The sequence below is a fragment of the Patulibacter minatonensis DSM 18081 genome (assembly GCF_000519325.1).
Taxonomy (GTDB): Bacteria; Actinomycetota; Thermoleophilia; order Solirubrobacterales; family Solirubrobacteraceae; genus Patulibacter; species Patulibacter minatonensis.
The window spans coordinates 3446854-3502382 of the sequence record NZ_KI912613.1; the positions used below are offsets into that span (position 1 = coordinate 3446854).

General features: G+C 74.5%; 52 protein-coding genes. 23 read left to right on the forward strand and 29 right to left on the reverse strand.

Annotated features, from left to right (window positions below):
• Positions 1-1069, reverse strand: a 1069-nt coding sequence (locus PATMI_RS37530; protein WP_036725984.1) for a hypothetical protein, incomplete at its 3' end; no start/stop codon positions are given.
• A gap of 110 nt (positions 1070-1179) precedes the next feature.
• Positions 1180-2880 (reverse strand): DUF6909 family protein, encoded by a 1701-nt coding sequence (locus PATMI_RS30705; protein WP_157260802.1) that lies wholly within the window; start codon positions 2878-2880, stop codon positions 1180-1182.
• Between the two features lie 287 nt (positions 2881-3167).
• Between PATMI_RS30705 and PATMI_RS0115925 the strand changes: the two genes are divergently transcribed.
• A complete protein-coding gene (locus tag PATMI_RS0115925) occupies positions 3168-4940 on the forward strand; it encodes an amidase (protein ID WP_026911602.1) in 1773 nt (590 codons plus the stop codon).
• 1 nt (position 4941) lies between these two features.
• A complete protein-coding gene (locus PATMI_RS0115930) occupies positions 4942-5490 on the forward strand; it encodes a hypothetical protein (protein WP_026911603.1) in 549 nt (182 codons plus the stop codon).
• 40 nt (positions 5491-5530) lie between these two features.
• Here the strand turns inward: PATMI_RS0115930 and PATMI_RS37535 are convergent, their stop codons facing one another.
• Positions 5531-6457: an Fpg/Nei family DNA glycosylase gene (locus tag PATMI_RS37535; protein WP_026911604.1), complete on the reverse strand. Its 927-nt coding sequence runs from the start codon at positions 6455-6457 to the stop codon at positions 5531-5533.
• 150 nt (positions 6458-6607) lie between these two features.
• Between PATMI_RS37535 and PATMI_RS37540 the strand changes: the two genes are divergently transcribed.
• Together PATMI_RS37540 and PATMI_RS0115945 are read left to right on the forward strand one after the other, a co-directional pair.
• Positions 6608-7024, forward strand: a complete 417-nt coding sequence (locus tag PATMI_RS37540; protein WP_026911605.1) for a hypothetical protein — start codon at positions 6608-6610, stop codon at positions 7022-7024.
• Between the two features lie 195 nt (positions 7025-7219).
• Entirely contained in the window at positions 7220-8206 is a 987-nt protein-coding gene (locus tag PATMI_RS0115945) for a PRC-barrel domain-containing protein (protein ID WP_157260804.1), read from the forward strand.
• Positions 8207-8208: 2 nt separating this feature from the next.
• On the opposite strand, the gene PATMI_RS30710 is transcribed toward PATMI_RS0115945, so the two are convergent.
• Both PATMI_RS30710 and PATMI_RS0115955 read right to left on the reverse strand, forming a co-directional pair.
• Positions 8209-9102 (reverse strand): ATP-grasp domain-containing protein, encoded by an 894-nt coding sequence (locus PATMI_RS30710; RefSeq protein WP_211241744.1) that lies wholly within the window; start codon positions 9100-9102, stop codon positions 8209-8211.
• Between the two features lie 14 nt (positions 9103-9116).
• Positions 9117-10055, reverse strand: coding sequence for an HpcH/HpaI aldolase/citrate lyase family protein (locus tag PATMI_RS0115955; RefSeq protein ID WP_026911607.1), 939 nt, complete (start codon positions 10053-10055; stop codon positions 9117-9119).
• A gap of 140 nt (positions 10056-10195) precedes the next feature.
• Here PATMI_RS0115955 and PATMI_RS30715 point away from each other — a divergent pair, with 140 nt between their 5' ends.
• The 4 genes from PATMI_RS30715 (at position 10196) to PATMI_RS30725 (ending at position 15254) form a co-directional block, all read left to right on the forward strand.
• Complete coding sequence (locus tag PATMI_RS30715) at positions 10196-10609, forward strand: cupin domain-containing protein (protein WP_036725987.1); 414 nt, start codon at positions 10196-10198, stop codon at positions 10607-10609.
• Between the two features lie 201 nt (positions 10610-10810).
• On the forward strand, positions 10811-13057 hold the full coding sequence (locus PATMI_RS0115965; protein WP_026911608.1) for a hypothetical protein: 2247 nt from the start codon (positions 10811-10813) through the stop codon (positions 13055-13057).
• Positions 13058-13182: 125 nt separating this feature from the next.
• Entirely contained in the window at positions 13183-14124 is a 942-nt protein-coding gene (locus PATMI_RS30720) for an ArsA family ATPase (RefSeq protein ID WP_051471794.1), read from the forward strand.
• Complete coding sequence (locus PATMI_RS30725) at positions 14121-15254, forward strand: ArsA family ATPase (RefSeq protein ID WP_051471796.1); 1134 nt, start codon at positions 14121-14123, stop codon at positions 15252-15254. The genes PATMI_RS30720 and PATMI_RS30725 overlap by 4 nt, the downstream gene beginning before the upstream one ends.
• A 24-nt stretch (positions 15255-15278) precedes the next feature.
• Here PATMI_RS30725 and PATMI_RS0115980 read toward each other — a convergent pair whose 3' ends face one another.
• Both PATMI_RS0115980 and PATMI_RS0115985 read right to left on the reverse strand, forming a co-directional pair.
• A complete protein-coding gene (locus PATMI_RS0115980) occupies positions 15279-16331 on the reverse strand; it encodes an HpcH/HpaI aldolase/citrate lyase family protein (RefSeq protein ID WP_026911609.1) in 1053 nt (350 codons plus the stop codon).
• Between the two features lie 112 nt (positions 16332-16443).
• Entirely contained in the window at positions 16444-16926 is a 483-nt protein-coding gene (locus PATMI_RS0115985; RefSeq protein ID WP_026911610.1) for an SRPBCC family protein, read from the reverse strand.
• 211 nt (positions 16927-17137) lie between these two features.
• Between PATMI_RS0115985 and PATMI_RS0115990 the strand changes: the two genes are divergently transcribed.
• Both PATMI_RS0115990 and PATMI_RS0115995 read left to right on the forward strand, forming a co-directional pair.
• Positions 17138-17614, forward strand: coding sequence for an OsmC family protein (locus PATMI_RS0115990; protein WP_026911611.1), 477 nt, complete (start codon positions 17138-17140; stop codon positions 17612-17614).
• A gap of 111 nt (positions 17615-17725) precedes the next feature.
• Complete coding sequence (locus tag PATMI_RS0115995) at positions 17726-18361, forward strand: class I SAM-dependent methyltransferase (protein ID WP_026911612.1); 636 nt, start codon at positions 17726-17728, stop codon at positions 18359-18361.
• Here the strand turns inward: PATMI_RS0115995 and PATMI_RS30730 are convergent, their stop codons facing one another.
• Positions 18362-19711: an Nramp family divalent metal transporter gene (locus PATMI_RS30730; RefSeq protein WP_084270000.1), complete on the reverse strand. Its 1350-nt coding sequence runs from the start codon at positions 19709-19711 to the stop codon at positions 18362-18364.
• Between the two features lie 49 nt (positions 19712-19760).
• Between PATMI_RS30730 and PATMI_RS0116005 the strand changes: the two genes are divergently transcribed.
• Positions 19761-20291: a MaoC family dehydratase gene (locus tag PATMI_RS0116005; protein ID WP_026911613.1), complete on the forward strand. Its 531-nt coding sequence runs from the start codon at positions 19761-19763 to the stop codon at positions 20289-20291.
• Positions 20292-20392: 101 nt separating this feature from the next.
• Here PATMI_RS0116005 and lepB read toward each other — a convergent pair whose 3' ends face one another.
• A complete protein-coding gene (gene lepB, locus PATMI_RS0116010; RefSeq protein WP_211241745.1) occupies positions 20393-21013 on the reverse strand; it encodes a signal peptidase I in 621 nt (206 codons plus the stop codon).
• Between the two features lie 50 nt (positions 21014-21063).
• On the opposite strand from lepB, the gene PATMI_RS0116015 reads away from it, so the two are divergent.
• Positions 21064-21360: an MGMT family protein gene (locus PATMI_RS0116015; RefSeq protein ID WP_026911615.1), complete on the forward strand. Its 297-nt coding sequence runs from the start codon at positions 21064-21066 to the stop codon at positions 21358-21360.
• Between the two features lie 105 nt (positions 21361-21465).
• Here the strand turns inward: PATMI_RS0116015 and PATMI_RS0116020 are convergent, their stop codons facing one another.
• Positions 21466-22572 (reverse strand): citrate synthase 2, encoded by a 1107-nt coding sequence (locus tag PATMI_RS0116020; RefSeq protein WP_051471798.1) that lies wholly within the window; start codon positions 22570-22572, stop codon positions 21466-21468.
• A gap of 81 nt (positions 22573-22653) precedes the next feature.
• Between PATMI_RS0116020 and PATMI_RS30735 the strand changes: the two genes are divergently transcribed.
• The gene (locus PATMI_RS30735) at positions 22654-23928 is read left to right on the forward strand and encodes a citrate synthase (RefSeq protein WP_051471800.1); all 1275 of its coding nucleotides are present in this window, start codon (positions 22654-22656) and stop codon (positions 23926-23928) included.
• 2 nt (positions 23929-23930) lie between these two features.
• On the opposite strand, the gene PATMI_RS38725 is transcribed toward PATMI_RS30735, so the two are convergent.
• Positions 23931-24851, reverse strand: coding sequence for an aminotransferase class IV (locus PATMI_RS38725; RefSeq protein WP_084270362.1), 921 nt, complete (start codon positions 24849-24851; stop codon positions 23931-23933).
• Here PATMI_RS38725 and PATMI_RS0116035 point away from each other — a divergent pair.
• The 3 genes from PATMI_RS0116035 (at position 24839) to PATMI_RS0116045 (ending at position 28569) form a co-directional block, all read left to right on the forward strand.
• Positions 24839-26644, forward strand: coding sequence for a phosphoenolpyruvate carboxykinase (GTP) (locus PATMI_RS0116035; protein WP_026911618.1), 1806 nt, complete (start codon positions 24839-24841; stop codon positions 26642-26644). The genes PATMI_RS38725 and PATMI_RS0116035 overlap by 13 nt on opposite strands.
• 383 nt (positions 26645-27027) lie before the next feature.
• Positions 27028-27855, forward strand: a complete 828-nt coding sequence (locus PATMI_RS0116040; RefSeq protein ID WP_026911619.1) for a ferritin-like domain-containing protein — start codon at positions 27028-27030, stop codon at positions 27853-27855.
• 243 nt (positions 27856-28098) lie between these two features.
• Positions 28099-28569 (forward strand): hypothetical protein, encoded by a 471-nt coding sequence (locus PATMI_RS0116045; protein ID WP_026911620.1) that lies wholly within the window; start codon positions 28099-28101, stop codon positions 28567-28569.
• A 19-nt stretch (positions 28570-28588) separates the two neighbouring features.
• Here PATMI_RS0116045 and PATMI_RS0116050 read toward each other — a convergent pair whose 3' ends face one another.
• Together PATMI_RS0116050 and PATMI_RS0116055 are read right to left on the reverse strand one after the other, a co-directional pair.
• Positions 28589-29296: a uracil-DNA glycosylase gene (locus tag PATMI_RS0116050; RefSeq protein ID WP_036728363.1), complete on the reverse strand. Its 708-nt coding sequence runs from the start codon at positions 29294-29296 to the stop codon at positions 28589-28591.
• Positions 29297-29496: 200 nt separating this feature from the next.
• Complete coding sequence (locus PATMI_RS0116055; protein WP_026911622.1) at positions 29497-30618, reverse strand: alcohol dehydrogenase catalytic domain-containing protein; 1122 nt, start codon at positions 30616-30618, stop codon at positions 29497-29499.
• Between the two features lie 101 nt (positions 30619-30719).
• Between PATMI_RS0116055 and PATMI_RS0116060 the strand changes: the two genes are divergently transcribed.
• A complete protein-coding gene (locus PATMI_RS0116060; RefSeq protein ID WP_026911623.1) occupies positions 30720-31646 on the forward strand; it encodes a DUF559 domain-containing protein in 927 nt (308 codons plus the stop codon).
• 438 nt (positions 31647-32084) lie between these two features.
• Here the strand turns inward: PATMI_RS0116060 and PATMI_RS38550 are convergent, their stop codons facing one another.
• Complete coding sequence (locus PATMI_RS38550) at positions 32085-33860, reverse strand: spermidine synthase (RefSeq protein WP_051471804.1); 1776 nt, start codon at positions 33858-33860, stop codon at positions 32085-32087.
• A 245-nt stretch (positions 33861-34105) separates the two neighbouring features.
• Between PATMI_RS38550 and PATMI_RS30755 the strand changes: the two genes are divergently transcribed.
• The gene (locus PATMI_RS30755; RefSeq protein ID WP_051471806.1) at positions 34106-37816 is read left to right on the forward strand and encodes an NAD-glutamate dehydrogenase domain-containing protein; all 3711 of its coding nucleotides are present in this window, start codon (positions 34106-34108) and stop codon (positions 37814-37816) included.
• Positions 37817-37826: 10 nt separating this feature from the next.
• On the opposite strand, the gene PATMI_RS0116075 is transcribed toward PATMI_RS30755, so the two are convergent.
• Both PATMI_RS0116075 and PATMI_RS0116080 read right to left on the reverse strand, forming a co-directional pair.
• The gene (locus PATMI_RS0116075) at positions 37827-38405 is read right to left on the reverse strand and encodes a GNAT family N-acetyltransferase (RefSeq protein ID WP_051471810.1); all 579 of its coding nucleotides are present in this window, start codon (positions 38403-38405) and stop codon (positions 37827-37829) included.
• Positions 38402-38965, reverse strand: coding sequence for a hypothetical protein (locus PATMI_RS0116080; protein ID WP_026911625.1), 564 nt, complete (start codon positions 38963-38965; stop codon positions 38402-38404). Before PATMI_RS0116080 ends, PATMI_RS0116075 begins: the two co-directional genes overlap by 4 nt.
• Positions 38966-39063: 98 nt before the next feature.
• On the opposite strand from PATMI_RS0116080, the gene PATMI_RS0116085 reads away from it, so the two are divergent.
• Both PATMI_RS0116085 and PATMI_RS0116090 read left to right on the forward strand, forming a co-directional pair.
• A complete protein-coding gene (locus tag PATMI_RS0116085; RefSeq protein ID WP_026911626.1) occupies positions 39064-39714 on the forward strand; it encodes an Rv0361 family membrane protein in 651 nt (216 codons plus the stop codon).
• A 61-nt stretch (positions 39715-39775) separates the two neighbouring features.
• Positions 39776-40462, forward strand: a complete 687-nt coding sequence (locus tag PATMI_RS0116090; protein WP_036725993.1) for a DedA family protein — start codon at positions 39776-39778, stop codon at positions 40460-40462.
• Positions 40463-40475: 13 nt separating this feature from the next.
• Here the strand turns inward: PATMI_RS0116090 and PATMI_RS0116095 are convergent, their stop codons facing one another.
• The 3 genes from PATMI_RS0116095 to PATMI_RS30760 form a co-directional block, all read right to left on the reverse strand.
• Entirely contained in the window at positions 40476-41186 is a 711-nt protein-coding gene (locus PATMI_RS0116095; protein WP_026911628.1) for a hypothetical protein, read from the reverse strand.
• 64 nt (positions 41187-41250) lie between these two features.
• Positions 41251-41964, reverse strand: coding sequence for an SRPBCC family protein (locus PATMI_RS0116100; RefSeq protein ID WP_036725996.1), 714 nt, complete (start codon positions 41962-41964; stop codon positions 41251-41253).
• Between the two features lie 55 nt (positions 41965-42019).
• Positions 42020-42745 (reverse strand): DedA family protein, encoded by a 726-nt coding sequence (locus PATMI_RS30760; protein WP_169738381.1) that lies wholly within the window; start codon positions 42743-42745, stop codon positions 42020-42022.
• A 106-nt stretch (positions 42746-42851) separates the two neighbouring features.
• Here PATMI_RS30760 and PATMI_RS0116110 point away from each other — a divergent pair, with 106 nt between their 5' ends.
• Positions 42852-44930: a hypothetical protein gene (locus PATMI_RS0116110; RefSeq protein ID WP_026911630.1), complete on the forward strand. Its 2079-nt coding sequence runs from the start codon at positions 42852-42854 to the stop codon at positions 44928-44930.
• Between the two features lie 145 nt (positions 44931-45075).
• The gene (locus tag PATMI_RS0116115) at positions 45076-47130 is read left to right on the forward strand and encodes a hypothetical protein (protein WP_026911631.1); all 2055 of its coding nucleotides are present in this window, start codon (positions 45076-45078) and stop codon (positions 47128-47130) included.
• Positions 47131-47249: 119 nt separating this feature from the next.
• On the opposite strand, the gene PATMI_RS0116120 is transcribed toward PATMI_RS0116115, so the two are convergent.
• Together PATMI_RS0116120 and PATMI_RS0116125 are read right to left on the reverse strand one after the other, a co-directional pair.
• Positions 47250-47600 (reverse strand): hypothetical protein, encoded by a 351-nt coding sequence (locus PATMI_RS0116120; protein WP_026911632.1) that lies wholly within the window; start codon positions 47598-47600, stop codon positions 47250-47252.
• On the reverse strand, positions 47597-48610 hold the full coding sequence (locus PATMI_RS0116125; RefSeq protein ID WP_026911633.1) for an ArgK/MeaB family GTPase: 1014 nt from the start codon (positions 48608-48610) through the stop codon (positions 47597-47599). The genes PATMI_RS0116120 and PATMI_RS0116125 overlap by 4 nt, the downstream gene beginning before the upstream one ends.
• Before the next feature lie 89 nt (positions 48611-48699).
• Between PATMI_RS0116125 and PATMI_RS0116130 the strand changes: the two genes are divergently transcribed.
• Positions 48700-49806 carry an alkene reductase gene (locus tag PATMI_RS0116130; RefSeq protein ID WP_026911634.1) on the forward strand — a complete coding sequence of 369 codons (1107 nt, stop codon included), beginning with the start codon at positions 48700-48702 and terminating at the stop codon, positions 49804-49806.
• A gap of 45 nt (positions 49807-49851) precedes the next feature.
• On the opposite strand, the gene csrA is transcribed toward PATMI_RS0116130, so the two are convergent.
• From csrA to PATMI_RS37560, 8 genes are all read right to left on the reverse strand, one after another.
• The gene (gene csrA, locus PATMI_RS0116135) at positions 49852-50070 is read right to left on the reverse strand and encodes a carbon storage regulator CsrA (RefSeq protein ID WP_026911635.1); all 219 of its coding nucleotides are present in this window, start codon (positions 50068-50070) and stop codon (positions 49852-49854) included.
• Complete coding sequence (fliW, locus tag PATMI_RS0116140) at positions 50070-50492, reverse strand: flagellar assembly protein FliW (RefSeq protein ID WP_026911636.1); 423 nt, start codon at positions 50490-50492, stop codon at positions 50070-50072. The genes csrA and fliW overlap by 1 nt, the downstream gene beginning before the upstream one ends.
• Before the next feature lie 29 nt (positions 50493-50521).
• A complete protein-coding gene (gene flgL, locus PATMI_RS0116145; RefSeq protein WP_026911637.1) occupies positions 50522-51430 on the reverse strand; it encodes a flagellar hook-associated protein FlgL in 909 nt (302 codons plus the stop codon).
• A gap of 37 nt (positions 51431-51467) precedes the next feature.
• The gene (gene flgK / locus PATMI_RS0116150) at positions 51468-52850 is read right to left on the reverse strand and encodes a flagellar hook-associated protein FlgK (protein ID WP_026911638.1); all 1383 of its coding nucleotides are present in this window, start codon (positions 52848-52850) and stop codon (positions 51468-51470) included.
• Positions 52850-53404 (reverse strand): hypothetical protein, encoded by a 555-nt coding sequence (locus PATMI_RS0116155; protein ID WP_026911639.1) that lies wholly within the window; start codon positions 53402-53404, stop codon positions 52850-52852. Before PATMI_RS0116155 ends, flgK begins: the two co-directional genes overlap by 1 nt.
• The gene (locus PATMI_RS34795) at positions 53401-53766 is read right to left on the reverse strand and encodes a rod-binding protein (protein WP_051471812.1); all 366 of its coding nucleotides are present in this window, start codon (positions 53764-53766) and stop codon (positions 53401-53403) included. The genes PATMI_RS0116155 and PATMI_RS34795 overlap by 4 nt, the downstream gene beginning before the upstream one ends.
• Positions 53763-54503: a flagellar hook-basal body protein gene (locus tag PATMI_RS0116165; RefSeq protein WP_026911640.1), complete on the reverse strand. Its 741-nt coding sequence runs from the start codon at positions 54501-54503 to the stop codon at positions 53763-53765. The genes PATMI_RS34795 and PATMI_RS0116165 overlap by 4 nt, the downstream gene beginning before the upstream one ends.
• 229 nt (positions 54504-54732) lie before the next feature.
• On the reverse strand, positions 54733-55428 hold the full coding sequence (locus tag PATMI_RS37560) for a flagellar hook-basal body protein (RefSeq protein ID WP_026911641.1): 696 nt from the start codon (positions 55426-55428) through the stop codon (positions 54733-54735).
• Between the last annotated feature and the right edge of the window lie 101 nt (positions 55429-55529).

The following is a 55529-nucleotide window of genomic DNA, read 5'->3' on the forward strand; positions in this document are numbered from 1 at the left end:
CCACGCGGCGGTCGCCCGCCACGAGCAGCCGGGTGACGGCGCCCCGCCCCGTGCCGCGGGTCAGCAGGACGGAGCCGAGCGCAGGGCCGTCGCGACCGCGCAGCGAGACCGCGGCGGCGCGCTGATCCTCGAGCCGGGCGACGACGGCCCGTCCGCCCTTCAGCGAGCTCGTCCCGCCGATCCCGGCCGACACGGTCCCGCGCCGGTCCGGGTACGTCGTCGTGATCACGGTTGCCGGCCCGACGTCCGGGAGACGCCCGTCCTGGACGAGCGCGATCTCCGGCACCCCGGCCTCCGCGGGCGGACGGTCGGCGGCGACGACCGACGCCGCGACCAGGCGCTGCAGGAACGGCAGGCCCGCCGGACGGTCGGCGGCCAGCACCCGGCGACGCAGCGCGGTGCTCACCACGGCCCGCGGCGACCGGTTCCCGGTCAGCGCGAACCCGGTGACGACGAGCTCCGTGCCGGTGGGGGAGTCCGTCGTCGTGGCCACGCCGTCGCCGAGGACGACCACGCCCTCGGGGAGCTGGGCCGGACCCGACGCCCCGTCGGTGGCCCACAGCCCGTCGCGGACCTCGACGGGTGCCGCCCCCGGCGTCGCCGCGCGGTACGCCGACGGGGCGCGCGCGGCGGTCAGGACCGCCTCGGAGAACGCCGCGAGACCGGGCCGCAGCTCGGTGCCGTAGATCGTCGAGGGGGAGACGTCCCAGTCGCCGTCGGGGGCGCGGTGGACGAGCGCCGCGTCGCCGCGGTGGGCGAGCACGACGGCCTCGTGGCCACCGATGCGACCGGCCCACAGCGCCGTCGCGTCGCGTCGTCCCCGGAAGATGCGGCCGTCGTCCCGGTCGCGGTCGCGTGCGAGCCACGCCGCGCCGGCGTCGCGCAGCAGGCCGGTGTCCGACGCGAGCTCGCCGCGGAGCGGGAAGCCGGCGTCCGGGGAGCCGCGGCGGATCTCGAACGGGTCGCCGCCGCCGCAGCCGGCCACGCCCGAGGCGACGAGGATCGCGAAGGCCGCGAGCACCGCGGTCGCACCGGGGTGGGACGCACGGGACGGACGGCGGAGGACCACGATGCGCCGGATCCTAGAGCCGCCGCGCGTGGGCATCCAAGGCCGTGTCGCTGGTGACGGGCCGCGCTCGTGCACCGGAGCGGGCGGGTGGCCGCGCACGGGCCACCGCGTCACGCCCGAGGCAGCGCGCCCTCCAGCCGCAGGATCCGGCGGAGGATCGCCAGCGACCCGGCGTACGTCGAGTCCATGCCGAAGAAGCTGAGGCCGCGGGCGCCGAGGGTGCGCGCCTGGGTGTAGGGCGTGTCGGAGGCGTAGTGGATGACGCCGAAGTCCAGCGGCGTCCGGGTCAGCGAGACCGCGTCGCCGACGGGGTGGCGGTCGGCGTCGGCGAGCTCGTGGACGGCGGCGCAGAACGGCCCGGCCTCCATCTCGACCACCGTGTAGGCCTCGCGGTAGTAGAAGTCGAGGTGGTCGCGGTTCTGGAGGAACGTCGACCGCACCGTGACGGCCTTCTGGTTGTCGAGGCCGGTGCCGTAGCGCAGGTCGGACTGGAGGTCCTCGACCGCGAAGGCGTTGTCGAGCCAGTACGTGGTGCGGGTGTGCTCGTCGTGGACGACGCCGGAGATCATGACGTCGCCGACGTCGGCGTTCAGGGTCGCGGCCTTGCCGAGGACGTAGACGCCGCGCAGCCGCGACACGTCGACGGCGACCTCGCGGAGGATGTTGTACGCCGAGCTGCCCAGCGGGTAGTCGATGTTCACGATCACCGCGTCGCTGGCCTTCAGCGCCTCGGGGTCGACGTCGCCGAGGCGCGGGTCGAGGTGCTCGACGTCCAGGCGGTCGAGCGCCATCACCTGGGCCGGGACGCGCAGCGCGCCCTGGGGCAGCAGGTCGATCACGCCGACGCGGCCCTCGGCGTCCACGCGCTCCTCGGGGTGGCGTTCGAAGACGCCGCGCGCGGCGAAGTACAGGAGGTTCTCCAGCGACCCCTCGCTGCGGCCCTCGCGGATCCGGTCGAGCTCGAGCCGCAGGTCCTCGGGCCCGTGGCGCTCGACCGCGCCGAGCAGGCGGTCGCTGTTCTGCCGGGCGATCCCGGAGACGAGGTTGACGAGCGCGTGCGTGTTCGACGAGACGAAGTAGACGGGCCGCTCGTGCAGCTCCTCCCGGACCATCGCCCGGCTGACGGGACGCCACCAGTCGCGGGTCAGGCGCGCGTAGCCGACGTAGTTCATCCCCAGCGAGCGCAGCCGCAGGTCGCAGCGTCGGCCGGCCATCCCGTGCAGGCGCTCCTCGAACGCCGCGCCCCACGACTCCCGCAGGCGGACCCAGTCGTCCTCCGTTCCGCCGACCGTCTCGGCGAGCACGGCGGGATCGACGGGCGTCTCGGCGCGCCCCGACCCGCGGAGGTGCTCGCGGATCGTGTTCCACTCGATCTGGAACGCGACCAGGGTCGGGACGAGGTCGTCGACGTCCGACGAGCTGGCGACGAGCACCGCGAGCGTCTCGCCCCCGACGTGCCACAGCCGGCGCCGCGCGGGGGACTCGGCCTCCGGCCAGTCGCTCACGTCGATCCCGGCCGCGTCGAACTGCGACCGCTCCTGCCCGAGCACGACGAGGCGCGCGTCGGCGATCGCGTCGGGCAGGCGGCGCACGGCGTAGAGGAAGGCGCCGAGGTCGACCTCGTCCCGTCCCGCCATCGGGTGGAGGCTCGAGCCCATCGCGACGTGCGACGGCTCGAGCACCTTCAGCCGCGTCTCGCCCGTGGAGCGCAGGAGCGTCGTGTACGTGCGGTGGTAGAGCCCGACCTCGTCGGAGAGGCCGGTGGTCCGATCCGTGCCGCCCGGGGGCGGGGTGGCGAAGCGCTCGGTCATGGCGTCGAGTCTGCCGGACGGGACGGGCGGGCAGGTGACGGCGCGGTGGCGGGCCTCGTGCGGCGTGCGGCCGCTCCCGGGGTGGTCACCGGCGATCCGGTCGGGTGTGGAGGGACCCACCGTCAGCGCGTGCTCCCGGACCCCCGCCGTACCGGGTGTCCCCTGTGGACCACCCGGCCCGGTGGCCCACCGCGCCGCACCCGATTGCGCCCGCAGGGAGATGGTGAGCAAGCGAACGAGGTCCATGGTGGACGTGACGACCCCGTCACCGAACGAACAGGGAACCGATGGCCCTCACCGACATCTCGCGACGGCGCTTCCTCGGCGCCGCCGCCCTCTCCGGCGCCGCCGTCGCGGTGCCCGCGCTCCGATCAGACGCGGCACTCGCCGACCCACCGGCGCTCCACGACGTGCCGACCCCGGCGCGGCGCTTCCTCGAGGCGCAGCGCCAGGCCGGGCTCGCGGCCGTCGAGGGCGGCAGCCCGCTCTCGCACCTCACCGGCACGCAGCTCGCGGCGATGCTCGCGGCCCGCGACGTCACGAGCGTCGCCGTGACGCGGTCGTTCCTCGACCAGATCGAGGCGAAGAACGGCGACGGCGCGTTCTCCGTCCCGTCCCGCGAGCCGACGATCCCCGTCTACGGCGACAACGGGCAGATCAACGCGTTCGCCCGGGTCACGAAGGACCTCGCGCTCTCGATGGCGGCGGACGCGGACACGGCGCTCGACGCCGCCGCGAAGGGCGGCGACCCGGTGCCGTTCGGGTGCGGCGTGCCCGTGGCGCTCAAGGACATCTACGCCGTCGAGGGCGTCGAGCTCACGATCGGCTGTCCGCTCGCGGCGGGCAACGTCGCGACCGGCGACTCCACCGTGGCGGCGCGCTTCCGCGCGGCGCACATGCCGATCCTCGGGCTCACGCACACCGGTCCGTGGACGAACGACGACACCTGCCCGCAGACCGCGAACCCGTGGAAGCGCGACCGCTGCGTCGGCGGCTCGTCGGGCGGCTCGGCCGCCGCGATCTCGGCGCGGATGACGGCGCTGGCGACGGGCTCGGACACCGGCAACTCGCTGCGCAACCCGGCCCAGAACGTCGGGGTCGGCTCGATCAAGCCGACGTACGGGCTCGTCCCGAAGTACGGCGTGACGGTCTCGAACACGAGCCTCGACACCTGCGGCCCGATGGGCCGCTCGATGGCCGACGTGGCGATGCTGCTCGGCATCATGGCCGGGCCGGACCCGCAGGACGCGCGGTCGGAGCAGGCGCCGGAGTTCCCGCTCGGCTTCCCGCTCGCGCCGCGGCCCGGCGACACGCCGCTCAGCGGCATCAGGATCGGGTCGACGATCGACACCGAGACGTCGCCGGCGCGCGCGAACTGGGCGCCGGGCATCCTCGCGCAGCTGAAGGCGGCGGAGCAGCAGTTCGCCGACCTCGGCGCCGAGATCGTGAAGATCACGCCCGTCGCGTCGAACCTCGGCAACACGACGTACTTCCAGGCGAAGGCGAAGGACCCGAACAACGGCACGACCGCGATCTCCGCGTCCAACGTCTACAACTACGCCGAGAACGCGTTCACGCTCCGCGACACCTACGCCACGACGGTCGCGCAGAGCGCCCCGATCGAGGGGGCGGTCCGCACGCGCTTCCGGACGTCGATCGCGACGCTCGAGGCGCAGAAGAAGCTGCTGCAGGACCGCGCGGCGGTCCTGACCCCGGAAGACCTCTTCGGCGCCCAGCGCGTCCGGCGCGAGTACTCGGAGGCGTGGGCGAAGGTCTTCGCCGACAACCGGATCGTCGCGTGCCTCTGGCCCCAGAAGGTGCAGACGCCGCCGCTCCGTGCCAACGACCAGACCGGCAGCTTCAGCGGCGTGGAGTCCAGCCGCCCGAACACCACCGGCTGGCCCTGCGCGAACATCCCGATCGGCCGCGACGCGAACACGGGGATCCCGGTCGGGGTCGACCTCGCCGCGCCGTTCGGTGCGGACGCGGTCGTCCTGCAGCTGGCGATCGACTACCAGGAGCACCACCCCTTCCACCTCGACCTCCCGACGGAGCTCTGACATGGCCGACCCGACCGGCGCGCGCCTGCGCGACTTCGACATCCCCGTGATCCTGCCGCGCATCGCGTTCCTCGAGCTCGAGTACCCCGCGGAGGAGGCGCCCGCGGGCGACGGGACGCCCACGACCCCCGCGCCCGTGACGACCACGACGTGCGCCGCTCCGGCCGTCGCGCCCCCGACCGCCCCGCCGGCGTCCGCCGGGATCGCGGCACCGAAGGTCGCCCTCGGCCTGCCCGGCGCGAGCCGACGGCGGACGGCGATCCTGCGGCGGTCGGGCCTGCCGTTCGCGGTGTCGAGCGACAAGGCGATCGCCGACGTCGAGATCCGGCTGCTGCAGCGTCTCGCGAAGGGCCGCCTGCGGCCGCTGGGCGTCACGCTGGCGATCGACCCGGGCAAGGGGACCGTCCGGATGACGGTGCTCCCGACGCCGTTCGCGAAGGGCAAGCTCGCCGCCCCGGCGAAGTCCCGCGCCGTGCGCGCGGTGGTCACCGTGACGGCCCGCGACGGGTCCGTCGGCTCGACCCAGGCGGACTTCGTCCTGCGCGGCTGAGCGGACGTCCCGGGCGGGGGAGACCCCGTCCGGCCGACGCCTACGCCGGCCAGGCCTGCTCCTCCGAGCACCACCACGTCGTCCGGCCGCCGACGGTCGCCCGGACCATCGCTGCGCCGCAGCGGGGGCAGTGCTCGCCCTTCTTCCGGTACGCGATCACGTCGCCCATGTGGACCCCGCCGCGGTGGATCGCCTCGCGGGTCGACGCGAGCATCACGCCGCGCAGCTCCCGCAGCTCGTCCTCCGCCAGGTCGCCGGCGGGACGGAGCGGCGGCTGCGCCGCCTGCCACAGCAGCTCGTCGCACAGCAGGTTGCCGATGCCGGCGAGCGTCGACTGGTCCATCAGGCGCGCCTTCAACGGCATCGCGCCGCGGCCGACCCGCTCCACGAACTCGTCCTCGGTGATCAGCAGCGCATCGGGCCCCAGCGCGGAGAGGTCGGGGTCGAGGCGCACGCGGCCGAGCCGGCGCTTGTCGAAGAGGATCAGCCGGGCGCCGTCGTCGAGGTCCAGGGCGAACCGGCTCCAGCTGCCGTCGCCGGGGAGCTGCCGGACGCCGCTCCTGACCGGCATCGACCAGGACTCGCGCTCGTTCGCGGTCAGCGGCTCGCCGGCGGACCCGAACCGCGCCGGGTCGTCGTCGAGGACGTCGATCCCCTTGAAGTACAGCCCGTCGGCGGGCCCGACCGCGGTCGCGCCCTCGAGCCCCTCGCCGCCGAGCCCGACGAGGCGCCCGGCCATCCCGAGGTGCAGGCCGAGGCGCGGCCCGTCTTCGAGGTCGAGCCACAGCGACTTGCCGATGCGGCCGACGCCGGCGATCCGCTTCCCGGTGATCGCCGCGGCGATCTCGCCCGGGGCGTGGGGGCGGCAGACCCACTCGTCGGCGTCGTCGACCTCGACGATCGTCCGGCCGGCGGTCCAGCGCTCGGCGAGGGCACGGGCGGCTTCGACCTCGGGCAGCTCAGGCACGCGGGCCAGGCTACGCGAGCGCCGGCGGGACCGCGTCCGCGCGGCGCGCCCGCCGCGCCCGGCGTCGTCCCTGCATACGGGGGATGCGCCCGTCCGGCCCCTGCAACCGGGGGTGCCGTCCCCGGGTGGGCCCGGCGCTAGAGTCCCTCCATGTCGAACGCTGACTCCCGCACCGCTGTCGAAGTCGCACTGAAGCAGCTGCTGGAGCACGTCCCCGCCCTCAAGCCGTTGAAGATCATCGCGGCGGCCGAGGTCCAGGGCGGGCGGGACGTCCAGCTGATCCGGGTGCAGATGCCGGGCCCGAAGGTCACGAAGGCCATGGCACCCGACGCCCGCGTCACGATCTCGATCCGGCGCGACCTCCTCAACGAGATGAACGACCTCAACGACCTGCAGGCGTGGGTCCGCGCGTGGGACCACGGCAAGTTTCGCGCCTCGGGCGTCGAGGAGTACATCAAGCTGATCGGCCAGGTCGTGAGCAAGACCGCGGCGAAGCAGAAGGCGCTGGACGACCAGAAGCGCGGCGAGTCCGACGGCCGCGCGCGCCGGCCGCATCACGCCCGGTAGCGGGACCGCCGGGCGCCGGGCGGGGGCAGCCGCCCGCACCGCGCGTCGGACGATCGTCGAGCACGGCCCCGGCCGCGCATCCAGGCGCCGGGCCCGGTCGTACCCGTGGACGGTGTCCCGCATGGCCCGCCGTGCCGCGGGTACGCGATGGACAGGTCGTCGTCCCGGCGGCCGGGGGCGACGACGGAGACCCGGATGCTGAACCGAGCGCAGGTGGAGCACTGGCCAGGGCGGTCGATCATCGACCGTTCCGGGTCCCCGCTGGGCACGATCAAGGCGGTCTTCGCCGACCCCGCGGGCCACCCCGCGTGGGCGACGGTGCGCTCCGGCGGCCGGTGGAGCCGCCGGATCCGGTTCGTCCCGATCTCGGACGCGGAGCAGGTCCCCACCGGGGTCGTCGTGCCGTTCACGGCCGCCCAGGTCGAGGGCGCCCCCGACGCGGACCGCAACGGCAACCTCACCGCCGGCGAGCGTCGCGCGCTGCACGCCCACTACGGGCTGCGCGACGACGCGACCCTCCCGGCGCCCGACCGGGCGCCGAGCGCCGACGCGCCCGCCCCCGGGGCGTCCCGGGGGACCGACGCCCCGGCGGCGCGCGGTTCCCGCGGCGACGGGCCTCCGGCGGACCGGGCGGAGGATCGATCCCCTCCGGCGGACCCCGCGGGCGATGACGCCACCCCCACCGGGCCGGCGGCCGGGCGCGACGTGGACCGTCCGACGCCCCCGCCGGCGGACCCCGCGAAGGACGACGCGGGCCCGCCGCCCGCGCTCCCGGCGCCGAGCGGCCCCGCCGACCTGGACGAGCTGCCGACGTTCGACCCCGACAGCCCCGCGGTCGGCGACCCCGAGGACCCGCGCTTCGATCCGCCCGGAGGCCGGAAGGCCCCCCGGCGCCGCGGCCCGGGGGAGCCGGACGGGGACGTCCTCGAGCCGCCCGCCGACGACCACGGCCCGCTCGCCGCGGCCGGCCCCGCCGAGGACCCGCTGCTCTCCGACGACCCCGCGCCGCCGGAACCCGAGGGCTGGACGCCGGACGGTCCGGGCACGGGCCACCCGGCGGACCGCGTCGTCGGCGACCCGTCGGACCCACGTGGTGGCGACCCCGACGACGACCCCGTCTTCCCCGCCGACCTGCCCGACTTCCCGGGCCCGCACGGCGACGATCCCGACGACCGCGGCTGACCTCAGTCGCGGAGGTCCGCCAGGAGCACGTCGGCGAACCGGCCGGCGGCCTCCGGGACGGCGGCGAGGAAGAGCTCGGGCTCGATCAGCTCCGCCTCCATGAGCAGCGGACCGTCGGCGTTCGACACCAAGTCGATCCGGGCGTAGGCGGGCGCCCAGGGGAGGGCGTCGAGCGCGAGCCGGGCGACGGTGCGCTCCGCGTCGGTCGTCGCGTGCGCCACCACCGTCCCGCCGTGCTCGGCCTGCACGCGGAAGTCCCCGCCGGCCGGGATCTTCCGGACGGCGTGGCTCAGCTCGCCCGCGAAGAAGACGAGCGAGACCTCGCCGTCCTCGACCTCGGGCAGGTACGGCTGCACGAGCGCGTCGCCGTCGCGCAGCAACGCGGCCAGGTGGTCCTTCGCCTCGTCGGACCGGGCCGGGAGACGGAGCGTGCCCTTCGCCCCGCCGGAGATCGCGGGCTTGATCACGAGGTCCGACGCGGCGGGCGGGTCGGCGATCGCGGCCGCTCGCGCCGCCGGGCTCGCGCCCGGGCCGAGGAGCGTCGTGGGCACCACGGGGACGCCGCGTTCCGCGAGCTCGACGAGGTACCGCTTGTGGGCGTTCCAGTCGATCAGGCCCGCGGGGTTCAGGAGCCGGGTCGTCGCCGCGACGGTGCGGGTCCATGCGAGGAACTCGGCGCAGCGGTCGACGTAGTCCCACGGCGTGCGGCACACCACCAGCGGCGTCGACGCCCAGTCGTGGTCGCCGTCCCACGGCACGAGTCCCGCGCGGACCCCGCGGTTCGCGAGCGCCTCGACGAGGAGCGGCGACTCGGGGTCCGGGACGGGCATCGCGTCCGGCGATCCGGTCGCCAGCGCGACCTGCAGCCCGTCCCCGTCGCCTCCCGTCCGCAGCACCCCGACGCCCCCGGTCAGTCGGCGTAACCGGCGGCGCGGCCCTGGCCGGCGATCCGCTCGGCCATCTTGCGGTTGGCCTCGTCGACCATCTCGCCGTCGAAGATCGCCGCACCGGCGCCGGACTCCGTCGCCTCGTGATACGCGGCGAGCATCGCCTCCGCCTTCTCCCACGACTCCTTCGTCGGGGTGAAGACCTCGTTGACGACGTCGATCTGGGCGGGGTGGATCGTCCACTTGCCGTCGAGGCCGAGCGCGCGCACGAGCTGCGTCCGCGTCCGGAGACCCTCCTCGTCCTTGAACGCGGCGTACGGCCCGTCGATCGCCTGGATGCCGGCGGCGCGCGCCGCGACGACGATCCGCGAGTACAGGTAGTTCAGGTGGTCGCCGGGGTAGCCCTCGGGCGTGCCGCCGATCTGCGTGATCGGGATGCCGATCGCCGCCGAGTAGTCACCCGGTCCGAAGATCAGGGTCTCCATGCGGTCCGATGCCGTCGCGATCGCCTCGACGTTCACGAGACCGGTGGCGTCCTCGATCTGCGCCTCGATGCCGATGCGCCCGACCTGGTAGCCCTTCGCGAGCTCGATCTGCGTCAGGAGCTTCGCGGTCATCTCGATGTCGCCCGGAGTCTGGACCTTCGGGAGCATCACCGCGTGGATCTTGTCGCCGGCCTCCTCGACGACGTCGATCAGGTCGCGGTAGTAGAACGGCGTGTCGGTGCCGTTGACGCGGTAGACGACCGTCTTCTCCGCCGGGAACTCGAGGGTCTTGAGCGCCTCGATGATGCGGGCGCGAGCGGCGTCCTTCTCGCTCCGGGCGACGGAGTCCTCGAGGTCGAGGAAGACCTGGTCGGCCGCCAGCGTCGGGGCCTTCGCGAGGAACTTCTCGCTCGAGCCGGGAACCGAGTGGCAGGTCCGGCGAGGACGCAGCGGACGGGGACCGGAGAGGACGCTCATGCCCTGGATGATGCCGATTCCGCTCGTGATTCGACCGCCGGTAGGCCGCCGGCGCGGGCGGTCGGGAGGTCGACCGCGGCGGGCCCATACCGCTCCGGGGCGGACGCGGTCGGCTCCGGTGCCGTGCGACGATGGGCGCCATGGCGAACAACGTGACGAAGGTGCATCTCCTCGACGACATCAAGGACCTGGCCGAGACCGCCGGGTTCGGCGATCAGCTGGAGACCCGCTTCGCGCGCGCCGCGCTGAACAGCAAGGAGGGTGCGCTCGGCATCCAGCGCATCAAGCCGAACCAGCGCCAGCCCTTCGCGCACAAGCAGAAGGAGCAGGAGGAGATCCACGTGATCATCGCCGGCTCCGGGCGCGTGAAGGTCGACCACGACTTCCTCGACCTGGTGCAGTACGACGCGATCCGCATCGCACCGGACGTCATCCGCCAGTTCGAGGCCGGCCCCGACGGCATGGACCTCCTGATCTTCGGCTCCCCGGCCGGCGACCCGACGAAGGTCGGCGGCGGCGACAGCGTCACGTACAAGAAGTTCTGGGACGTCTGAGAGAGCCTGGGGCGGGCCCCGTTCCCTGCGTCTCGGGTCCCGACCGCGTCGGACTTCGGCAGGGCAGGGGCCACCCGCCTGGCGTGCCTCGTCGACGGCGCGCAGGGCGGCAGACCCGGGGTGGGGTGATCTTGGCGTGTTCGGGGTGATCTTGGCGCCGAAGCGCGTTCCGGGCGCCCGGTCTCGGGCAGGATCGCGCCCATGCGCGTCCCCCGAACATCACTCATCACCCTCGCCACCGCCGTCGCCGCCCTCGGTGCCGCATCGGGCGCCTCCGCCGCGACGTGGCAGCCCGATTCCAACGGAAACGGGATCGGCGTCGACCTCGCGGCCCCCGTCGCCGACACGGTGAACGACCCGCGGGTCGCCACCACACAGGACGGCACCGCCGTCTCCGCGTGGTACACCGCCGACGACCCCACGGTCCAGGTGGCGATCCGGGCCCCCGGCGCAGCGTGGGTCGGTCCCCTGGACCTCACGGCCCTCGCGGCCGTCCAGGAGCCGTACGGGCCGCTCGGCGGCCTCGCCGGCGTCGACGACGTCCAGGTCGCGACCGGCCGCGACGGGACGGTCGTCGTCTCGTGGTTCGAGGACCACGACAACGGCATGATCGTCCGCACCGCGGTCCGCCGGGGCGGCGGGGGGTGGGTCGTCACGTCCCCCTCCGGCGACGTCGCGGGCGAGATCGACGACCCCTACGTCGCGGTCGCGGACGACGGCTCGATCGCCGCGGCCTGGGTCTACGGCGACGACGACGTCGACGAGCTCCGTGTCCGGGTGCGGGACACCGGCGACGACTGGGCGGGGCCGACCGCGCAGATCGCGGGCCGGGCGAACGAGCCGAAGCTCGCCTTCACGCCTGACGGGGAGCTCGTCGGGGCGTACGAGGACCGGGACACCGACGCGGTCGTCGTCGTCAGGAAGCCCGTCGGCGACGGGATCCGGCTGAACCGCGACCTCGCCGTCGGGGACCCGGCCGAGTCGTCCGAGCCCGACGTGGCCGTCGCCCGCGACGGGCGCGTGGCGGTCGTCTGGGAGGACGAGGTCGGCGGCGACCGCACCACCCGCGCCGCCGTCCGCAGCACCGCGAAGGTCTGGACGACCGCGAACATCGGCCGCCCCGGGACGGACGTGACCCTGCCGAAGGTCGCCGCGTCCGACGACGGGTTCGTCGCGGTCTGGGACACCGAGGGCAGCGACGGCTTCGGGGTGGACGCCGCGACGCTCGGGGCGGGGTCGACCTGGGGGCCGACCGAGCAGCTGCGGGTGAACCCCGTCCGCGCGGAGTCCGATGTCGCCGTCGCCCCCGACGGGAGCGCGACGGTCGTCTACGAGGACACCGACACCGGAGACGGCACCGTGCGGAGCCTGACGCGGCCGGCAGGCGGCGTCTGGGGCTCGCCGGCCTACGTCGCGACGAACTTCAGCGGGCAGAAGAGCGGACCGCAGGTCGCCGCCTACGACGACGGCAGCTTCACGGCGGTCTGGCGCGACATCCGGCGGGGCGACGTCGAGGTCGTGCAGGCCGGGCTCCTGGACCGCACCGGTCCGGAGATCGCGACGACCGTGCCGTCGACCACCACGATCGGGGTGCCGCTGAGCCTCTCGGCCGACGTCGACGACCTGTGGAACGACGTCGAGGGCGTCCAGTGGTCGATCGACGACGTCCCCTCCGCCGGGGGACCGGACCTCACGTGGACGCCGACGACGCTCGGGGACCACACCCTGGTGATCCGCGCGCAGGACACGCTGGGCAACCCGACGGTGCGCTCGTTCGTCGTCCGCGTCGTGCCCGTGGTGGTCCCGCCGGTCGATGTCCCGCCCGCCCCGGTCCCGCCCGTCGCGGCACCGCCGGCGCCCGCGCCGGTCGTGCCGACCCCCGTGACCCCCGCAGGCGCGTGCGTCGCCCCGTACGTCGAGCTCGTCGGCATCCGCGCCACCGGGACCGCCCGGGCCCCGCGCACGCGCCTGATCGGCGTCGCCTCCCCGGCGCTCGTCGGGAAGGCGGTGGAGATCCGCCGCGACGGTCGCAAGGTCGGGACCTCGCGGGTCGGCCGCGACCGGTCGGTCGAGATCACGGTCACGGCGCCGCACGGCACGAAGGAGCGGGCCCGCGCCCGCTACCGCCTGGTCGTCGGCGACGCGCGGTCCCGCGCGCTGCAGGCGACCCGCGAGGCGACGATCTCGCGCGCCGCGCGGCTGCGGGGCGGACGCGTGGCGGTCACCGGCCGGATCGCGGCGATCGAGCGGGCGACGACGCTGACGATCACCGGGACGCCGACCTGCGGCGTCCCGCGGAGGACCACGACGACCGTGCGCACCGACGCCCGCGGCCGGTTCCGCGTGACGCTCGCCCCCACCGGCACCGCGGGCGACGCGACGATCTACCGGATCTCGGCACCGGGTCGCGCGACGGTGACGCTGCCGGTCGTGGTGACCGCACCGTGAGCGCCGGGCCGCCGGGATCGCCCCGGCGGCCGCCGCCGCGTACGACGCACGCCGCCGACGGCGCGAGGCGCGCGATCCCCTGCCTTTAACCGGGCCAAGCTTCGGGACCGTAGCCTGTGTCACAGATGGCCCTCATGGATCGACGCCTGCTCCTCGTGACCGGCAAGGGCGGGACCGGCAAGACCTCCGTCGCCGCGGCGCTCGCCGTCCTCGCCGCCCGGCAGGGCAAGCGCGTCCTCCTCGCCGAGATCGCGGGCGAGCGGCTGTCGGAGCTGTTCGGCCACCGGCCGGTCGGGCACCACGAGACCCCGATCCAGAACGGCCTGTCGCTGATCGCGATCGAGCCGATCGACGCCGCCCACGACTTCCTCCGCAGCCAGGTCGGCGCGGCGGTGCACCGCGTGATCTTCCAGAACCGGCTCTTCACGCTGACCATGACCGCGGCGCCGGGCCTGCGGGAGGTCTCGACCGTCGACCGCCTGTGGGACCTCACCCGCCGCGACCGCGGACGCCGCAAGACGGTCTACGACCTCGTGATCGTCGACGCCCCGGCGACGGGCCACGCGCTCGCGATGCTGCGCTCGCCCGCCACGTACGGCGGCCTCGCCCGCGGCGGACCGATCAAGAAGCGCGCCGACGAGATGGCGTCGCTGCTCGAGGACCGCACCCGGACGTCGGTCGTCCTCTGCGCGCTGCCCGAGGAGACGCCGGTCAACGAGACGCTGGAGACCGCCGCGTCGCTGCGCGACCTGCACGTCGACCTGGGCCTCGTGGTGCTCAACCGCACCCGCGGGACGCTCTTGGCCGACGACGAGGCCGACGCGGTCGGCGCGCTCGTCCCCGGCGCGCTCGACGACCCGGACGACGGGGGAGGGCTCGCGGTCCGCTCGGCCGCCCCGATCGTCGTGGAGCACCGCCGCGCACGCCGCGAGGAGCGGCAGCAGGAGCGCCTGCGGGCCGGACTCGACGACCGCGTGCCGCTCGTCCTGCTCCCGCGGCGCGACGGCGAGGTGCTCCGCAAGGACCTCGGCGACCTGGCCGACGAGCTGGCGGGAGCTGCCCTGTGAGCGCCGATCCGGCGCCCGCGCTGACCTCCACGCTGCACCTCGACGAGACCCTGGCCGACGCACGGGTCGTCGTGCTGGCCGGCGGCGGCGGCGTCGGGAAGACCACGACCGCGGCCGGCATCGGGTTGGGCATGGCCCGCCGGGGTCGACGCGTCTGCGTGCTCACGATCGACCCCGCCCGCCGGCTGGCCGACGCGCTCGGGCTCGAGGGGGTCGCGGACGAGCCGGTGCAGGTGCCGCTGGAGGACGGTGCGGACGGCGAGCTGTGGGTCGTGATGCTCGACGCGAAGTCCACGTGGGACGGCCTGATCCGCAAGTACGCGGACAGCGACGAGGCCGCCGAGCGCGTCCTCCAGAACCGGGTCTACAAGGAGTTCTCGGGCGCCGTCGCCGGCACCCAGGAGTACACGGCGGTCGAGAAGCTCCACGAGCTCCTGCAGTCCGGGCGCTGGGACGTCGTCCTGCTCGACACGCCGCCGACCCGCAACGCCCTGGACTTCCTCGACGCGCCGCAGCGGCTGCACGCGTTCATCGACTCCAAGGCGCTGCAGCTCCTGCTGAAGCCCGCGTCCGGCGGCATCGGGCTGATCGGTCGCGGCGCCGGGATGTTCACCGGGCTGCTCAAGCGCGCGCTGGGGGTCGACCTGCTGTCCGACCTCATCGAGTTCTTCGGCGTCCTCGGCGGCATGAGCCAGGGGTTCAGCGATCGGGCCCGCGCGGTCCAGGCCCTGATGGCCGAGCCGCGGACCGTGTTCCTGCTCGTCGCGGCCCCGCTCCCGGAGTCCCTCGCGGAGGCCGCGCGCTTCCGCTCCATCCTCCGCGGACGCGACATCCACTACGGCGGGCTCGTCGTCAACCGCGTGACCCGCGCGGACCAGGACGACGACGAGGCCGCGGTCCGCACCGCGTTCGGTGCGCACCTCGACGAGGACGTCGCCACGCGCGCGGCGGCCATGCACGAGCGCGTCCGCAGCCAGGCGGCGCACGACACCGCGATGGTCACCGCGCACCTCGCCGCGCCGGGCGAGGAGCGGGTGCTCCTCGTCCCGCAGCTCGCCGAGGACGTCCACGACGTCGCAGGCCTGGACCGACTCGGCGCGCACCTCTACCCGGTGCCGGTCCCGGGCTGAGCGCGGCGGGCGGGGCCCGCAGGCTTACACGCCGTACGCCGCCTTCAGCTCGTCGTCGTTCTCGGCGAGCTGCTCGGCGAGCTCGACGAGGACCTTCGCCTGCTTCCACGAGGCGTCGTCCTGCATCTTGCCGTCGATCATGTGGACGCCCTTGCCGTCGGGGATCGCCTCGATGATCTTCTTCGCGAAGGCGACCTCGTCCGGGTCGGGGGAGAAGACCTTCTTGGCGATGTCGATCTGCACGGGGTGCAGCGACCAGGTGCCGACGCAGCCGAGGATGAACGCGGCGCGGAACTGGGCCTCGCACGCGACGACGTCCTTGATGTCGCCGAACGGGCCGTAGAACGGGAGGATCCCGTTGGCGACGCACGCGTCGACCATGCGGGCGACGGTGTAGTGCCACGGGTCCTGCTGGGCACGGACGCGACCGGCCTCGAGGTCGTCCGTGGACGTCGGGTCGCTGATCGACACGTAGCCGGGGTGGCCGCCGCCGACGCGGGTCGTCTTCATGCGGCGCGAGGCCGCGAGGTCCGCCGGGCCGAGCGAGATGCCCTGCATGCGCGGCGAGGCGCCGGCGATCTCCTCGACGTTCGCCATGCCCGACGCGGTCTCGAGGATCGCGTGCAGGAGGATCGGACGCGTCACGCCGGCCTTCGCCTCGAGCTGCGCGACGAGGCGATCCACGTAGTGGATGTCCTGGGCGCCCTCGACCTTCGGGATCATGATGACGTCGAGCCGGTCGCCGATCTCGGTCACGAGCGTCGTGATGTCGTCGAGGACCCAGGGGCTCTCGAGCGAGTTCACGCGCGTCCAGAGCGGCGTGCCGCCCAGGTCGGCGGTCTTGCCGACCTCCACGAGACCGGCGCGCGCGGCCTCCTTGTTGTCGATCGAGACGGCGTCCTCGAGGTTGCCGAGGACGATGTCCGCCTTGGCCGCGATGCCCGGGAGCTTCGACCGCATCTTCTCGTTGCTCGGGTCGAAGAAGTGGATCATCCGCGACGGCGGCACCGGGATCTCGCGGACGGGATCCGGTGCCCCGACGGCCAGCGGCTTGAAGAAGTCACGGGGATTGCGCATGAGCCGCGGATGCTACTCCCGGTCGGAGGGGCGACGCGGGGTGGCGGGAGAGTCGCGTGGCGGGGTGGACCGCGAGGTGCGCCGGACGGGCCGGCGGCTCACCCGCCGGTGCTCAGGCGGCCGGCGGCGGCCCGGACTCCGCCTTCGCCTTGAGCGCCGCGAGGCCCTTCTCGAAGTCCCCGCCGACGACCTTGTCCATCCGGAACAGCGTCGAGAAGACGCGGCCGAACACGCCCTGGGGGCCGCTCATGGTCCACCGGACCTCGGTGCCCGCACCCGTCTCTGCGAGCGCGAAGACCGCGGTGTTGTGCGCCTTGAACGGCTTGAGGAACCGCAGCGAGATCGTGACGATCGACGACGGGGTCGAGCCGAGGATCTCCATGCGCCCCGCGCCGGCCTTGCGGTTGCCGGACCACTCGTAGACCGCGCCGACGCCGGATGCCGGTCCCGAGTAGGTGCGCCGCAGGGCCGGGTCGACCTCCTCCCATGGCGACCAGGAGCGCCAGTGGTGGAAGTCGTCGATCCACGGATGGACGTGCGCGGCGGGGGCGGCGATCGTCGTCGAGCGCTCGATCTGGAACTCGCGTGAGGGCATCGGTCGGTGCTCCGGGGGTCGGGTGCGGGCCACCGTACACGCGGGCGCGGCGCCTGGCGAGCGGCCCGGGTGCTCGCACCGCCGGGGGCTCGGGCGACCCGGGCCTCGAGCCGGAGGTCCCGACCCGCATCCGCCGGTGCCGCGCGTGCGTAGACTGGTAATAGGTGCAAATCCAACCGGGATTTGCATGTATCGACAGCGAGGGTCTCCGATGGCCACCACCGAGAAGCAGATCGTCCCGTTCAGCGTCAGCGGCGAGGGCACCGGCGTCCTCCAGCGGATCGAGGTCGGGGGAGGGGGCACGGCGCACGTGTTCTCCACCGACACGGTCCCCCCGTTCGGCGGCGCCGACGCCGAGCCGAGCCCGCTCTCCTACGTCCTCGGCGCGCTGACGGGCTGCAACCAGATCACGGTCCAGCTCGTCGCGAAGGACCTCGGGGTCTCGATCGGCCGCTTCAGCGCGGACGCGGTCGGCGACTTCGACCCGGCGGTGCTCGCCACCGGCGCCGAGGGGAACGCGAACTTCGACGCGATCCGCGTGGACGTCACCGTCGAGACCGACGCCGACGGGGCGACCTTCGAGCGCCTCCGTGCCGAGACCGAGCGCCGGTGCCCCGTGACCCAACTGGCGATCCGCAGCGGCCTGGACTTCACGTCGACGTGGAAGGCCGTGCCGCTCGGCGGCTGACGGTCGGCGCGTCCGTGCCGAACCGGCACGGACGCTCGCGCCGTCGCTGCGACGCTGTCACCGTCGGTCGACGAGCGCTCGGACGGACCGGGCCCGCGACAGGACGCACGGATGACCGACGCCGAGACCACCGCCCCCGAGTACTGGGAGGCCTTCTACGCCGACCGCACGCCGCGCTGGAGCGGAGGCGCGAACGCGCTGCTCGTCGAGCACACGGCGGGGCTCCAGCCGGGGACCGCGCTCGACCTCGGCTGCGGGCAGGGCGGCGACGCGTTGTGGCTCGGTGGCGGCGGGTGGACGGTGACCGGGGTCGACGTGTCCGCCTCGGCGCTGGGCCTCGCCGAGGAGCACGCCTGGGCCGCGGACCTCGGCGGGAAGATCACCTGGGAGCGGCACGACCTCGCCGAGACGTTCCCGGAGGGGGCGTTCGACCTCGTCTCCGCCTGCTACCTGCAGTCGCCGGTGGCGATCCCGCGCGAGGAGATCCTCCGCCGGTCGGCGGTGGCGGTCGCGCCGGGCGGCACCCTCCTGGTCGTCAGTCACGCCGGGTGGCCCGCCTGGGTGACCGACGCCGACCCGACCGTCGTCTTCCGCTCCGCGGAGGGGATCCTCGAGGACCTGCTGCTGCCCGCGGGCGCGTGGGTCACGGAGGTGGTCGAGACCGTCGACCGCCCCGTCCTCGATCCCGACGGCGCGCCGGCGACGCGCCCGGACAACGTGGTCCGCGTCCGGCGAGCGTCCGTCTGATCAGCCGAGGATCGTGTCGTAGATCAGGTAGAGGTTCAGCCCGATGATGATCGCCGCGATGACGCTCGCGGCCACCGTCGTCCGGCGCTGGTTGACGAGCGTGCCCATCACCCGGCGGTCGCTCGAGATCAGGATCAGCGGCACCAGGGCGAACGGGATGCCGAACGACAGGACGACCTGCGAGACGACGAGCACGTCGGTCGTCGGCAGGCCGAGCGCCAGGACGACCAGCGCGGGGGTCATCGTCACGAGGCGGCGGGCGAAGAGCGGGATCCGCCAGCTCATGAAGCCCTGCATGACGATCTGCCCCGCGTAGGTGCCGACGCTCGAGGACGAGAGGCCGGAGGCCAGCAGGGCGACGGCGAACGCGAGGGCCGCACCGCCGCCGACGTACTGCTCGAGCCCGCGGTGGGCGGCCTCGATCGAGTCGACGTCCGTCGCGCCGATGCGGAAGAACAGCGCCGCGGCGACGAGCATCATCGTGAGGTTGATCAGCCCGGCCATCGTCAGGCCCAGGCCGACGTCGATCCGCAGCCACCGCAGGAGCTGCCGGCGCTCGGCCTCGTCGCGCGGGGCCACCCGCTTCTGCGTCAGCGCCGAGTGCAGGTAGACGACGTGGGGCATCACCGTCGCGCCGATGATGCCGACGACGAGGAGCAGCGACTCCGAGCCGGCGAGCCCGGGCGTCAGGCCGCCGAGGATCCCTGACGCCGACTGGTTGCCGACGGCGATCAGGTCGTAGACGAAGCCGATCGCCACGAGGGCGAGCATCGCGGCGATCGCGAGCTCGAACTTCCGGTACCCGCGCTGCTCGAGCGCGAGGATCGCGAAGGCGACGACCGCGGTGATCAGTCCCGCCTCGAACAGCGGGACGCCGAAGAGCAGGTTCAGGCCGATGGCCGCGCCGACGAACTCCGCCATGTCGGTGGCGATCGCGACGACCTCCGCCTGCGCCCAGAGCGCGAACCGCGTGCGGCGGCCGTACCGGTCGCGCGCGAGCTCGGGCAGGTTGTGGCCGGTGGCGAGCCCGGTCTTGGCCGACAGGTACTGCACGAGCATCGCCATCGCGCTCGACATCACGACGACCCAGACCAGCAGGTAGCCGAACTTCGACCCGGCCGAGATGTTCGTCGCGAAGTTGCCGGGATCGACGTACGCGACGGCCGCGACGAACGACGGGCCCAGCAGCGCGAGGCGGCCCTTGATCCGGCCGCTCGCCCGGACGGTCTCGAGATGGCTGGGGGTGAGGGGGACGTCCGGTGCTGGAGGGGCCGCGGCCCGGTCGTCCTGAAGTGTGGTCTCTATACGACCGATTGTATCGCATGCCAAAACCCCGGCCGTGCGCTCCATCCGGCAGACTCCCCGGCGCGCGATCCGGCGCACCAGACCTGGAGTAGCAATGTCCGACGACCCGACCTTCACCCCCGGTACCGACGACCTCCCCGAGGTCCGCCACGCGACCGGCTCGCACCAGTACGGCCGCTACTTCGAGGAGTTCGAGGAGGGCGCGACCTACAAGCACTGGCCCGCGAAGACCGTCACGGAGGGGGACGACCACCTCTTCTGCCTCCTGACGATGAACCACCACCCGCTGCACCTGAACGACGTCTACGCCAAGCGGGCGCAGCAGGGCAAGAACGTCGTCGTCGGCCCGTACGTCTACTCGCTGGCGCTCGGCATCTCGGTCTCGGACATCTCCGGCCTGGCGATCGCGAACCTCGCCACCGACGAGCTCTCGCACCCCAACCCGGTCTTCCACGGCGACACGCTGTTCGTCGAGACCGAGGTCCTCTCGAAGAAGGCCTCGAAGTCGAAGCCCGACCGCGGCGTCGTGATCGTCCACACCCGCGTCTTCAACCAGGACGGCCTCCTCGTCGCCGAGTTCAAGCGCCGCGTGCTCGTCCCGAAGAAGAACCCGGGCCAGGACTGAGGATCGGGCCCCGCCCCGGGGTTGCCGGGGCGGGGCGCGCCGCGCCGCGCCGCGGTGCGGCACGGCGCACCCGGACCGGTCGGCGCGAGCAGTGGCGGGGCCTACAGCCCGCCGACCCGCTTGGGCGGCCAGTAGGTGCCGACCGCGTTGCCGATGATCCACTTCGTCCGGACCGGGCCCCAGAAGCGGCTGTCCTCGGACTGGCCGCGGTTGTCGCCGAGGACGTAGACCGTGTCCTTCGGGATCGTGATCGTCCGGGAGAACGTGCAGTCGGAGTCCCCGGAGCAGCCCCGGATGAAGGGCTCCTGCGTGGCCTTGCCGTTGCGGATCACGCGACCCCGCCGCAGCGCGATCCGGTCGCCCGGCACGCCGACGACGCGCTTGATGAACGTGTCCTTGTCGGACGACGTCGCGGGGACGGCGCACGGGGTGGGCGTGCCGCCGCCCTGGTCGGGGTCCTCGCACCGGCCGCCCGTGGCGTCCTGCGCGGGATGGAAGACGATGATGTCGCCGACCTTCGGTGTCGACCCCAGGCGGTGCCCGATCCGCTCGACGACGACCCGCTGCCCGATCGCGAGCGTGGGCTCCATCGACGGCGACGGGATCTGGTACGGCTTGACCGCGAGGGCCTGGACGGCGAAGACCCCGGCGAGGACGACCGCGATCGTCACGGCCATCGAGACGAGGGAGTTCCGCCGCAGGCGCTTGAGGGTCGCGAGCACCGGAGCATCGTGGCAGAGCCCCGGGCGGCGCGAGCCGCCACGATGTGACGATGGGCGACGACGCACGGGAGTCCCGGATCCTCGACGGCGTTCGCGCGATCCCGGAGGGCTACGTGCGGACGTACGGCGACCTCGATCCCGGTGCCCCGCGCCTCGTCGGCCGCGTCCTGGCCACCCTCCACGAGGACGTCCCGTGGCACCGGGTGGTGCGGGCCGACGGCAGCCTGACGCAGGGCGAACGGCAGGCGGAGCTGCTGCGGGCGGAGGACGTCCCGTTCCGGCCGTCGGGACGCGTCGACCTCGCCGCCGCCCGGCTCCCGCTGCCGCCGGGCGAGCACCTGGAGTGACGACGGACGGGCGGCGCCGTCCCGCGGGGCGGTCGGCGCGACGGGTCTCCGTGGCGTCGGACGGGTGCCCCCCGAGCGGGCCGGGCCGCCGGTCGGCGTGGGGCGTCAGGCCGTCGCGGTCACCGACGCGAGGGAGCGCGCCGCGGGCCCGACGTACCGCGCGCCCGGCCGGATCAGCCGCCCGGTCCGCCGCTGCTCGAGGACGTGCGCCGACCAGCCGGCCGTCCGCGCGCACACGAACAGCGGCGTGAACAGCTCCTGGGGCACCCGGGCGTGGTCGAGGACCACGGCCGACCAGAACTCGACGTTCGTCGCCAGCACGCGGTCCGGCTTGCGCTCGCGCAGCGCGGCCAGCGCGGCGCGCTCGAGCTCCTGCGCGGCCGCGACGCGCGGCGAGCCCAGGTCCTCGGCCACCGCGCGCAGCGCCCGCGCCCGGGGGTCCTCCGCCCGGTAGATCCGGTGCCCGAAGCCCATCAGGCGCTCGCCGCGGTCCAGGGCGGCGGCGACCCAGCGCTCGGCGTCGCCCTCCGCCTCGACCGCGTCGAGCATCCGCAGCACCCGCGCGGGCGCCCCGCCGTGGAGGGGGCCCGACAGCGCCCCGACCGCGGCGCTCAGCGCGGCGGCGACGTCGGCGCCGGTGGACGCGACGACGCGCGCGGTGAACGTCGACGCGTTCATGCCGTGCTCGGCCGCGGTCGTCCAGTACGCGTCGATGGCGCGCGCCTCGTCGGGGTCGGCCTCGCCGCGCCACCGCAGGAGGAACCGCTCGGCCAGCGTCCGGCCCTCGTCGATCCGGGCCTGGGGGACCGGCGCGGACCCGCCGCCGCGGGCCGCCTGCGCGACGAACGACAACGTCGCCGACGCCGTCCGGCCGAGCTGGTCCCGCGCGACCTCCGGGCTGACGTCGACGAGCGGCTGGAAGCCCCACTCGGGCGCCAGCGCCGCGATCGCCGCCTGCACGTCGACCCGCGCGTCGCCGGACCGGAAGGCCAGCGGGTGCGGCCCGGCGGGCTGCAGCGGTCGGTCCGGTCGCCCGTCGACGAGCAGGCCCCAGACCCGCTCGAACGGGACGACGCCCGCGAGCTCGCGGAGGTCGACCCCGCGGTACCGGAGCGCGCCGCCGTCGCGATCGGGCTCGGCGATCTCCGTGGCGAAGGCGAGCACGCCCTCGAGCCCCTCGTGCACCTGTGCGTCCTGCGTCCCCGTGCTCATGTCGCTCCTCGTCGGTCGGTCGATCCGATCGTCCTCCCGCCGCGGTGGCGGCTCAACGTTGATCACGTCAACATGAGACGGATGGATCGCACGACGGGCGGGACGCAGCCGGGCGGTGGCGACCGGGCGGCGGACGGGTCCGCCGGACGGGCACCGGACGAGACCCTCACCGTCGCCGAGGCGGCGCGGCGGCTGGGCGTGAAGCCGGCGACCGTCTACGCCTACGTCAGCCGCGGGCTGCTCGAGCGCCACCCGTCGAGCGCGCGCCGTGCCACCCGCTTCCGACGGGCCGACGTCGAGCGCCTCGCCGGCCGCGCGCGCCGCACCGACCGCTCGCCCGCGGTCGAGGCGGTCGTCGACACCGAGCTGACGCTGCTCGACCCCGACGGGCATCTCGCGTACCGCGGGCGCGACGTCGTCGGGCTCGCGCGGCACGCCGGGTTCGAGCGCACCGCCGCGCTGCTCTGGGAGGACGAGGAGCACGCCGCCTGGCACGCCGATCCGGCGATCGTCGCGGTGGTGCGCCGGGCGCTCGAGCCGCTGCCCCCGGACACCGACCCGGCGGTGCTCCTGCCGGTCGTCGTGGCGACCGTCCGCGCGCTCGACCCGTTCCGCAGCGACCGCCGGCCGGAGGCCGTGCGCGCCGCGGCCCGGACGGTCGTCGCCGCGTTCGTCGACGCGCTGCCCGCCGTCGGCCGACCGGTCGACGAGCGGATCGCGGCGCGGCTCTGGACGGTGCTCGCCCCCGACGACACGCACCCCGGTCCGGCGCAGCTGCGGGCCCTCGACGCCGCCCTCGTCCTGATGGCCGACCACGAGCTGGCCGCGTCGACCTTCGCGTCGCGCGTCGCGGCGTCGGCCTGGGCCGATCCCTACGGCGTGGTCCTGACGGGTCTCGGGCCGCTCGGCGGGGCGCTCCACGGCGCGATGGCCGGGGCGGCGGAGCGCCTGCTCGTGGCGGCCGCCGGTCCGGGTGGCGCGGCGCGCGCGCTCGGCGAGGCCCTCGCGGGGGACGAGGTGCTCCCCGGGTTCGGGCACCGCGTCTACCGCGACCGCGACCCGCGGGCCGACCACCTCCTGGGGCTGCTGCCGGGGTGCGTGCGGGTGCCGGCCGCGGCCGCCGCTGCCGGCGACGTCGTGCGCCTCGCGGCCGACCGCGGGCTGCCCGCCCCGAACGCGGACCTCGGGCTCGCGGCGCTGACGACGTCGCTCGGTCTGCGGCCGGGGTCGGCGAGCACGATCTTCGGCCTGGCGCGCACCGTCGGGCTCGTCGCGCACGGCCTCGAGGAGTACCGGCACCGGCTGCGGTTCCGGCCCCGCGCGACGTACGTGGGGGAGATCCCGGGCGGGCGGTGAGCTCAGCGCAGGCCGCGCCAGGCCGTCGCGAGCTCGAGGACGCGGTCGTCGGGGCGGAGCGGCCGACCGTCGATCGACGCGACCGGGACGACGCCCCGGCCGGCCGTGGTGACGAACGCGGAACGGGCGTCCGCCAGCTCGGCGACGGTCAGCGCATGCTCGGTCGCCCCGATCTCCTCGAGGGCCCACCCGCGCGTCACGCCGGGGAGGACGCCGCGGACCGGGGGGGTCACCACGCGTCCGGTGGCGTCGACCACGAACAGCGACGCACGGCTGGTCTCGCCGACCAGACCGGCCTCCGAGGTGAGGAGCGGCTCGTCGGCGCCCGCGGCCGTCGCGAGCGCCTCGGCGGCCTCCGCCCACCCGCGGTCGGCGCGCTTCTGCTCCCGCGCCCCGTCGAGCGGGTCGAAGCCCGGGACGACGGCGAGCGCGACGGGGTCCGCGCGCTTCGGGGCGCGTGCGCGACTGGCCACCCCGGTGCGTGCTTCGACGTCGAACCGCACCACGGTCGGGCGTCCTGCCGTCCGCAGCCACGTCGCGGCGAGGGACCGCACCGCCGACACCTGTCGCGGAGCCGCCCCGGAGCGCCGGAGGCGGAGGAGATGTCGATCAAACAGCCGGATCCGTCCGTCGTCGACGAGCACGGTTTCGAACAGGGGGATCTCGGGGCGCCGCCGGAACACGGGACCATCGTCCCACGCGGGCGCCACGGCACGAACCTCCGGTCCCGCCCCGGTCGCTACCGACGGTCGATTCGTGGTCGATCCTGCGTGGAGCTGATCGAACGTGGGCGGAAGTCGCGCCGCTGCGTACGGCCTACGTGACACCGCCCCGGATGCGCACCGCAGGGCGTCGCGCGTTCCGGTTGAATCCTTCGAATTCCTTGTTGGCCCTCCGGAGGACCAGTCCAGTGCCCGACACATCCGTGCTGACCGAGAACGCAAAGCTGCTCGCCTGGGTCGATGAGATCGCCCAGCTGACCCAGCCCGAGTCCGTCGTGTGGTGCGACGGCTCCGCCGAGGAGTACGACCGGCTCTGTCAGGAGCTCGTCGACGCCGGCACGTTCCGGAAGCTCTCGGACGCCAAGCGCCCGAACAGCTACCTCGCGTGGTCCGATCCGTCGGACGTCGCGCGCGTCGAGGACCGCACGTTCATCTGCGCCGCCACCGAGGCCGAGGCCGGCCCGAACAACAACTGGCGCGAGCCCGCCGAGATGCGGGCGCAGATGCAGGAGCTCTTCACGGGCGCCATGCAGGGCCGGACGATGTACGTCGTCCCGTTCTCGATGGGGCCGCTCGGCTCCGACAAGTCGAAGATCGGCATCGAGCTGACCGACTCGCCGTACGTCGTCGTGCAGATGCGGATCATGACCCGCATGGGCAAGGGCGCCCTGGACGACCTCGGCACCGACGGCGAGTTCGTGCCGTGCGTCCACTCGATCGGCGCGCCGCTGGCTCCCGGTCAGGCCGACTCCACGTGGCCGACGAACGCCGAGACGAAGTACATCGTCCACTACCCCGAGACCCGCGAGATCTGGTCCTACGGCTCGGGCTACGGCGGCAACGCGCTGCTCGGCAAGAAGTGCCTGGCGCTCCGCATCGCCTCCGTCCTCGCGCGTGACGAGGGCTGGATGGCCGAGCACATGCTCATCCTCAAGCTCACCTCGCCCGAGGGCGTCGTCAAGTACGTCACCGGCGCGTTCCCGTCGGCCTGCGGCAAGACGAACCTCGCGATGCTGATCCCGACGCTCGACGGCTGGACCGTCGAGACCGTCGGCGACGACATCGCGTGGATGAAGTTCGGCGAGGACGGCCGGCTCTACGCGATCAACCCGGAGGCCGGCTTCTTCGGCGTCGCCCCGGGCACGGGCGAGAAGACGAACCCGAACGCGATCGCCGCGATCGAGCGCGACACGCTCTTCACGAACACCGCGCTGACCGACGACGGCGACGTCTGGTGGGAGGGCCTCACCGAGGAGCCGCCCGCGCACCTCATCGACTGGCACGGCAACGACTGGACGCCCGACAGCGCCACGCCCGCCGCGCACCCGAACTCCCGCTTCACGGTCTCCGCCGCGCAGGCGCCGTCGATCGCCCCGAACTGGGAGGACCCGGCCGGCGTGCCGATCGACGCCTTCCTCTTCGGCGGCCGTCGCGCCTCCGTCCTCCCGCTCGTGCGCGAGGCGACGTCCTGGGAGCACGGCGTGTTCCTCGGCGCGACGATGAGCTCCGAGCAGACCGCCGCCGCGTTCGGCACGGTCGGCCAGCTGCGCTTCGACCCGTTCGCCCAGCTGCCGTTCGCCGGCTACAACCTCGGCGACTACATGAACCACTGGCTGAAGCTCGGCAAGTCGGCCGACCAGGCCAAGCTGCCGAAGATCTTCTACGTCAACTGGTTCCGCAAGGACGCGGACGGCCGGTTCATCTGGCCCGGGTTCGGCGAGAACTCGCGCGTGCTCGAGTGGATCTTCCGCCGCACCGAGGGCAAGGCCGACGCCAACGAGACCCCGATCGGGCTCGTCCCGCCGGCGTCGGAGCTGAACGTCGAGGGGCTCGACATCACGCCCGAGGCCCTCGAGGGTCTGCTCACGGTCGACGAGGCCGCCGTCGCCGCCGAGCTGCCGCAGATCGAGGCGTACCTCGCCACGTACGGCGACGCCCTGCCCGCCGAGATCACCGCGCAGCTCGACCAGCTGAAGGCCGCGCTGAACGTCTGAGCGCGCTCGACGGTCCCGGCGCTGCGCCGGGTGCCGCCACCGTCGGACCGCCGAGCGGTCCGATGGGGACGAACGCCGCCGGTGCTCCGGCGGCGTTCGTCGTTCCGGGGCACACGCCGCGCGCCGGGCCGTCCGGACGACCGCGGCTCGGGTGTCCGTCGGCGCCAGGAGGTGGGACGTCGTGCCCCGGAACGGGCCCGGACGTGAGCGGCTCGTGAGAGTCGTCGCGAAAAGGCGTCCATCCGGACCTCCCGCGCGTTCCCAGGGACATGTCGACACGCGCGTGACCCCGGTCACGACGGCGGGCCGGCACGCATGGTCCCGGCGGGATCCGGTGCCCCGGCATCGGCCGCCAGTCCCCTGACCCATCAGAAGGAGTCCGCATGACGGACGTCACGAACCACCTGTACGAGACCATCGACGCGCAGAACGGTGACGAGTCCGCCGCCACGCGTCGTGGGCTCGTCAAGGGCACCGCCGTCGCGCTCGGCTCGCTCGGCCTCATGGGCCTCGCGACCGGCACCGCCGACGCCGCGTCGACCCGCGCGGTGAAGACCGCCGACGCCAACAAGATCGAGACGATCGCGGCCGTCGCCGCCACCGCCGAGATCCTGGCGACGATCGTCAACACCGTCGGTGCCGAGAAGCTCGCCGGCCTGCTCGACGCCACGACCCTGCGCAACGTGCAGGCCGCGGCGCAGCAGGAGAAGAACCACTACGAGGTCCTGACGTCGAAGGCGATCGGCGGCAAGGCCGTCACCGACACGATCTACGTGCCGGACGAGGTCTTCTCCTCGCCGCAGGCCCTGCTGACGACCCTCGCCGTCGGCGACCAGGTCTTCATCAACGCCTACCTGCTGGCGACCACGGTGTTCGCGCGCCAGGGCACGATCACCGGCTCCAAGCTCGCCCGCTACGCGGCCGAGATCATGGGTGTCGAGGCGGTCCACCGCGCCCTGGCCCTGCAGTCGCTGGGCCAGCTCGGCAACGACCGCGCCTACTCGAAGTTCGCGCAGCGCGAGGACACCCCGGGTCTCCCGACGACCGGCTCGGGCGGCTTCTACGTCATCACCGACGCCGTCACGGTCCTCGAGTCGGCCGGCTTCGGCTTCGGCAAGCCGGGCAGCAAGCCCGGCACCGCCTACAAGTACGACGAGGTCGCCGCGCGCACCCCGACCGTCCCGGGCGTCAACACGCTGAAGCCCTCCTGATCCGAGGACGCTGAGCACGACGTCCGCGGGCTTCGGTCCGCGGACGTGTCGGACCTTCCGGGCGGCCAGTGGCCGCCCGGTCGTAGTTCCGGGGAGACCACGTCCGCGTGGGGCGGCGGAGCGGCCGGGGGCCGCCCGGTCGCGGGCCCCCGGGTCGCGAGCGGGTGTCGGCGAGCGACGGTCGCACGGGCCGAACGGCGGACGCGACTCGACCCGACGGCGCCCAGCGGGCATGCTCCGGGCATGCGTGCCCCCGGTCCCGTTCCTCGTACGACCGCCCGGTGGGCGGGCCTCCTCGTCCTGGCGGCCGCCGGGGCCGGGCTCGTCGGCTGCGGCGGGGACGACACCGACTCCGCCCAGCGGAAGGTCGTGACGACCGACGCGGGCACCGTGATCGTGCGGACGATCACCGATCGCGACGGGCTGAAGGTCGAGGCCCAGGGGTCGAGCCTCTACGCGTCGTTCACGGAGGACACGCCCGCGACCGTCCGCACCGCGCTGCAGGGCACGCCGCTCGCGGTGTCGTGCACGCTCCGGGACGGCAAGGCCGTCCCCGCGTTCCAGCTGCTGTGGCGCGACGACGCGAAGGACTGGGGCGCGAGCCTCGAGGTCCAGGGCGCCTACGAGGCGAAGGAGCCGTTCGCCTCCGAGGCCCGGTCGTGCACCGTCGGGACGGGGTCCGATGCGCGGAAGGCCGTGTTCGTCGACGAGTGAGGCGGGTCCGCCGGTCGGGTCAGCCGGTCCCGAAACGCCAGTCGAACGCCGGCTGCCCGAGCTCGGCGAGCGCCGCGTCCGTCCGGCTGAAGATGCGCGATCCGCGGAACGCCGCCACCGACATCGGGGAGGGGTGCGCGGCCTCGACGACGCGGTGGCCGTCGAGCGGGAGCTTCCCGATGACGTTCTGGGCGGCGCGACCGAGGGCGAGGAAGACGATGCCCTCGCGTTCGGACGCCAGGCGACGGAGCAGCTCGAGCGTGACCGCCGGCCACTTCGCGCCGTTGTGCGAGCCGGGCTCTCCGGGACGGACGGTCAGCGACGCGTTCAGGAGCAGCATGCCGTGGGCGGCCCAGGGCGTCAGGTCACCGGTGGGCGGGGGCGTGATCCCGAGGTCGGCCTGCAGCTCGGTGAACAGGTTCTTCAGCGACTCCGGGACGGGGGCGTCGGGCGGCACGGAGAACGCCATCCCCATCGGGACGCCGAGGCCGGGGTAGGGGTCCTGGCCGCAGAGCACGACCCGGACCTTGGCCGGGGCGACGAGCTCGAGCGCCCGGAAGACCTGCGCCCGGAGCGGCTGGATCTTCCGGCCCGCCGCGACCTCACCCCCGAGGAAGTCCTCCACGTTCCGCAGCGCGGGCAGGTCGACGTACGGGCGCCACGCGACCGGGACCACGCCGGCGAGATCGGGCGCGTTCGGATGGGGCTGCGTCGCGGGGGAGGACACGGCCCCGATGATGGCGGGCGGGGCGGACGTGGACGGGGCCGGCGTGCGGCGGGCCGGGGCGGGCGCGGCGGCCCGGGAGCACGTCCTCGTCGCCGGGCGACGCGAACGTGCCGCGCGAGCGCGTTGGGCCGTGGTCGTCGGTCGTCGTGGCGCCCGGAGGCACGTTCTCGTCGCGGGGCGACGCGAACGTGCTGCGCGGGTCAGTCGAAGCCGATGATCGTGCGGATGCCGTCCTGGTGGTGCATCAGGTCGAAGCCCGTGTTGACCTCGTCCAGGGTGATCCGGTGCGACAGGAGCGCCTGGACGTCGACGTCGCCGCGCAGCCACCGGTCGATCAGCAGCGGCACCTGGGTGCGGCCCCGCACGCCGCCGAACGACGAGCCCGTGACGCGGCGGCCGGTGATCAGGAAGCGGGGGACGATGTCGAGGGTCTCGCCCTTGCCGGCGACGCCGATCATCGTCGCCAGGCCCCACGCCTCGCGCGCGGACTCGACGGCCTGGCGCATGACCCCGACGTTGCCCGTGGCCTCGAACGTGTAGTCCGCGCCGAACCCGTCGGTCAGCGCCTTGATGGCGGTGACGGCGTCCTCGCCCTCGGGGAGCTTCGACGGGTCGATCAGGTCGGTCGCGCCGTGGTGCCTCGCCATCTCGAGGCGGCCGGCGGCGAGGTCGACGGCGAAGATCCGCGAGGCGCCGGCGATCCGGGCGCCGGCGATCGCACCCAGGCCGACCAGGCCGCAGCCGAAGACGGCGACCGACGAGCCCTGCTGGACGTCGGCGGTGTAGATCGCGGCGCCGAGGCCGGTCGAGAGCCCGCACGCGAAGATCGAGGCGCCGTCGAGCGGCGCGGCCTTGTCGATCTTGGCGAGCGCGATCTCGGGCATCACCGTGTACTCGGCGAAGGTCGAGGTGCCCATGAAGTGGCGGAGCTCGGCGCCGTCGCGGGACAGCCGCGTCGTGCCGTCGGGCAGGTAGCCGTCGCCCTGCATGTCGCGGATCGCCAGGCAGCGGTTCGTCCGGCCGGAGCGACAGTGCAGGCACTCGCCGCACTCCGGCGCGAACAGCGTCACGACGTGGTCGCCCTTGACGACCGACTCGACCCCCGGCCCGACGGCCTCCACGACGCCCGCGCCCTCGTGCCCGAGCACGCACGGCGCGTACCCGGTCGGGTCGGCTCCGGACGCCGTGTAGAGGTCGGTGTGGCAGACCCCGCAGGCGTGGAGCTTCACGAGCACCTCGCCCTGCTTCGGCTCGGCGAGGTCGACCTCCTGGACGACGAGGGGCTCCCCGAACTGCTCCAGCACTGCGGCGCGCATCTTCATGGGGCGACGGTATCGCGACGACTCGTGCGGCGGACGCGACGATCGTGTGCCGAACCAGCGAGGAAGGCGGGACCGCTCGCCAGGTGCCTGACCCTTGTGCCGTGTCGAACGACGGGCCCCGGAAGAAGGTCGCGGACATCGCCGGCCGCCAGCTGGGCCTGATCACGCGTCACCAACTCGGCGAGTGCGGAGTCGGACGCGGGGCGATCGCGAGTTGGATCGAACGCGAGATCCTCCTCCGCTCCGAGTTCGGCGTGTTCGCATTCGGACGTCCGACGGAAGACCCGCGCGCCCGGTACCTCGCGGCGGTCCTGTCGCTGCCGGGTCCGGGGTGGCTCTGCGGGACCTCGGCCGGCGACGCCTGGGACATCCTGCCGCGCCGTCCGAGCGGCCCGCCTCAGGTCTGCGTGGTCGGCGGCGGCGCTCGTTCGCGGCCGGGCGTGCTGGTCCGCCGCCTCCGGACCCTCGATGCGGGTGACCGGACGGCTCGCGGTCCGCTGCCGGTGACGTCGTTGGCGCGCACGGTGGTCGATCTCGGGGGCGAGCTGGGAGTCGACGACCTCGAGCGGTCGTTCGCCGAGGCGATGGCCGTCCACGGGCTCTCGACCCGCGTCGTCGCGTACGCAGCGGAACGACGCGGCCGGTTCCGCGGGGTCGCGACCGTTCGCAGGCTGCTCGAGCTCGCCGACGGCCCGCAGCGGACGCGGAGCGAGCTGGAGAGGGAGCTGCGGCGGCTCGTCCGGGCGAGCGGCCTCCCGGAACCGCGGATGAACGTGCGGATCGGTCGGCACGAGGTCGACGCCCTGTGGGCGGAGGACGGCGTGATCGGAGAGGCAGACGGTTTCGGATTCCACGGGTCCCGGCGAAGCTTCGAGGCGGACCGTCGTCGTGACGCCGAGCTCCAGGGCCGCGGCTTCGTCGTGACGAGGATGACGTGGCGGCAGCTGACGGAGGACCGGGTCGCCACCGCTGCACGACTCGGCGCGATCCTCGCGGTGCGGCGCGCTCAGGGGGCCGGCCGGGCCTGACCACGGACGGCCGGGCCTGACCACGGCCGGCCGGGTTCTCGGGGCGCACCCGCTGGTCCTCCGGCGCACTGGGTGGGCCGATGCGATCGGCCGCCGATCGACCTGCACGATCCGCCAACGAACTGAGCGGCTCGATCGAGTGTCGGCCGATACACGGTGAGCGTGCATCGGCCGACAGTCGGTCAGCGGCTCGATCTCGTTGTCGGATCATGCATCCTCACGACCCCGGCCCGCGACCTCGGACCGACCGGCGAGGCGTCGCTCCGATCGACCCCACCGCTTCGGGATCCGAGGTCGCTCGGTGGCGCGTGCAGCGCAGGTCGGAGGACGCGGGATGCGAACCCGGCCGCGTCGTCCACCCGATCCGCGTCACGTCGCGTCCGGACCACGCGCTGCGCCTCGCCCGCCCGCGTCGCCCTCGCCCGCCGCGCCACCGCCCTACTTCGTCGCGAAGCTCACGATCGAGCCGTCGATCAGCCACTCGACCGGGGCCTTGTCGTCCGTGTAGACCGGGCCGCCGGCCAGGCCGTCCTGGAGGTTCTCCGCCGCGCGCTGGGCGGTGTCGCGCAGGGCGGCGGGCATCGTCGGGATCGCGGCGCGGAGGCGGTCGGCGGAGATGTCGGCGGTGCTGGCGATGACCAGGGTGTTCGTCGGGGTCATCGCGTACCGGGCGACGTGCGGGAAGTCCGTGCGCATCGTCGAGGAGAGCGCCTTCTCCAGGGCCGTGTCGCCCTCCGGGTGGCCGACGTTGACGATCACGCTGCCGCGCGAGGTCAGGCGGGTCCGGACCTCGCGGAAGAACTCGCGCGTCGTCAGGTAGAACGGGATGTAGGGCTGGCGGTAGGCGTCGACGCCGATCAGGTCGTAGCGGCCCTTCCCGTCGTCGAGGCCGCTCGACCGCAGGAACGGCCGGGCGTCCTGGGAGTAGATCTCGAGCCGTGGGTCGTCGGGCATGCCGAGCCACTTCCGGCCCATCTCCGACACCTTCGAGTCGATCTCGACGCCGTCGAAGCGGACCTGGGGGAAGAGCTTCAGCGAGGCCCGGGCCACGGTGCCGCCCGCGTTGCCGAGCATCGCGATCGTCCGGGGCGTGGCGCCGGGCGTCGCGAGCCCCGACGTCCGGGTGCCGTCGGCCTGGGTCACGACGATCGATTCGGTGCCCGTCCGGGGGATCTCGGCGGCGTCGCCGGACGTGCTCGGTCCGCTTCCGATCTTGCCGCTGCCGACGGTTCCGCCCCCGTTCGTGTCGCTGCCGGTCGTCTCGCCGCCGTTCGTGCTGCCGCCGGCCCTCCCGCCACCGGCCGTCCCGCCACCCGCCGTCCCGTCCTTCCCACCCGTCGCGTCCACCGCGAACGGCAGCACCTGGAAGGCGTCCCAGTAGTTGTCGGTGAGGACCGTGTCGGCGCGCCAGATCGAGTGGATCGCCTGGCCCTCGTTGAGCTCCAGGCGGCGCTCGACCGGGGCCGGGCCGGAGCGGGCGACGCCGTCGTCGATCGGGTGCTGGACGACGCGGGCGTACTGGTAGAGGGTCTCGGCCTCGTCGACGACGGTGTCGCCCTTCTCGGCCGGCTTCGTCGTGCCCGGCGGGATCAGGAGGAGCAGGCCGACGACGACCGGCACGACCCAGGCGCGGGCCGGCATCCGCCACGCGCCCGCGATCGCCATAAGCAGCGCCAGGACGATGAAGGTGCGCTGCGAGCCGACGAACGGGATCAGCAGCAGGGACGCGGCGAACGTGCCGACGAGGCTGCCGGCGGTGCCGATCGCGCCGAGGCGGCCGACGGTCTCGCCCGTCTTGTCGAGGTCGGTGACGGCGAGCTTCGTCGCCCACGGCGTCGCCGCGCCGATGAGCACCAGCGGCAGGGCGATCAGGACGAGCATCCCGAGCAGCGAGCCGACGAAGGCGCCGGCCTCGATCTTGTCGAACGCCGTGATCGCCAGGTCGAGGAACGGCCCCGAGACGAGGGGGACGATCGACAGGAGACCCGCCGACAGGAGCACGAGGACCTTCAGGCCCTGCAGGTGCGGGTGCCGGTCGGCCCAGCGACCGCCCATGTAGTGGCCGATCGCCAGCGCGATCAGGCACACGCCGATCGTGTTGGCCCAGATGATCGTCGAGTCGCCGAAGTACGGGGCGAGCAGACGGGCAGCCGCGATCTCGGCCCCGAGGCTCCCGGCGCCGACGACGAAGACCAGGATCGCCAGCGCGCGCATCGGCGGGGGACTGTAGCGGCGACGCGCCAGGCGCCGCGCGGCACCCCGTGCGCGGACCACGTACGCCTCCGGCGGGTGGCCTCCCGACCGGAGCCGCGGCCCGCCGCGACGGGATCCCGCGCTGCGGCCCGGAGGCCCGTCCGTGTCGGTTCGTCGCGCCGGCCGGCGCGTGCCCTGGGCGCCGCCCTGCATCGTCACCAGCCGGTCACGCCGCGGGACGGGGCGGCGTTAGTGTCGCTGGGCGTATGGCCCGTACCGAAGCCCCGCGCGAGATCGACCAGCTGGCGCAGGCCTGGGAGGACCGCGTCCAGGCCGTCCTCACCGACCTCGTCGGTGCGCGGCGTGGTGCGTCGCTGGCGAAGCAGTGGGCCGGGCGGCTGCCGACGTCGTACCGCGCCGGGGTCGCGCCGGACTCCGCGGCGCACGACGTGCTGGCGCTCGACGGACTGGGGGAGGACGAGGACCGGCTCGTCGTCGTGACGAAGCACGAGGCCCCGCCGGCGGCGCTGAACGGCGACGGCGGCCAGGGGATGACCCGCATCGTCTTCGCCCGCAGCGGCCCGCGCGTCGAGCTGGCCCGCGCCATGCCGATCCTCAGCGACCTCGGGCTCCACGTCGTCGAGGAGCGGTCCGCGCGGCTGCACGGCGCGGACGAGGTGTGGATCCAGGACTTCGGGGTCCTCGGGCCCGACGGGCTGCCGCTCGACCTCGACGCGGTCGGCCACCGGGTGGAGGCCTGCATCGACGCGGTCTGGATGGGCGCCGCGGAGTCCGACTCGCTGAACCGGCTGGTCGTGACGACGTCGATGGGGCACGCACGGCTGGAGCCGCTCCGCGCGTACCGGCGGTACCGCCAGCGTCTCGGCTCCCGCTTCACCGAGAGCTACCAGAACGACGTCATCGTCCAGCACTCCGGGATCACCGAGAAGCTGGTCCGCCTGTTCGAGCTGCGCTTCGGGTCGCCCGATCCCGGCGACGGCACGACCGCCGCCGTGCCGGTCGAGGTGCCCGCCGCGTCGACGCGTGCCGAGGTGGCGACGGCCGAGCTCCCGACCCGCGGGACCGCGGACGACGACGTCGCGGAGGGGACGGCCGAGAAGGTCGCCCCGGCCAAGCGCGGCGCCGCGACGAAGGGCAAGGGCAAGGCGGCGCCCAAGGGCAAGGCCGCGAAGGCGTCCGCCGCCGCGAAGGCCGACGCACCTCCGTCCGACGACGCGGCGCCCACCGGCCGGCGCGGGAAGGCGAAGGTCCCGACGTCCGGCCCTCACGCCCCCCGGGACCTCGAGGGCGAGGCGGCCCTCCGCGCCGAGATCGTCGCGGCGATGGACGACGTCACGTCGCTCGACCACGACCGCATCCTGCGCAACCAGCTCGCGGCGATCGAGGCGACGTACCGCACGAACGCCTACCGGCCGGGCCGCGGCGCGCTGGCGCTGAAGCTCAAGAGCTCCGAGGTCCCGGCGATCCCGCAGCCGACGCCGCTCTGGGAGACCTACGTGCACGGCCTGACGGTCGAGGGGATCCACCTGCGCGGCGGCATGATCGCCCGCGGCGGCCTGCGCTGGTCCGACCGCATGGACTACCGCACCGAGGTCCTCGGCCTGATGCGCGCGCAGATGGTGAAGAACGCCGTGATCGTCCCGACCGGGGCGAAGGGCGGGTTCCTCCTGCGCGGCGCCGAGGAGCTCGAGGGCGAGGATCTCCGCAACGCGGTCCGCGGCGGGTACGTCGAGTTCGTCACCGCCCTGCTCGACGTCGCGGACGACCTCCACGACGGCGAGGTCGTCCATCCCGAGGGCGTCCGGATCCTCGACGACGACGACACCTACCTCGTCGTCGCGGCGGACAAGGGCACCGCGACGTTCTCCGACACCGCGAACGAGATCTCGCTCCGGCGCGGCTACTGGCTGGGCGACGCGTTCGCCTCCGGCGGCTCGGTCGGCTACGACCACAAGGCGCTCGGCATCACCGCCCGCGGCGCCTGGGAGTCCGTCAAGCGGCACTTCTCCGAGCTGAACATGGACCCCGAGAACGACCCGATCACGGTGGTCGGCATCGGCGACATGTCCGGCGACGTCTTCGGCAACGGGATGCTGCTGTCGAGCTCGATGCGGCTGATCGCGGCCTACGACCACCGGCACGTCTTCGTGGACCCCGACCCGCAGAACCCGGCGGCGTCGTGGAAGGAGCGCAAGCGGCTCTTCGAGGGGACCCGGACCAGCTGGGACGACTACGACCGCGACCTGATCTCGAAGGGCGGCGGCGTCTTCCCGCGGACGATGAAGTCGGTCCCGCTGACGGACGAGATCCGCACCGCGCTGGGCATCGACGCGCAGGAGCTCGCCCCGGCCGAGCTGATCCAGGCCGTGCTCCGCGCCCCGGTGGACCTGCTCTGGAACGGCGGCATCGGCACGGTCGTCAAGGCGTCCACCGAGCGCGACGAGGACGCCGAGGACCGCGCGTCCGACGCGATCCGCGTGAACGCCTCCGACCTGCGCGCGACGGTCGTGGGGGAGGGCGGGAACCTCGGCTTCACCCGCGCCGCCCGCGTCGAGTACGCCCGCGGCGGCGGCGACATCAACGCGGACTTCATCGACAACTCCGCCGGCGTCGACTGCTCCGACCACGAGGTCAACCTGAAGATCCTGCTGAACGTCGCGATCCGCAAGGGCCTCCTGGACCCGGCCGAGCGCGACCAGCTGCTCGCCGACGTGACCGAGGACGTCACGTCGCACGTGCTGCAGAACAGCGCGGCCCAGGCCCGCGTGCTGACGCAGGAGGAGCGCCGCGCACCGTGGCGGACCCAGGCCGTCGAGGAGCTGATGCACGACCTCGAGGAGGAGGGCCGGCTCCAGCGCGCGGACCACGGGATGCCGACGGACGAGGAGCTCGCCGAGCGGCGCTCCGACGGCGAGGGCCTGACGCGGCCGGAGCTCGCCGTCCTCGTCGCGCTCGCGAAGGGCAGCACCGCGCGCTACATGCTCGACCACGGGGCGGAGACGCCCGACGAGCCCGGCGCCGCGATCGACGACGCGCTCGCCCGGGACGTCGCCGCGTACTTCCCGCCGACGATCGTCGAGCGGTTCGGCGGGCTGATCGACGAGCACCCGCTGCGCCGGCAGATCGCGGCGACGATCGCGGCCTCCGAGGTCGTGGACACGCTCGGGCCGACGTTCGTGTCGCGGCGCGCCGCCGAGTTCGGCGCGACGCCGACCGCGGTCGTGCGGGCGTTCCGGATCGCCGTCGGCGCGTGCGACGCCCGCGAGCTCTGGGACCGCATCGACGCGCTGCAGGGCATCGAGCCGCTGATCGGCTGGATGCTGCGCTCCGAGGTCGACGAGATGGTGCGCGTCACGAGCCGCTGGTTCCTGACGCACGCCGCCGACGCCCCGATCGGGCCGACCGCGGAGCTCCATCGCGCCGGGGTCCACGCCGTGCGGGAGCGGCTGGCGGCGCGGGAGCACGACGGCGACCGCATCCGGCGGGTCACCGAGTACGTGGAGGCCGGCGTGCCCCCGGACCTCGCGGAGCTCGTCGCCGGCGACGCGGCGATGGTGCTCGCCCCGCACGTCGTCGCGGCGGCCGAGCGCACCGGTCGGTCGGTCGTGGACGTCGGCGCGGCGACCCTCCACCTGGGCGAGCGGCTCTCGCTCGGGATGCTCCACCGCGCGATCCAGTCGCTCGCGATCCCCGACCGCATGACCCGCTGGTCCGTCCAGGCGCTCCGCGACGATCTGCTCGACGCCCGCGTCCGCGCGGTCGTCGGGGCGCTCGAGGCGTCCCCCGGCGAGCCGCCCGTGGCGAGCGTCGACGCCTACCTGGAGCGGCAGGAGGTCGAGGTCTTCCGGCTGCGGCGGTTCCTGCGCGAGCTCTCCACCGACGGTGAGGGCCGCTCGGCGTCGTCCGCCGCGTGCCTCCTGGCGGTGCGGCAGCTGCAGGAGATGGGCCGGGCGTAGCGGGACGCCCTCAGTCCGCCGCGCGGAGCTCCTTGGCGAGCATCGCGACGACCTTCGCGTGCTCGTCGCCCGGCGGCCCGACGGGGACCCGGCCGACCGGGACGTAGTCGCGGGCGCCGTGGAACGCCAGCGACGTCGTGTTCTCGGGGACGACGTTGACCTCGCAGACCATCCGGCCCAGGGTGGCCGCGTGCGACTCGCACGCGACGTACAGCCGCGTGCCGACCCCGCGACGGCGGGCGCGGTCGGAGACGGCGATGCGGTCGAGGTAGAGGAACGCGTCGTACCGGGCGCCGAACCACGCGTAGTGGACGCCGTCGTAGTCGGTGCCGGACTCCAGCGCGAGGCAGAAGCCGAGGACGCCCTCGTCGTCCTCGACGACCAGCGGGACGGCGCAGCGGGCGACGATCCAGGACAGGCGCTCCTCGTCCATCGGGCTGAGGACGTCGACGTCGCGCCGGTTGAGCTCGAGGACCTCGGCGTGGTGGCGCGGCTCCATCCGGACGACGCGCGACCCGTCGGGACGCGGGGCGCCGGCGGCCGCATGGTCGGGGTCGCCGTGCGACCCGCTCGGCGGCAGGGCGCTCACCCGTGGCCGCCGCCCGAGGAGACCGCGGGCGGTCGCGACTCCTCGGCGAGCGACGTGATCACGAGCGGTCCGCGGGCGGCGTCGTCGAGGACCGCGCCGGCCTCCTCCTGCGATCGGGCGTAGAGCTCGACGAGGAGGTGGGCGACGATCTCGTCGCCCTGGTGGGTGTGGAACCGGACGTGGCTGAAGAACTCCTGGGTGCCGGCGTCGCCGAGCGCCGCGTAGCTCAGGGCCTCCCCGGCCTCGGGGCCGGAGCAGACCTCGACCTCGTCCGCCGCCACGGTGATCGTGCAGGAGGCGACCCACGGGGTCCCCATCACGAGGCGCTCCCAGCGGCTCTCGTCGGCGACGAGCCGGCCCTCGGTGAAGATCAGGTGCGGCTGGTCGTGCATGCAGTCCAGGCACTGCACGACGGCCTCCTGCTGCTCCTCGACCGCGTGCACGGGCGTGCCGGTGGTCGGGTCGACGCGATGGATCCCGTCGTAGTGGACGTGGAGCTCCAGGGACGTCGACCAGCAGCGATAGCACCGCATCCATGGCAGCGTGCCGGGCTCCGTCATGGGGGGATCGTACGCCGCGCGCCGCGCGACGTCGGTGCGGCTCGACGAAGACCCGGGGAAGCGGCCCCCGGACGTCGTGTTCCGGATAGCCTGCGCGCGTGCGCCGCAAGCTCGTGACCGGCGGCCTCGCGCTCTTCGCGATCGCGATGGTCGTCCTCGCCATCGTCTCCTGGTCGACCAACGACGAGGACCGCGTCCGCGGCAGCGTCGAGAAGTTCGCCGCCGCGATCGAGGGCCGGGACTACAAGACGGTCTGCCAGGACCTCCTCGCCGACGACCTGCTCGACAAGCTCGAGCGCGGGCAGATCCCGTGCGAGCGGTTCCTCCAGGGGACGGCGGGCCGCGTGCAGGACCCGCGGCTGAAGATCCAGAACGTCGTGGTCGTCGACGACCGCGCCCGCGCGGCGATCGTCACCGAGGCGAAGGGCGAGGCCCCGTCCTCCGACGTGCTGTCGCTGCAGAAGCAGGACGGCTCGTGGCGGATCTCGGAGCTCAACCAGACCGCGACGACGGAGACGACCGGCACGTCCGCGAACGCGCCGACACCCGAGTCCTCCGGCGTCGTCACCACGCCCGCGCCGACCAAGGGCGACCTGACGCCCGACCCGTCCGCGCTCCCCGACGACGCACGCATCCAGGACCGCACCGGCAAGGGCAAGACCGAGGCGGAGAAGAAGCGCGACGCCCGCACCCGCGCGCTGCAGCGCCGTGCCCTGCGGGTGCAGGGTGCGCGCGACGAGCAGCCGTAAGTGGCGCGCAAGCGCTGGTATGTGGCGCCTAAACGCTCGATTCTGAGCTAGGGTCCCCGCGGTGATCGCGACCCTGTCGGCCGCCCTCCCGCCCCTCGCGCTGATGCCGCAGTGGCTCGATCCCGAGCACATCGTGCGGGAGTTCGGCTTCCTCGCCGTCCTCGTCGTCGTGTTCGCCGAGTGCGGCCTCCTCGCGTTCTTCCTCCCGGGGGACTCGCTGCTCTTCACGACCGGGGTGATGGCCAACAGCGGCAGTCCGATCTTCCTCATCGACCAGCCGATCTGGCTGCTCTGCGTGACGATCTCGCTCGCGGCGATCGCGGGCGACCAGGTCGGATTCCTGATCGGCCGGAAGGCGGGGCCGGCGCTGTTCAACCGCCCCGACTCGCGGTTCTTCAAGCAGGAGTACCTGTCGCGGGCCCAGGAGTTCTTCACGAGGTACGGCGGCCGGACCATCTTCCTCGCGCGGTTCGTGCCGATCGTCCGCACCGCCGCCCCGCTGGTCGCCGGCGCGTCGGGCTGGAACTACGCGGACTTCGTGCGCTGGAACGTCCTGGGCGGCATCGTCTGGGGCGCCGGCGTGACCGCCCTGGGCTACGCGCTCGGGGGCGTCGACTTCATCAACGACAACATCGAGGGCATCCTGATCCTCATCGTCGCCGTCTCGGTGCTGCCGATCGCCGTCGAGATGTGGGTGGCCCGTCGGCGCGGGCGGGCCGCGGCGGCGGGGGCCGACGACGGCTCCTGACCGGCGGGGCGGGTCAGGAGCTCCAGCTCCACGAGTCGACGACGTCCTGCATCAGGCGGTCGCCGTCGTCGGCGCCGCCCGCGCCCGTCGTCAGGGTCACCTGCACGTAGCGCCCGGCGTGGATCACGACGAGCTGGCGGATCGTCGCGCGCAGGGTGCCGCCGCCGGCCTTCGGCGTGTCGGCGCTGGCCTGGAAGATCCAGCCGTCCTCGCCGTCGACGGTCGCCTTCGTGAGGCCCGGCCGGACGTCGTAGGAGGGCTGGGTCTCGAACTGCTTCCGCGTGGCCTCGGCGACGTCGCGGGCGTCGAGGCCCCGCTCGTTGCTCCCGACCTCGCCGTCGCGGAACGACACGTTCGCGCGCGGGGGCGAGGTGTCCTTCTCGGCGTAGGCCGAGAACGTGACGTTCGCGAGCGTCGCGGCGTCGATCCGCTTGCGGGCCTCCGCGGTGCTGTCGACCCACTCCGCCGGGACGGACGCCTGGAACGCGTCGCTGGTGACCCGCCGGCCGTCCCCGGCGTCGGTGCCGGCCGCCGTCGTGGTCGCCGGGACCGCGGCGGTGGACGCGGTGGTCGCCGTCGGTGCGCCGGTCGAGGTGACCGCGGCGGTGGAGGTGCCCGCACCGGTCGTGGTGGCAGGGTCGTCGTCGGAGGACCCGCATCCCGCGAACGCGAGCGCCGAGACCCCCAGCACGATGGTGGCGGCCCGTCCGGCGCGTCGTCGCATGCGCCGCAGTATGGGCCGCGGCGCCGCCGCCGTCCACCGCCGGACGGCGGACCGGGGGCAGCCCTCAGCGCGCCCAGGTCTCGCGGGCCCAGCGGGTCCAGCGCTGGAACCACTCCGCGAAGTCGAGCTCGTCGAGCCCGTAGGACGTCAGCACGAGCTGACCGGCGCCGAACGGCCGGTCGTCGTCCGCGGGGCGCTGCACGGCCACGAGCAGGCCATCGCCCCAGGCGTCGACCGTCAGGCCGAGCTGGTGCGGGGAGCGGAACCAGACCTCGCCGGCGAGCTCCTCGCCGAACGGCGTGGTGGCCGCGTACCGGGCGCCGACCTGAAGCCCGGCGGCGGCGGTCAGCCCGAGGGCGTCCCAGGTCGCGGGCGCGCCGGCGTCCGGCAGCCGCCCCTGGAGCTCGATCGCGCGCCGTGACGCGTCGGGGTGGCGCTCGGCCCCGAGGCGGAGCTGCTGCACGAACGTCGTCCAGCCCTCGTCGATGTCGTCGAAGGACGCGTCCGTGTCGGCGGCGGGACGGCGCAGCTCGACGACGGTCCCGACGGGCTCCTCGCGGACGTGGAACAGGCCGCCGCCGTTGGTCTCGAACCGCAGCTTCTCCCGCGACCGGGCGACGCCGTCGACGAAGATCATGTCGATCTCGCCGTCGAGGCTGTCGTGTTCCCAGCCGAACCAGCGGTCGATCAGCGCACGCTCGGTGAGGAACGCCCAGACGCGGTCGACCGGTGCGTCGACCACGACGCGCAGGCGGAGCGGGTCGTCGTCGGCCGTCATCGGGCACCCGCCGGGGCGGGTCCCGCGTCGGGCGTGCGGGTCGGCCGTAGGGGCGTCACTCGACGTCGGCGGGGGGCTGCGCGCCCGGGGCGTCGGGACCGTCCGTGGCCTTCGCGGCCTTCGGGCGGCTGTGCCGGCGCTGCTCGAAGACGATGCCGACGATCGTCAGCACCACGACGCCGATGATCAGCAGGTCGATGTGGCCCTGGATGAAGTCGACGGTGCTCTTCGGCAGCGCGTAGGCGGCCAGGTGACCGATGAGGATCAGGCCCGTGCACCAGGCGATGGCACCGAGGACCGACCAGATGAAGAAGACGCGACGGTCCATGCCGACCGCACCGGCGACGACGGCCGTGAACGTGCGGACGACCGGGACGAAGCGGGCCAGGAACACCGTGATCGTGCCGTACTTCTCGAAGAAGACGCGGGAGCGGTCGATGTGGTCCTTGCGGAAGAACTTCGAGTCCTCCTTCGTGAACAGCGCGGGCCCCGCTTTGTGCCCGATCTCGTACCCGACGAGGTTGCCGACCACGGCCGCTATCGGCACGAACACGAGGAACATCCAGAGCGGATCGGAGTCCGGCTGCGTGTACGAGAGGATGCCGGCGCTCAGGAGCAGCGTGTCACCGGGGAGGAAGAAGCCGATCAGGAGGCCCGTCTCCGCGAAGATGATGATCAGGATCGCGATCAGGCCGTACTCGATGAAGATGTGCTCCGGGCTCAGCCATTCCGGCAGGAGGGCGAGCGGAGCCGAGATCTCGGCCAAAGACGGGGTCAGCACGGCTGGGAGCGTACCGGTGCCCGATGAGGGAACCCTGAGCGGCCCGGCGCCACGCGCCGGCGGGCCGCTCCTCCGCGGACGCCGCACGCCGCCGTAGGCTCCGCGCATGTCCCGCGTGTGGCCAGGGCCGGACGGCGACGTCCGGAGCGACGACGACGCCCGGGCGGACCTGGCGCTCGCCGTGGCGCTCGTCCCGCTCGTGGCCGGTGTGGCGGTGGCCGCCGGGCTCCTGCCGTGGGGCGCGCGGGTTCCGCTCGGACTGGCGCTCGTCGTGCTCGGCCTGGACGCCCGGCGGCTCGCCGGTGCGGCGTTCGCGGGTGGTCCCGGGCGCGCTGCGCGCCTGCAGGCCCTCGGGTCCGGGACCGTGGTGGGCGGGCTCGCCGTCGTCGCGGCGGCCGTGGCGCTCGGGGTCGACGGCGGGAGCCTGAAGCCGGTGGCGGGGGCCGACCTGTCGAGCTACGCCGGCGTCTTCGGCGGACCGTACGGGGGGCTGCTGCGACCGGTGCTGGGGCTGACGCTGCTCGTCGGCGGGGCGTGGGCGCTGCGCGCCGACGCCCGCGCGCCGGGCGGGCGATCCGCCGGACCGCCGGGAGCGATCACGTCCGCCACCGCCGGCGCCGGAGGAGCACTCCTGCTGTTCGCGGGAACCGGTCCCGGGGCACTGGGGATCGGCACGGACGTCCGCGTGCTGCTGCTGCTCGCGGTCGCCGCGGCGACGACGGCCGTCGTCGTCAGGGGCCGAGGCCAGAGCACCTGGACACGAGCGGCCGGGTTCGGAGCGGGCCTCCTCGCCGTGCTCGTCGTGGGGGACGGCACGTCGCTCGTCGGCACGGTCGCCGGAGCGCTGACGAACGACGCGCGCTCGTCTGACCCTTCGGGCGTGGTCCGCGGCCTGACGGTGCTGGTCGTCTCCGCGACGGCCGCCACGCTGTCGGCACTCGCCGTCCACCGCCGGGACGCGCTCCTCGGGGTGCTCCCGGTCGGCCTGCTGCTCGACTCGCCGCCCATCCGCGGCGTGCCGGCAGGTGCCGGGGCCCTGCTCGTGCCGGTGCTCGTCGCCGCCGCGATGGTCGTCACGTCCCGGGGGCGCGGACCCCTGGTCGGGCGCCTCACGCCGTCGACCGCCCTCGTCGTGCTCGCGGCGACCCTCCTGATCGGCGTCGCCGCGGCGCGGGGACTCGTGACCGAGGGAGCCGCCCTCGTGGCGTTCGGCGACCTGGACGAGGTGGACGTCCCGCGGCTCGTGTCGGCGTCGTCCGTGGCCGTGGCGGTGCTCGGGCTGCTGGCGCTCACCGCCACCTCGGTGATCCGGAGGTGGCCCGCGAGCCACACCGCGGCGCTCGCGCTGATGACGATCCTGGGGCTCTACTTCCTCCATCCCGCATGGACGCTCGAGCAGGAGATCCGCGACCCGTTCTCCGGCGGACGCGGGTACCAGGCGGGCGCGCTGCTGCTCGAGCTCGCGAGCGCAGCGATGCTCGTCGCGCTCCGCCGGACACCGCTGGTGCTGGCGGGTGGGGCGCTGGTCCTCGCCGACGTGCTGGGGCATCTGGGGGACCTCGTGCTCCACGGCGACGGGACGGGTCCGCCGGGGGCGCTCACGTCCGTCCTCGTGGTGCTCGGACCGGCCGCCGTCCTGTTGCTCGTCACCGCCGGGGTCGCGCTCTTCGGGTCGACGAGCGTCACGCGTGCCGCGCAGGCGGCGGCGACCGCGTTCGGCGTCGCGCTCGCGCTCTCCGTCTCGAGCGGGGCGGGGATCCTGGCCGACGGCATCACGAACGACGAGGGCGTCCGGGTCGGCGCGGCCCTCACCGGCGCCCAGCCGGCGATCGCGGCGGTGCTCGTGTGCGTCGTCCTCACCGGGACGGGCCTGCTCGCGGCGTCGACCGTCCGGCGGGCGTCCGGGCCCGCCGCGGGTGTCGCGGTCCTGCTGGCCGTGCTGGCGGGGATGCTCGCCGCGGGGGTCGACGTCGGAGCGCGCCGGTCCGCGGAGGACGGCGGTTCCCCGTCGCCCGAGGACGTGCTCCTCGGGTTCCGCACGGCCGGGTCGTCCGTGCAGGACGCCGGCGGGCTGCTGCCGGCCGGGCTCGCCGTGATCGCGGTGCTGGTCCTCGTGGCGGCGCGGTGGCACGGGTCGCGGGGGCCGGGACCGGCGGAGCACCGGGACGCCGGCGCATCGGCGTGACGGGCGCGCCCGGGATCCCGAACCGTCGGTCTGACGGATGGCCGCGGTCGCGTCGGACCGTGAGCGTGGCGGGGCGCCGCCGAGGAACCGTACGGGCCCGCCGGATCGTCACCACCTCCGCCGCGAGCCGCCGTACGCTCTGCCGATGTCCCGCGCGTGGCAGGTCCCGAGTCCCGATGAGCGCCTGGGGGAGGCCCGGCCAGGGGCGCTCCTGACGGCCGCGGGGGCGGTGCCGCTCGCGGCCGCGGTGCTGATCGCCGTCGGGCTGCTGCCCTGGGGCGCCCGGCTCGCGGTCGGCGCGGCGCTCGTCGTGCTCGGCCTGCGGATCCGCGCGCTCGAGACGACGACGCTCGGGGCCCGGATCCGTCCCGCGGTCGCCCGCGCGATCGGGCTCGCGCTGGTGGTCGGGGGCGCGGTGCTCGCCGCGGCGGCGCTCGGGGTCGCGCTGGACGGCGCCCGCCTGGACTCGCGGACGTCCTTCGAGGGGGAGAACCCGCAGCTCGGGCTCGCCGCGCTCGCCGGCGGGCCGTTCGCCTTCTTCGCGCTCTTCAGCCCGACGCTCGACGCGTGGGCCGGGGTCGGCTTCGGCGCGCTCCTCGTCGGGGCCGGGGTCGCGCTGGCGCGGACGCTGCGTCCTGCGACGGTCGGCGTGGCGGTCGGGGGCGTCGGGGTGGCGCTCGCGGTGCTGGCGCTGACCGGCGGCGGGGCGCTCGGGCTCGGCCCCGACGCCCGGGCCGTGGTCTCCGTCCTGCTCGCGCTCGGCGGGGCGGTCGTCGCCGTGGCCGGGCCGCCCGGGGCGGTGTCGCGGGCGGCGGGGGTCGCCGCGGGACTCGTGCTCGCGCTCCTGACGGGTGAGGCGACGGGCCTGGTCCAGCTCGCGCTGGGCGGGACGGTCGGTCCGCAGTTCCTCGTCCCGACGCGCGACGGCGCCGTCGCCGGCCTGCTGGTGCTCTCCGCGGCGATCGCGGCGGTGCTGCTCGTCACGGCCGCCCGGCGCCGCGACCCCGTCCTCGGCGCGCTGCCCGCCGGGGTGCTGCTCCTCGTCCACCCGCTCGACGGCGCGGCCGGCGAGATCGGGGTGCTGCTCGTGCCCGTGGTGCTCGCCGCGCTCGCGCTCGCCGCGGCCGCGGGCGTGGAGGTCGCGACGCGGATCGTGCCGCGGCCGGCCGCCCCGGCGGCGGTCGCGGTCGCGCTGGTGGTGCTCCTGGTCGCCGTCGTCGGGGCCTTCGGCGTCCCGGCGTTCAGCGTCTTCTCGGACGGGTCCCTCGACTCCGGATTCCGGAGCGGGGTCCTCAACGTCGCGCTCGGGACCCTCGTGGGGCTCGGCCTCGTCGCCGCGATCGCGTTGCGCACCGACGGGGTCGCCGGCGTCGTCGCGACCGTCGCCGTCCTCGTCGGGCTGCACCTGCTGCACCCGCTGGGGCAGCTCCGCGGCGTCGACGACGACTCGCTCCTGTCGAGCCCCGGGCTCGCGGTCGTGCTCCCGCTCCTCGAGCTCGCCCTCGGGCTGGCGGTCGCGCGCCGCCACCTCGCGCCGCCCGTCCTGGCGGCCCTGGGGCTCCTGCTGGTCAGCTGTCTCCAGGCCCTCGCGTTCGGGGTCGGCGACGCCGCCGAGGACGTCAGCGGGATCCTCGTCGTGGGGCTGACGTTCGGTCCCGCGGTCCTGGCGATCGTCGCCGCCGCGGGCTACGCCCTGGTCTGCCCGGCACCACGCGTGGTGGGTGCGCAGGCGTTCGCGGTCGGAGCCACCGTCGGAGCGCTGCTGTACGGGTCGCTGGCGACCGTCTCCCTCGGCTTCGCGGGCGACGGGGACGGGGCGACCCTCGACGGCGGCGGAGCGGTGCTGGCCGTCGGGCTCGCCGTGGTCGCGCTGCTCGGCGTGACCGTGCTCGCGGCCTCGACGGCCCGCCGGGCGTCGTCGACGATCGCGGTCGCCGCGGCCGGCGTCACCCCGATGCTCGCGATGATGGTCGCCGCCGTCGCGTCGTCGGTGGCGGACTCGCCGGGCGACGACGACGTCCGGTCGGCGGGATCGGCGGCCCTCCAGGCGGCGGTCGGGTTCGGCGACTCGGGCAGCGTCCTGGACCGCACCCCGGCCGGCTGGCCGGTGCTGCTGGCCGTCCTCGGGGCCGTGCTCGTGGCGGCGGGCGCGTGGCTGGAGTCGCAGCGACCGCTGCCGCCGGACGCACCGGTGGGCTGACGCGAGCGTCGGGGGCCGCCCGACCTGGCGGCGGCGCGGTCCGTCGGCCCTCCGCCCCGGCGGACACGGTTCCGGCCTGCCGCCCGGGACCGGACCCGTCGTCGACGGCCCGGCGCCGGTCAGCGCTTGACGAGCACGAAGACGAGCGCGATCGCGAAGCCGATCTGCCCGAAGCTCAGGGCCGTGCCGAGGTTCGTCGCGCCCGCGATCTCCGCGACCACGGTCGAGCCGGCGAAGGCGCCGACGACGATCGCGCCGTTCTGCCACAGCGGGCGGCTCTCCGGGAGCTCGGCCTCGTCGCCGTCCGCGCTCCGGGGCGCCGCGCGGCGCCCCAGGAGGCTGCGGCCCTTCGCATCCGCGTCGGTCAGCCGACGGACGCCGCCCTGCGCGGGCTTCGCCGCGGAGCCACCGGGCGCCGCGGTCTCGCCGGCCGCCCCGCCGTCCGGGCCGTCCGTCGTCGCGTCGCTCATCGGCCGGCACCCGTCGTCGACGGAGCGGGGGCGTCCGTGGGACCTGCGTCGGCGAGCCCCGCGGCCCGCTCGAGCTCCTGCATGAGGATCGGCACCGCCAGATCATCGCCGGTCTCCGCCAGGACGCGTCGCGCGGCAGGGCGGCCGCCCAGCCCGCGGAGCGCCCGCTCGCCGTGCTCGAGCCGGAAGTCGTCGATCGCGGTGCGCCTGCGGGCGTCGCGGCGGGCGGTCGCGACGTCCATCGACGCGCGGTGTTCGTCGAGGGTGCCGATCAACTCGTCGAAGCCCTGGGCCGGGGCGACGGAGCTGACCGCGACGACCTTCGTCGTGCGGTCGCCCATGGACCGGAGCGCCGAGCGGACGTCGGCCCGCGCGCGCTGGGCGATCCGTCCGAGGTCCGCCTTCGTGATCACGAGGACGTCCGGGATCTCCATGATCCCGCTCTTCAGGAACTGCAGGACGTCGCCGGACCCGGGCTGGACGATCACGACGACGGTGTCCGCCACGTCCGCGACGTCGGTCTCGGACTGCCCGACGCCGACGGTCTCGACGATCACGACGTCGAACGCGACGGCCAGCGCCTGCGCGGCGGAGCGGGTCGCCCACGCCAGGCCGCCGAGGCGGTCCGCCGCGGCGGTCGAGCGGATGAACACCGCCGGGTCCTTCGGGTCGACGAGGATCCGTGCGCGGTCGCCCAGCAGCGAGCCGCCGGTGCGTCGCGACGACGGGTCGACGGCGAGGACCGCGACCGTGCGGTCGAGCGCCCGGAGGCTGCGCACGAGCTCGGAGAGGAGGGTCGACTTGCCGGCGCCGGGCGGCCCGGTGACGCCGACGACGTGGCCCGTGGGCTCGTGGCCGAGCTCGGCGGGGGAGAGCAGCCGGAGCAGCTCGGTGGTCTGCGCGGTCGCGGCGGGCGTCCGCGTCTCGACGAGGTTCAGGACGGCCGGGGCGGCGGCGAGGTCCCCCTCGCGCAGCCGCCGCGCCAACGTCGCTCCCAGGTCGTCCCGCATTCCCGGGATCGTACGGGGCGGGGCCGCCGCGACCGCCCGTCGCCCGGTGCGACCGGCGTTCAACCGTCCGTGTGGCATCGTCGGGCGTCATGACCGACGACTTCGACGTCCTCCGGCAGCCCCTGAAGCTCGGGGCGCTCGACCTGCCCCATCGCCTCGTGATGGCGCCGCTCACCCGCAACCGCGCGGACGAGGACGGCACGCCGAACGCGCTGATGGCCGAGTACTACGGCCAGCGCGCCGGGTCCGCGGCGCTGATCGTCTCCGAGGCCACCTGGGTGACGCAGCAGGGCAAGCCCTACCCGCGCACCCCGGGCATCGCGACCGATGCGCACCGCGACGGCTGGCGCCTCGTCACCGACGCCGTCCACGCGAAGGGCGGCCGGATCGTCGCGCAGCTCTGGCACGGTGGCCGCGTCGGCCACCCGGACACGTCGGGGCAGGACCTCGTCTCGGCGTCCGACGTCGCCCTCGACGCGTTGACGATCTTCACGCCGACGGAGGCGAAGGCCGCCATCCCCGCGCCGCGGCCCCTGACGCTCGAGGAGATCCCCGGCGTCGTCCGGGACTTCGCCGACGCGGCCCAGCGCGCGATCGACGCCGGCTTCGACGGCGTCGAGATCCACAGCGCCAACGGCTACCTGCTGCAGCAGTTCCTCTCCGACACCACGAACCACCGCGACGACGCCTACGGTGGCAGCGCCGAGAACCGGGCCCGCTTCGTCGCCGAGATCGTCGGCGCGGTCACCGACCGGATCGGCGCGGAGCGGACCGGGATCCGGCTGTCGCCGCTGGCGCCGGCCCACGAGATGGCCGAGGAGGACGGCGGCGACACCTACCGCGCGCTGGCCACGACGATCGCCCCGCTGGACCTCGCGTACGTCCACCTCCTCGCGCAGCCCGAGCACCCGCTGACGGCCGAGCTGCGCACCGCCTACGGCGCGCCGCTGCTCCTGAACACCGGGTTCGCGAAGCACACCGAGCGCGCCGAGGCGATCTCCTTCGTCGCCGACGGCCACGCCGACGCGTCCGTCGTCGGGCGGGCGTTCATCGCCAACCCGGACCTCTACGAGCGCTGGTCGCAGGACGCCCCGCAGAACGAGACGATCTCCAACCTCTTCTACGCCAGCGGTCCGGAGGGCTACACGGACTACCCGACGCTGGCCGAGGCCGAGAAGGCCGTCGGCACGGCGTAGGGCGTCCGCGCCGGGGTGCGGCGCCGCACCGGCGCCGCAGCGGCGTCACGCGCGCTTGGGCACCTGCGGCAGCGTGGCGGGCGCCCCGGCGGCCGCGCGGTTCTCGTCGCGGACCGCGGCCCACAGCTCCTCGCGGTAGACCGGGACGGAGCGCGGGGCCTCGATGCCGATCTTCACGGCGCCGCCGGCGACCTCGACGACGGTGATCTCGACGTCGTCGCCGATCATCAGCTTCTCGCCCTCGCGGCGGCTGACGATCAGCATCAGGCGGCCACCAACGGGGCGCGGAGCGGGGCCTCGTCGGCGCGGTTGATGACCTGGTGGCCCGTGCCGTTCGCGAGCAGCAGGGGCGCGCGGAGGTTCGCGGTGAAGTCCTCGACGTTCCCGATCGCGCGGACGACGACCCACACGTCGACCTGCTCCGGATCGCCGAGTCCGGCGGGGACGTCGCCGTCGTCGAGGACGACGTCGAAGCCCGGGAAGAACGTCTCCGGCCGCGTGACCGGGAGGGCGATCGACGGGTCGTCGATCGACTGCAGCCACGCGAAGGGGGCGTCGTCGCCGTCGCGGCGCAGGAGCGCCCAGCGGACGCCGGGCAGCCCGACGAGGCCGTCGGGGAACTCGAGGGTCTCGTCGTCGGTGACGTCGAGGTCGCCGAAGCGAGTGCTCTTGAGGTGGGTGGCCATGGAGGTGGTGGGTCGGGGTGGCGCGCCGCTCAGCGCAGGAAGTCCATGAGCGAGGCCTGGACGATGCCCGCGCCGGCCTTCAGGGCCGCCTGGTAGGTCGCCTGCTGCGTGGCGTACGCGATCATCGTAGAGGCCGCGTCGGCCTCCTCGACGCCGGAGCGCTGGGCGGTCGCGGCCTCCTCGACCTCGACCAGCCGGTCGCTCGCCGAGATCAGCCGGGTCCCGGTCGCGCCGACCTCGGCCCGCAGGCCGGACAGCGCGTCGAGCTGGGTGTCGAGGCCCTTCAGGTCGGTCGTCCGGAGCGCGTCGGCGTCCGCGGCGGTCCCGCCGCGCAGGTGCTGCACGATCGTGCGCAGGGCGTCGAGCATCTTGCCGTCGCCGCCGGCCTGGCCGAGCACGCGGCCGGCGAGGTCCGCGTTGACGGTCACGTGGACCCCGGTGCCGATCGTGCGCAGGACGGAGCCGGAGTCGCCGGAGAACGCGTCGGTGCCGTCCGGGTCGTACGGTCGGGCCGTCGACGCGCCCGCGAAGACGGGGACGCCGGCGTAGGTCGCGTTCGCCGCGCCCTTCACGGTCTTGATCAGCTGGTCGATCTCCGACGCGGCGGCGTCCCGCGCCGACTGGCCGCCGGCGTCGTTGCCGGCGCCGACGAGGAGGACCCGCGCGCGCTGCACGGCGTCGCTGATGCCCTGGAGCGCGGAGTCGGACGCCTGCTGCCAGCCCTGCGCGTCGGAGACGTTGCGCTTGGACTGCGCGATCTGCGAGAGCTCGGTCCGGAGGTGCATCGCCCGCGTCGTGCCGTACGGGTCGTCGGACGGCCGGGTGATCTGCTTCCCCGACGTCATCTGCTCGTACGTCGCGGCGAGCCGGAGCTGTCCGGCCTGGAGGTCCCGGAGGACGGTGCGGCTCATCATGCCGCTGGTGATGCGGAAGCTCACGGGCGGAGTCCCTCGTGGTCGATGGGGCGGCGGGGGCTCACAGGCCGACCCGCCCGGTGCGGTTGATGAGCTGGTCGAGCATCTCGTCCATCACCGAGAGCGTGCGGGCGGCCGCCTGGTAGCCGCGCTGGAAGCGGACGAGGTTCGCCATCTCCTCGTCGATCGCGACGCCGGACACCGACTCGCGGCGGTCCTGCAGCGCCGTGGCGAGCGACGACGCGGTCTTCTCGGCGGTGATCGACTGCGCGACCTCCGAGCCGACCTGGCCGACGAGGGCGGTGTAGTGCTGGTCGGCGACGCCGCCCCGCAGCGCCGCGATCGCGGTGGCGACGTCGTTGGTGCCCGTCGCGCCGGCGACGAACGCCGACAGCGCGCCGCCCTGGACCGGGTCGACCGCGGCCGCCACGGCGATCGGCGGTCGGGGCGTGCCGGAGACGATCGCCCCCGTCGGGACGGTGAAGATCGCGGCGCCGCCCGCGGCCTGGTGGACGCCGTTGACCGCGGTGGCCAGCTCGCTCGCCACCTGCGCGATCGACGTGCGGTACGCCGCGACCGGCCCGGTGCTCGAGGCCACCGACGCCAGGGCGCCGAGCGAGCCGGACCCCGGGTCGCCGGCCGGGAACGCGAGCGTCCACGGCTGGCGCGACTGCGCGCCGGAGACGATCGGCGTCGGGTCGCTGCCGAGCGACACGTCGATCATCCCGGGGACCGGGTCGCCGTTCCCGTCGAGCGTCGGCTCGACCCGGACCTGCGCGTAGGAGGACAGGGAGTCGAGGAGGACGTCGCGGCGGTCGAGCAGGTCGTTCGGGGTTTCGCCCCGCGCCGTCGCCTGCCCGATCGCGCCGTTCAGCTGCGCGAGCTCCCGCGCGGCGAGGTCGATCGGACCGCCCGCCGCGGTGCGCGCGGTCAGCTCGGCCTGCGCCTGCGACTGGACCGTCGCGAGCTGGTCGTCGAGCGCCGAGAACGTCGTCGCCGTCGCCTTCGCCGTGTCGAGCAGCACCTGCCGGGCCGAGCTCGACGTGGGGGAGTTCGCGACGTCGGACCAGGCGCTCCAGAAGCGGTTCAGCTGCGCGGAGAGGCCGGTGTCGCCCGGCTCCGCGAACGCGAGCTCCGCCTGGCCGAGCAGCGAGGCCTTCGTGCTCGCCTCGCCGAGCTTCGTGCTCTGCGCGCGGAACTGCACGTCGGAGAAGCCGTCCCGGATCCGCTGGATCCCGGTGACGCTCACGCCGGACCCGAGCTGCGCCTGGCCGGCCGCGGTCTGGATCGTCAGCGACGTGGACGCCGTCGTGTCGACGCGCTGGCGCGAGTAGCCGGGCGTGGACTGGTTGGCGATGTTGTGGCCGGTGACGTCGATCGCGCGCTGCTGGGCGAGGAGGCCCCGCAACGCGGTCTCGACGCCGTGGAAGGACGAGATCGGCATCAGGCGCGCAGGTCGAGGCCGTGGCGGTGCAGGGCCACGTTCGCGGCGGAGCCGGGCGCGGACGACCCGACGACGCGGCGCCCCTCGCCGGGCGGCTCGTACGTCGGCTCGGCCGGCACGCCGCCCAGGTGCATCAGGTGGTCGAGGAACGACAGCTCCTGCTGCATCAGCGTGCGGTTGGTGCGGTGCTCGCGGGCGACCTCCTCCATGGCGGCCAGGAGCTCGTCGCTGCGCTCGCGGGCGAGCAGGGCCTGCTGCGGGTCGACCAGCGAGCAGAGCCCGGTGACCGAGACCTCCCACGGCTCGACGCCGAGCATCGCCGCACCGCGCTGCAGCAGCGCGGTGCGGCGCTCCTCGAGCGTCGTGCGGAACGTCGACTCGGCCTCGAGCGTGCCGGTGTGGCGGAGCACCGCCGCGACGTCGCGGGCGCGGATCGCGACGCCGAGCTCCTCGACGGCGGCGCGCAGCCGGACGACGGAGCGGAGCTGCTCGTCGAGGTGCAGCACGAGGTGCGACACGAGCTCGCGGGCGAGGGGCGGGGCGGGCGTGGTCACGAGCGGGTCCCGGTCTGGGGGGTGGACGTCGGGGCGGGGGAGGCCGCGGGTGCGGACGACGTCGGCGTCGCCGCGGCGCTCGCGTCGGTCGTTCCGGACGTCGCGGCGGTCAGCTGGGCGGCGATGCCGATGCCGCCCGCGGCGGCGAGGGCGTCGGCCATCGTCCCGGGGAGCATGTCCCGGTAGGCGGAGGTCGCCGCGGAGCCCGCGTCGTCCTCCGGGGCGGCGGTGGCGGAGAGCTGCTTCGTCAGCTGCTCGAGCAGGACGCGCTCGAACTGCTTCGCGGCGCGCTCGGCGGCGGGGGTGGCGGTCGGCGTGGCGAGGGCCGCCGGGAGGGCGCCGGAGACGGGGACGACGCTCATCGCTTGACCCCGTTGGCGATCTCCATCATCTGGTCCTGGGTCTGGACGGCGCGGCTGGCCATCGAGAACGCGCGCTGGGACTCGATGAGGTCGACCATCGCGTCGGAGGTGTCGACGTTCGAGCCCTCCAGGACGCCCTGGCGGAGCGTGGTCGCGTTCGCACCCGTCGTGCGCACCGCGGTCGCCGTCCCGCTGCCGGCGGTCGTCGCGAAGAGGGAGTCGCCGATCGACCGGAGGCCGTCGGGGGCGGGGACGTCCACGATGCGGATCCGGCCGAGCGCGGTGCCCTGGGGCGTGGTGACCGTCCCGTCCTGGGCGATGCGGAGCTCGTCCGCGCTCGTGCCCGCCGGGACCGGCTTCACGCCGTCGACCAGGGCGCCCGACGGGGTGCAGAGCCGGCCGCGGGCGTCGACCTGGAGCGCGCCGGCGCGGCTGAGCGCGGGCTGCCCGCCGCTCATGACCTGCAGGTAGCCCGGGCCGGTGAGCGCGACGTCGAGCGCGCGCCCGGTCTCCTGGAACGCCCCCGGTGCCGAGCTGCGCCCGAGGTCGGCGGCGGCGGATCCAGAGCCGACCTGGACGCCCTCGGCGCCGTCGCGGACGTAGAGGAGGTCCCGGAACGCGAGCCGCGAGTGCTTGTAGCCCGTCGTGTCGACGTTCGCCAGGTCGTTCGAGACCGCGTCCATGCGGGTCTGCTGGGCCGACATGCCGGCGGCTGCTGCGTAGAGGCCTTGGAGCATCGGGAGGTCCTTCCGGGGATGCCGCACGCGGACCGGCGGCGCTCCCGTGATCGGCCGCCGCGGGCGGGGCTTGAGGTGCGGCGGACGGTCGGTGGACCGGGTCGCCCGGGCGCGCGGGTCCGGTCCGGGAATGCGCGGATCCCGGTCGATTCCCTGATGGGTGGCCTCGCGGACCCCGTGCGGGCCGCGCTGCCCGCACGATCTCCCGGCGGGTGGGTCCGCCAGCGCCCTACGAGCCGTTGGCGTTGCCGACCTGCGACGCCGCGCGACCGAGGGTCTCGTCGATCGTCGTGATCGACTTCTGGCCCGCCTCGAAGGCACGGAGCGACGCGATCATGTCGACCATCGCGCGGGTCGGGTCGACGCCCGAGCCCTCGAGCGCGCCCTGCTTCACCGCACCCGCGCCGGCGGTCCCGGCGGGCGTCCCGTCGAAGAGTCCCTCGCCGCGCTTCACCGGGTCGGTCAGCATCGTCACGCCCAGCGCGTCCGGTGCCACGGTGCCGTCGGCCGCCACCCGGACGGGCTGCCCGCCGGGGCCGAGCACGTCGTGCCCCTGCGCGTCGACGAGCGTGCCGCGCGGGGACGCCCCGAACTGGCCGCTGCGCGCGTACCGCGTCCCCTCGGGGGTGCGGACGGCGAAGAACCCGTCGCCCTCGATCGCGAAGTCGAGCGGCTCGCCCGTGTCCCTGGCCGCCGATGGACGGATGTCCGTCACCGTGGCCGAAACGTACGGCCCGAGGCCCGCGCGGCCGACGACCGCTCCGGTACGGGTGTTCGACAGCAGCAGGTCGCCGAACGACGTCTGGATGCTGCGATCCCGCTTGTAGCCGGGGGTTGCGGCGTTGGCGAGGTCGCCGGCCAGCTGGTCCTGGCGGACCTGCTCGGCCCGCATCCCGGCGGCGGCGACGTAGAGACCACGGTCCATGGGCGTGGTGATCGGCCACGCCCGGCGGTCCTTGAGGAGCGCGCAGGCTCCGCGATCCGCTCGCGAAACTTCACAGGTGTCAAGAATCCGGGGGAGGCGCC

What these genes read in the sequence shown, in the direction of transcription:
- csrA (WP_026911635.1), bottom strand. Translation starts at nt 50,070, where the DNA reads ATGCTGATCGTCAGCCGCCGCGAGGGCGAGAAGCTGATGATCGGCGAC.
- PATMI_RS0116115 (WP_026911631.1), top strand. Translation starts at nt 45,076, where the DNA reads ATGTCCCGCGCGTGGCAGGTCCCGAGTCCCGATGAGCGCCTGGGGGAG.
- PATMI_RS0116055 (WP_026911622.1), bottom strand. Translation starts at nt 30,618, where the DNA reads ATGAAGATGCGCGCCGCAGTGCTGGAGCAGTTCGGGGAGCCCCTCGTC.
- PATMI_RS0115990 (WP_026911611.1), top strand. Translation starts at nt 17,138, where the DNA reads ATGGCCACCACCGAGAAGCAGATCGTCCCGTTCAGCGTCAGCGGCGAG.
- PATMI_RS0115945 (WP_157260804.1), top strand. Translation starts at nt 7,220, where the DNA reads ATGCTGAACCGAGCGCAGGTGGAGCACTGGCCAGGGCGGTCGATCATC.
- flgK (WP_026911638.1), bottom strand. Translation starts at nt 52,850, where the DNA reads ATGCCGATCTCGTCCTTCCACGGCGTCGAGACCGCGTTGCGGGGCCTC.
- PATMI_RS0116005 (WP_026911613.1), top strand. Translation starts at nt 19,761, where the DNA reads ATGTCCGACGACCCGACCTTCACCCCCGGTACCGACGACCTCCCCGAG.
- PATMI_RS30755 (WP_051471806.1), top strand. Translation starts at nt 34,106, where the DNA reads ATGGCCCGTACCGAAGCCCCGCGCGAGATCGACCAGCTGGCGCAGGCC.
- PATMI_RS30735 (WP_051471800.1), top strand. Translation starts at nt 22,654, where the DNA reads ATGGATCGCACGACGGGCGGGACGCAGCCGGGCGGTGGCGACCGGGCG.
- PATMI_RS0115985 (WP_026911610.1), bottom strand. Translation starts at nt 16,926, where the DNA reads ATGCCCTCACGCGAGTTCCAGATCGAGCGCTCGACGACGATCGCCGCC.
- PATMI_RS0116120 (WP_026911632.1), bottom strand. Translation starts at nt 47,600, where the DNA reads ATGAGCGACGCGACGACGGACGGCCCGGACGGCGGGGCGGCCGGCGAG.
- PATMI_RS34795 (WP_051471812.1), bottom strand. Translation starts at nt 53,766, where the DNA reads ATGAGCGTCGTCCCCGTCTCCGGCGCCCTCCCGGCGGCCCTCGCCACG.
- PATMI_RS0115995 (WP_026911612.1), top strand. Translation starts at nt 17,726, where the DNA reads ATGACCGACGCCGAGACCACCGCCCCCGAGTACTGGGAGGCCTTCTAC.
- PATMI_RS30730 (WP_084270000.1), bottom strand. Translation starts at nt 19,711, where the DNA reads ATGGAGCGCACGGCCGGGGTTTTGGCATGCGATACAATCGGTCGTATA.
- PATMI_RS0116080 (WP_026911625.1), bottom strand. Translation starts at nt 38,965, where the DNA reads ATGACGGAGCCCGGCACGCTGCCATGGATGCGGTGCTATCGCTGCTGG.
- PATMI_RS38725 (WP_084270362.1), bottom strand. Translation starts at nt 24,851, where the DNA reads ATGTGTCGGGCACTGGACTGGTCCTCCGGAGGGCCAACAAGGAATTCG.
- PATMI_RS0116110 (WP_026911630.1), top strand. Translation starts at nt 42,852, where the DNA reads ATGTCCCGCGTGTGGCCAGGGCCGGACGGCGACGTCCGGAGCGACGAC.
- PATMI_RS0116015 (WP_026911615.1), top strand. Translation starts at nt 21,064, where the DNA reads ATGGGCGACGACGCACGGGAGTCCCGGATCCTCGACGGCGTTCGCGCG.
- PATMI_RS30705 (WP_157260802.1), bottom strand. Translation starts at nt 2,880, where the DNA reads ATGACCGAGCGCTTCGCCACCCCGCCCCCGGGCGGCACGGATCGGACC.
- PATMI_RS30720 (WP_051471794.1), top strand. Translation starts at nt 13,183, where the DNA reads ATGGCCCTCATGGATCGACGCCTGCTCCTCGTGACCGGCAAGGGCGGG.
- PATMI_RS0116040 (WP_026911619.1), top strand. Translation starts at nt 27,028, where the DNA reads ATGACGGACGTCACGAACCACCTGTACGAGACCATCGACGCGCAGAAC.
- PATMI_RS0116165 (WP_026911640.1), bottom strand. Translation starts at nt 54,503, where the DNA reads ATGCTCCAAGGCCTCTACGCAGCAGCCGCCGGCATGTCGGCCCAGCAG.
- PATMI_RS0116130 (WP_026911634.1), top strand. Translation starts at nt 48,700, where the DNA reads ATGACCGACGACTTCGACGTCCTCCGGCAGCCCCTGAAGCTCGGGGCG.
- PATMI_RS0115965 (WP_026911608.1), top strand. Translation starts at nt 10,811, where the DNA reads ATGCGCGTCCCCCGAACATCACTCATCACCCTCGCCACCGCCGTCGCC.
- PATMI_RS0115955 (WP_026911607.1), bottom strand. Translation starts at nt 10,055, where the DNA reads ATGAGCGTCCTCTCCGGTCCCCGTCCGCTGCGTCCTCGCCGGACCTGC.
- PATMI_RS37540 (WP_026911605.1), top strand. Translation starts at nt 6,608, where the DNA reads ATGTCGAACGCTGACTCCCGCACCGCTGTCGAAGTCGCACTGAAGCAG.
- PATMI_RS0116100 (WP_036725996.1), bottom strand. Translation starts at nt 41,964, where the DNA reads ATGACGGCCGACGACGACCCGCTCCGCCTGCGCGTCGTGGTCGACGCA.
- PATMI_RS0116045 (WP_026911620.1), top strand. Translation starts at nt 28,099, where the DNA reads ATGCGTGCCCCCGGTCCCGTTCCTCGTACGACCGCCCGGTGGGCGGGC.
- PATMI_RS0115930 (WP_026911603.1), top strand. Translation starts at nt 4,942, where the DNA reads ATGGCCGACCCGACCGGCGCGCGCCTGCGCGACTTCGACATCCCCGTG.
- PATMI_RS37560 (WP_026911641.1), bottom strand. Translation starts at nt 55,428, where the DNA reads ATGGACCGTGGTCTCTACGTCGCCGCCGCCGGGATGCGGGCCGAGCAG.
- PATMI_RS0116125 (WP_026911633.1), bottom strand. Translation starts at nt 48,610, where the DNA reads ATGCGGGACGACCTGGGAGCGACGTTGGCGCGGCGGCTGCGCGAGGGG.
- PATMI_RS0116020 (WP_051471798.1), bottom strand. Translation starts at nt 22,572, where the DNA reads ATGAGCACGGGGACGCAGGACGCACAGGTGCACGAGGGGCTCGAGGGC.
- PATMI_RS0115925 (WP_026911602.1), top strand. Translation starts at nt 3,168, where the DNA reads ATGGCCCTCACCGACATCTCGCGACGGCGCTTCCTCGGCGCCGCCGCC.
- PATMI_RS0115980 (WP_026911609.1), bottom strand. Translation starts at nt 16,331, where the DNA reads ATGCGCAATCCCCGTGACTTCTTCAAGCCGCTGGCCGTCGGGGCACCG.
- fliW (WP_026911636.1), bottom strand. Translation starts at nt 50,492, where the DNA reads ATGGCCACCCACCTCAAGAGCACTCGCTTCGGCGACCTCGACGTCACC.
- PATMI_RS38550 (WP_051471804.1), bottom strand. Translation starts at nt 33,860, where the DNA reads ATGCGCGCGCTGGCGATCCTGGTCTTCGTCGTCGGCGCCGGGAGCCTC.
- PATMI_RS0116095 (WP_026911628.1), bottom strand. Translation starts at nt 41,186, where the DNA reads ATGCGACGACGCGCCGGACGGGCCGCCACCATCGTGCTGGGGGTCTCG.
- PATMI_RS30715 (WP_036725987.1), top strand. Translation starts at nt 10,196, where the DNA reads ATGGCGAACAACGTGACGAAGGTGCATCTCCTCGACGACATCAAGGAC.